This is a genomic window from Candidatus Poriferisodalis sp. (assembly GCF_965208485.1).
In the GTDB taxonomy this organism is placed as follows: Bacteria; Actinomycetota; Acidimicrobiia; order Acidimicrobiales; family Poriferisodalaceae; genus Poriferisodalis.
Genome location: NZ_OZ242344.1, coordinates 1,211,103 through 1,267,532, shown reverse-complemented (window position 1 = coordinate 1,267,532; position 56,430 = coordinate 1,211,103). Strand labels below are relative to the sequence as shown.

The 56,430-nt window shown below is 66.6% G+C and carries 53 protein-coding genes and 2 pseudogenes; 30 read left to right on the top strand and 25 right to left on the bottom strand.

Going from position 1 to position 56,430, the window contains the following annotated elements; genetic code table 11:
- Window positions 1–105: 105 nt before the first annotated feature.
- Entirely contained in the window at window positions 106–954 is an 849-nt protein-coding gene (locus ACOGXQ_RS05695) for an LLM class F420-dependent oxidoreductase (protein WP_419946463.1), read from the bottom strand.
- A 166-nt stretch (window positions 955–1,120) separates the two neighbouring features.
- Here ACOGXQ_RS05695 and ACOGXQ_RS05690 point away from each other — a divergent pair, with 166 nt between their 5' ends.
- Together ACOGXQ_RS05690 and ACOGXQ_RS05685 are read left to right on the top strand one after the other, a co-directional pair.
- On the top strand, window positions 1,121–1,900 hold the full coding sequence (locus ACOGXQ_RS05690; RefSeq protein ID WP_419946462.1) for a hypothetical protein: 780 nt from the start codon (window positions 1,121–1,123) through the stop codon (window positions 1,898–1,900).
- A gap of 42 nt (window positions 1,901–1,942) precedes the next feature.
- Window positions 1,943–3,643 carry a SulP family inorganic anion transporter gene (locus ACOGXQ_RS05685; RefSeq protein ID WP_419946461.1) on the top strand — a complete coding sequence of 567 codons (1,701 nt, stop codon included), beginning with the start codon at window positions 1,943–1,945 and terminating at the stop codon, window positions 3,641–3,643.
- Here the strand turns inward: ACOGXQ_RS05685 and ACOGXQ_RS05680 are convergent.
- Entirely contained in the window at window positions 3,640–4,365 is a 726-nt protein-coding gene (locus tag ACOGXQ_RS05680; protein ID WP_419946460.1) for a DNA alkylation repair protein, read from the bottom strand. The two genes, ACOGXQ_RS05685 and ACOGXQ_RS05680, sit on opposite strands and share 4 nt — an antisense overlap.
- A 26-nt stretch (window positions 4,366–4,391) precedes the next feature.
- Between ACOGXQ_RS05680 and ACOGXQ_RS05675 the strand changes: the two genes are divergently transcribed.
- Complete coding sequence (locus ACOGXQ_RS05675; RefSeq protein WP_419946459.1) at window positions 4,392–5,189, top strand: rhomboid family intramembrane serine protease; 798 nt, start codon at window positions 4,392–4,394, stop codon at window positions 5,187–5,189.
- 16 nt (window positions 5,190–5,205) lie between these two features.
- Here the strand turns inward: ACOGXQ_RS05675 and ACOGXQ_RS05670 are convergent, their stop codons facing one another.
- The gene (locus tag ACOGXQ_RS05670; RefSeq protein WP_419946458.1) at window positions 5,206–6,012 is read right to left on the bottom strand and encodes an EamA family transporter; all 807 of its coding nucleotides are present in this window, start codon (window positions 6,010–6,012) and stop codon (window positions 5,206–5,208) included.
- Between the two features lie 325 nt (window positions 6,013–6,337).
- Between ACOGXQ_RS05670 and ACOGXQ_RS05665 the strand changes: the two genes are divergently transcribed.
- From ACOGXQ_RS05665 to ACOGXQ_RS05640, 6 genes are all read left to right on the top strand, one after another.
- Window positions 6,338–7,786, top strand: a complete 1,449-nt coding sequence (locus tag ACOGXQ_RS05665) for a branched-chain amino acid ABC transporter substrate-binding protein (RefSeq protein WP_419946457.1) — start codon at window positions 6,338–6,340, stop codon at window positions 7,784–7,786.
- Window positions 7,787–7,856: 70 nt separating this feature from the next.
- Window positions 7,857–8,990, top strand: coding sequence for a branched-chain amino acid ABC transporter permease (locus ACOGXQ_RS05660; RefSeq protein ID WP_419946456.1), 1,134 nt, complete (start codon window positions 7,857–7,859; stop codon window positions 8,988–8,990).
- Window positions 8,987–10,864: a branched-chain amino acid ABC transporter permease gene (locus ACOGXQ_RS05655; RefSeq protein WP_419946455.1), complete on the top strand. Its 1,878-nt coding sequence runs from the start codon at window positions 8,987–8,989 to the stop codon at window positions 10,862–10,864. The genes ACOGXQ_RS05660 and ACOGXQ_RS05655 overlap by 4 nt, the downstream gene beginning before the upstream one ends.
- Window positions 10,861–11,688, top strand: coding sequence for an ABC transporter ATP-binding protein (locus ACOGXQ_RS05650; RefSeq protein ID WP_419946454.1), 828 nt, complete (start codon window positions 10,861–10,863; stop codon window positions 11,686–11,688). Before ACOGXQ_RS05655 ends, ACOGXQ_RS05650 begins: the two co-directional genes overlap by 4 nt.
- Window positions 11,689–11,777: 89 nt before the next feature.
- Window positions 11,778–12,476 carry an ABC transporter ATP-binding protein gene (locus ACOGXQ_RS05645; protein ID WP_419947344.1) on the top strand — a complete coding sequence of 233 codons (699 nt, stop codon included), beginning with the start codon at window positions 11,778–11,780 and terminating at the stop codon, window positions 12,474–12,476.
- A 394-nt stretch (window positions 12,477–12,870) separates the two neighbouring features.
- Window positions 12,871–13,713: a DUF1932 domain-containing protein gene (locus ACOGXQ_RS05640; RefSeq protein ID WP_419946453.1), complete on the top strand. Its 843-nt coding sequence runs from the start codon at window positions 12,871–12,873 to the stop codon at window positions 13,711–13,713.
- Here the strand turns inward: ACOGXQ_RS05640 and ACOGXQ_RS05635 are convergent.
- Window positions 13,710–14,606: an LLM class flavin-dependent oxidoreductase gene (locus tag ACOGXQ_RS05635; protein ID WP_419946452.1), complete on the bottom strand. Its 897-nt coding sequence runs from the start codon at window positions 14,604–14,606 to the stop codon at window positions 13,710–13,712. The two genes, ACOGXQ_RS05640 and ACOGXQ_RS05635, sit on opposite strands and share 4 nt — an antisense overlap.
- Before the next feature lie 183 nt (window positions 14,607–14,789).
- Here ACOGXQ_RS05635 and ACOGXQ_RS05630 point away from each other — a divergent pair, with 183 nt between their 5' ends.
- Window positions 14,790–15,584: an SDR family NAD(P)-dependent oxidoreductase gene (locus ACOGXQ_RS05630; protein WP_419946451.1), complete on the top strand. Its 795-nt coding sequence runs from the start codon at window positions 14,790–14,792 to the stop codon at window positions 15,582–15,584.
- A gap of 154 nt (window positions 15,585–15,738) precedes the next feature.
- Entirely contained in the window at window positions 15,739–16,416 is a 678-nt protein-coding gene (locus ACOGXQ_RS05625; RefSeq protein ID WP_419946450.1) for a GGDEF domain-containing protein, read from the top strand.
- Window positions 16,417–16,459: 43 nt separating this feature from the next.
- On the opposite strand, the gene ACOGXQ_RS05620 is transcribed toward ACOGXQ_RS05625, so the two are convergent.
- The 4 genes from ACOGXQ_RS05620 to ACOGXQ_RS05605 form a co-directional block, all read right to left on the bottom strand.
- Window positions 16,460–16,951 (bottom strand): hypothetical protein, encoded by a 492-nt coding sequence (locus ACOGXQ_RS05620; RefSeq protein ID WP_419946449.1) that lies wholly within the window; start codon window positions 16,949–16,951, stop codon window positions 16,460–16,462.
- Window positions 16,952–17,169: 218 nt separating this feature from the next.
- Entirely contained in the window at window positions 17,170–17,961 is a 792-nt protein-coding gene (locus tag ACOGXQ_RS05615; protein WP_419946448.1) for a hypothetical protein, read from the bottom strand.
- Between the two features lie 232 nt (window positions 17,962–18,193).
- The gene (locus ACOGXQ_RS05610) at window positions 18,194–19,792 is read right to left on the bottom strand and encodes an acyl-CoA dehydrogenase family protein (RefSeq protein ID WP_419946447.1); all 1,599 of its coding nucleotides are present in this window, start codon (window positions 19,790–19,792) and stop codon (window positions 18,194–18,196) included.
- 40 nt (window positions 19,793–19,832) lie between these two features.
- Window positions 19,833–20,705, bottom strand: a complete 873-nt coding sequence (locus tag ACOGXQ_RS05605; protein ID WP_419947325.1) for an IS5 family transposase — start codon at window positions 20,703–20,705, stop codon at window positions 19,833–19,835.
- Window positions 20,706–20,922: 217 nt separating this feature from the next.
- On the opposite strand from ACOGXQ_RS05605, the gene ACOGXQ_RS05600 reads away from it, so the two are divergent.
- Entirely contained in the window at window positions 20,923–21,444 is a 522-nt protein-coding gene (locus ACOGXQ_RS05600) for a MaoC family dehydratase (protein WP_419946446.1), read from the top strand.
- Between the two features lie 4 nt (window positions 21,445–21,448).
- The gene (locus ACOGXQ_RS05595) at window positions 21,449–22,318 is read left to right on the top strand and encodes an A/G-specific adenine glycosylase (RefSeq protein ID WP_419946445.1); all 870 of its coding nucleotides are present in this window, start codon (window positions 21,449–21,451) and stop codon (window positions 22,316–22,318) included.
- A gap of 57 nt (window positions 22,319–22,375) precedes the next feature.
- Here ACOGXQ_RS05595 and ACOGXQ_RS05590 read toward each other — a convergent pair whose 3' ends face one another.
- Both ACOGXQ_RS05590 and ACOGXQ_RS05585 read right to left on the bottom strand, forming a co-directional pair.
- Entirely contained in the window at window positions 22,376–22,894 is a 519-nt protein-coding gene (locus ACOGXQ_RS05590) for a UGSC family (seleno)protein (RefSeq protein WP_419946444.1), read from the bottom strand.
- Between the two features lie 475 nt (window positions 22,895–23,369).
- Window positions 23,370–24,878, bottom strand: coding sequence for a thioredoxin family protein (locus tag ACOGXQ_RS05585; RefSeq protein ID WP_419946443.1), 1,509 nt, complete (start codon window positions 24,876–24,878; stop codon window positions 23,370–23,372).
- 140 nt (window positions 24,879–25,018) lie between these two features.
- Between ACOGXQ_RS05585 and ACOGXQ_RS05580 the strand changes: the two genes are divergently transcribed.
- Window positions 25,019–25,513 (top strand): flavin reductase family protein, encoded by a 495-nt coding sequence (locus ACOGXQ_RS05580; RefSeq protein ID WP_419946442.1) that lies wholly within the window; start codon window positions 25,019–25,021, stop codon window positions 25,511–25,513.
- A 68-nt stretch (window positions 25,514–25,581) separates the two neighbouring features.
- On the top strand, window positions 25,582–25,956 hold the full coding sequence (locus ACOGXQ_RS05575) for a MauE/DoxX family redox-associated membrane protein (protein WP_419946441.1): 375 nt from the start codon (window positions 25,582–25,584) through the stop codon (window positions 25,954–25,956).
- Between the two features lie 183 nt (window positions 25,957–26,139).
- Here the strand turns inward: ACOGXQ_RS05575 and ACOGXQ_RS05570 are convergent, their stop codons facing one another.
- Together ACOGXQ_RS05570 and ACOGXQ_RS05565 are read right to left on the bottom strand one after the other, a co-directional pair.
- Entirely contained in the window at window positions 26,140–27,294 is a 1,155-nt protein-coding gene (locus tag ACOGXQ_RS05570) for a hypothetical protein (RefSeq protein WP_419946440.1), read from the bottom strand.
- A 344-nt stretch (window positions 27,295–27,638) separates the two neighbouring features.
- Window positions 27,639–29,816 (bottom strand): S9 family peptidase, encoded by a 2,178-nt coding sequence (locus tag ACOGXQ_RS05565; RefSeq protein ID WP_419946439.1) that lies wholly within the window; start codon window positions 29,814–29,816, stop codon window positions 27,639–27,641.
- Window positions 29,817–29,890: 74 nt separating this feature from the next.
- Between ACOGXQ_RS05565 and ACOGXQ_RS05560 the strand changes: the two genes are divergently transcribed.
- Window positions 29,891–30,409, top strand: coding sequence for a gamma carbonic anhydrase family protein (locus ACOGXQ_RS05560; protein WP_419946438.1), 519 nt, complete (start codon window positions 29,891–29,893; stop codon window positions 30,407–30,409).
- Window positions 30,410–30,446: 37 nt separating this feature from the next.
- Here the strand turns inward: ACOGXQ_RS05560 and ACOGXQ_RS05555 are convergent, their stop codons facing one another.
- A complete protein-coding gene (locus tag ACOGXQ_RS05555; protein ID WP_419946437.1) occupies window positions 30,447–30,806 on the bottom strand; it encodes a hypothetical protein in 360 nt (119 codons plus the stop codon).
- 154 nt (window positions 30,807–30,960) lie between these two features.
- Here ACOGXQ_RS05555 and ACOGXQ_RS05550 point away from each other — a divergent pair, with 154 nt between their 5' ends.
- The 10 genes from ACOGXQ_RS05550 to ACOGXQ_RS05505 all read left to right on the top strand — a co-directional run bounded on the left by ACOGXQ_RS05550 (window position 30,961) and on the right by ACOGXQ_RS05505 (window position 39,452).
- Complete coding sequence (locus tag ACOGXQ_RS05550) at window positions 30,961–31,866, top strand: LLM class F420-dependent oxidoreductase (protein ID WP_419946436.1); 906 nt, start codon at window positions 30,961–30,963, stop codon at window positions 31,864–31,866.
- A 165-nt stretch (window positions 31,867–32,031) separates the two neighbouring features.
- A complete protein-coding gene (sufB, locus tag ACOGXQ_RS05545; protein WP_419946435.1) occupies window positions 32,032–33,444 on the top strand; it encodes a Fe-S cluster assembly protein SufB in 1,413 nt (470 codons plus the stop codon).
- On the top strand, window positions 33,444–34,502 hold the full coding sequence (locus tag ACOGXQ_RS05540; protein WP_419946434.1) for an HpcH/HpaI aldolase/citrate lyase family protein: 1,059 nt from the start codon (window positions 33,444–33,446) through the stop codon (window positions 34,500–34,502). The genes sufB and ACOGXQ_RS05540 overlap by 1 nt, the downstream gene beginning before the upstream one ends.
- Before the next feature lie 17 nt (window positions 34,503–34,519).
- The gene (locus ACOGXQ_RS05535; RefSeq protein ID WP_419946433.1) at window positions 34,520–35,506 is read left to right on the top strand and encodes an HpcH/HpaI aldolase/citrate lyase family protein; all 987 of its coding nucleotides are present in this window, start codon (window positions 34,520–34,522) and stop codon (window positions 35,504–35,506) included.
- A gap of 13 nt (window positions 35,507–35,519) precedes the next feature.
- Window positions 35,520–35,933, top strand: coding sequence for a hypothetical protein (locus tag ACOGXQ_RS05530; protein ID WP_419946432.1), 414 nt, complete (start codon window positions 35,520–35,522; stop codon window positions 35,931–35,933).
- Window positions 35,934–35,999: 66 nt separating this feature from the next.
- Complete coding sequence (gene sufD / locus ACOGXQ_RS05525) at window positions 36,000–37,241, top strand: Fe-S cluster assembly protein SufD (RefSeq protein WP_419946431.1); 1,242 nt, start codon at window positions 36,000–36,002, stop codon at window positions 37,239–37,241.
- Between the two features lie 28 nt (window positions 37,242–37,269).
- On the top strand, window positions 37,270–37,602 hold the full coding sequence (locus tag ACOGXQ_RS05520) for a non-heme iron oxygenase ferredoxin subunit (protein ID WP_419946430.1): 333 nt from the start codon (window positions 37,270–37,272) through the stop codon (window positions 37,600–37,602).
- Entirely contained in the window at window positions 37,599–38,489 is an 891-nt protein-coding gene (gene sufC, locus ACOGXQ_RS05515; protein ID WP_419946429.1) for a Fe-S cluster assembly ATPase SufC, read from the top strand. The genes ACOGXQ_RS05520 and sufC (ACOGXQ_RS05515) overlap by 4 nt, the downstream gene beginning before the upstream one ends.
- A 101-nt stretch (window positions 38,490–38,590) precedes the next feature.
- Window positions 38,591–38,887, top strand: coding sequence for a 4a-hydroxytetrahydrobiopterin dehydratase (locus ACOGXQ_RS05510; RefSeq protein ID WP_419946428.1), 297 nt, complete (start codon window positions 38,591–38,593; stop codon window positions 38,885–38,887).
- Between the two features lie 10 nt (window positions 38,888–38,897).
- Window positions 38,898–39,452, top strand: a complete 555-nt coding sequence (locus ACOGXQ_RS05505) for an NUDIX domain-containing protein (protein ID WP_419946427.1) — start codon at window positions 38,898–38,900, stop codon at window positions 39,450–39,452.
- 169 nt (window positions 39,453–39,621) lie between these two features.
- Here the strand turns inward: ACOGXQ_RS05505 and ACOGXQ_RS05500 are convergent, their stop codons facing one another.
- Window positions 39,622–40,119: a hypothetical protein gene (locus ACOGXQ_RS05500; RefSeq protein WP_419946426.1), complete on the bottom strand. Its 498-nt coding sequence runs from the start codon at window positions 40,117–40,119 to the stop codon at window positions 39,622–39,624.
- On the bottom strand, window positions 40,112–43,981 hold the full coding sequence (locus ACOGXQ_RS05495; RefSeq protein ID WP_419946425.1) for a RecQ family ATP-dependent DNA helicase: 3,870 nt from the start codon (window positions 43,979–43,981) through the stop codon (window positions 40,112–40,114). Before ACOGXQ_RS05495 ends, ACOGXQ_RS05500 begins: the two co-directional genes overlap by 8 nt.
- 131 nt (window positions 43,982–44,112) lie before the next feature.
- Between ACOGXQ_RS05495 and ACOGXQ_RS05490 the strand changes: the two genes are divergently transcribed.
- The 3 genes from ACOGXQ_RS05490 (at window position 44,113) to ACOGXQ_RS05480 (ending at window position 45,163) form a co-directional block, all read left to right on the top strand.
- Complete coding sequence (locus ACOGXQ_RS05490) at window positions 44,113–44,412, top strand: hypothetical protein (protein ID WP_419946424.1); 300 nt, start codon at window positions 44,113–44,115, stop codon at window positions 44,410–44,412.
- A 71-nt stretch (window positions 44,413–44,483) separates the two neighbouring features.
- On the top strand, window positions 44,484–44,771 hold the full coding sequence (locus ACOGXQ_RS05485; RefSeq protein ID WP_419946423.1) for an AbrB/MazE/SpoVT family DNA-binding domain-containing protein: 288 nt from the start codon (window positions 44,484–44,486) through the stop codon (window positions 44,769–44,771).
- On the top strand, window positions 44,771–45,163 hold the full coding sequence (locus ACOGXQ_RS05480; RefSeq protein WP_419946422.1) for a PIN domain-containing protein: 393 nt from the start codon (window positions 44,771–44,773) through the stop codon (window positions 45,161–45,163). Before ACOGXQ_RS05485 ends, ACOGXQ_RS05480 begins: the two co-directional genes overlap by 1 nt.
- Before the next feature lie 265 nt (window positions 45,164–45,428).
- Here ACOGXQ_RS05480 and ACOGXQ_RS05475 read toward each other — a convergent pair.
- From ACOGXQ_RS05475 to ACOGXQ_RS05430, 10 genes and pseudogenes are all read right to left on the bottom strand, one after another.
- Window positions 45,429–46,218 (bottom strand): annotated as a pseudogene (locus ACOGXQ_RS05475) (transposase).
- Between the two features lie 573 nt (window positions 46,219–46,791).
- Window positions 46,792–47,040, bottom strand: coding sequence for a hypothetical protein (locus tag ACOGXQ_RS05470; RefSeq protein ID WP_419946421.1), 249 nt, complete (start codon window positions 47,038–47,040; stop codon window positions 46,792–46,794).
- 351 nt (window positions 47,041–47,391) lie between these two features.
- Window positions 47,392–47,688, bottom strand: a complete 297-nt coding sequence (locus ACOGXQ_RS05465) for a hypothetical protein (RefSeq protein WP_419946420.1) — start codon at window positions 47,686–47,688, stop codon at window positions 47,392–47,394.
- Between the two features lie 60 nt (window positions 47,689–47,748).
- Window positions 47,749–48,072, bottom strand: coding sequence for a hypothetical protein (locus ACOGXQ_RS05460; RefSeq protein WP_419946419.1), 324 nt, complete (start codon window positions 48,070–48,072; stop codon window positions 47,749–47,751).
- Window positions 48,073–48,316: 244 nt separating this feature from the next.
- Window positions 48,317–48,571: pseudogene (locus ACOGXQ_RS05455) on the bottom strand (acyl-CoA dehydrogenase family protein); the annotation flags it as partial.
- An 80-nt stretch (window positions 48,572–48,651) separates the two neighbouring features.
- Window positions 48,652–49,185 carry a Fe-S cluster assembly sulfur transfer protein SufU gene (gene sufU / locus ACOGXQ_RS05450; protein WP_419946418.1) on the bottom strand — a complete coding sequence of 178 codons (534 nt, stop codon included), beginning with the start codon at window positions 49,183–49,185 and terminating at the stop codon, window positions 48,652–48,654.
- Window positions 49,186–49,227: 42 nt separating this feature from the next.
- Window positions 49,228–50,466 carry a SufS family cysteine desulfurase gene (locus ACOGXQ_RS05445; RefSeq protein WP_419947343.1) on the bottom strand — a complete coding sequence of 413 codons (1,239 nt, stop codon included), beginning with the start codon at window positions 50,464–50,466 and terminating at the stop codon, window positions 49,228–49,230.
- Between the two features lie 17 nt (window positions 50,467–50,483).
- The gene (sufC, locus tag ACOGXQ_RS05440) at window positions 50,484–51,293 is read right to left on the bottom strand and encodes a Fe-S cluster assembly ATPase SufC (RefSeq protein ID WP_419946417.1); all 810 of its coding nucleotides are present in this window, start codon (window positions 51,291–51,293) and stop codon (window positions 50,484–50,486) included.
- Between the two features lie 122 nt (window positions 51,294–51,415).
- Window positions 51,416–52,789: a M20/M25/M40 family metallo-hydrolase gene (locus ACOGXQ_RS05435; protein WP_419946416.1), complete on the bottom strand. Its 1,374-nt coding sequence runs from the start codon at window positions 52,787–52,789 to the stop codon at window positions 51,416–51,418.
- A gap of 213 nt (window positions 52,790–53,002) precedes the next feature.
- Entirely contained in the window at window positions 53,003–54,196 is a 1,194-nt protein-coding gene (locus ACOGXQ_RS05430; protein WP_419943792.1) for an ISL3 family transposase, read from the bottom strand.
- A gap of 220 nt (window positions 54,197–54,416) precedes the next feature.
- On the opposite strand from ACOGXQ_RS05430, the gene ACOGXQ_RS05425 reads away from it, so the two are divergent.
- Window positions 54,417–55,862 carry an amidase gene (locus ACOGXQ_RS05425; RefSeq protein WP_419946415.1) on the top strand — a complete coding sequence of 482 codons (1,446 nt, stop codon included), beginning with the start codon at window positions 54,417–54,419 and terminating at the stop codon, window positions 55,860–55,862.
- Window positions 55,863–56,430: the final 568 nt, after the last annotated feature.

Sequence of the window (56,430 nt, the reverse complement as noted above, 5' to 3'; positions counted from 1 at the left end):
GCCGCAGCCGCATGGAACGGCAACGGCGACGGCGATGCGGCGATGTAGCGATGCGGCGATGTAGCGATGCGGCGATGTAGTTGAACAGTGCCCCGAGCACGAGTCTCAGGCGTCGGCGTAGGCCGTGATCACGTCCCGGCTGAAGTCATCGAACTTGGAACGGGCCATCGGGTACACCACCAGCCGGCTGACGCCGATGGCGGCGACCTGCTCGATCCACTCGTGCGTCGCCGGCCCCATGGTGGTGAACTCGATGTTCTCGGGATCCCGGCCGGCGGCCTCGGCACAACGCTTGGCGTGCTGGTAGAGCATCGACATCTCTTCGAGATCGCCCGATACGGGAAAGAAGCCGTCGCCGTGCTCGCCCGCACGCCGAGCGGCGCGCTTGCTGTCGCCGCCCACGATGATCGGCACCGGGCCGACAGGCTGCGGCCGGCAATAGACCCGGTCGAAGGCGACGTGCTTGCCCTTGTAGGTGCAGACGTCGTCGCGCCACAGCGACTGGTAGGCCTCGAGGTGCTCATCGGTGATGTCGCCGCGATCGGCGAACGACACGCCCAGCGCGTCGAACTCCTCTTCCATCCATCCGGCGCCGATGCCCAGCAGCACTCGACCGCCCGCGAGGCGGTCGAGCGTGGCCACGGCCTTCGCTGTGACGGCGAAGTTGCGCTGGGGGACGATCAGGATGCCGGTGCCCAGCTTGATCTCGGAGGTCACCGATGCCACGAATGCCATCCACATCAGCGGGTCGGGAATGTCGATGTCATCCCGCTTGCCAGGCATCTTGCCGTCTTCGGCATACGGATAGGGCGTCTGGTATCCCTCCGGCACCACCACATGCTCGACAGTCCACAGCGACTCGAAGCCTGCTGCCTCGGCTTCTTGTGCATACGCAACGGCAGTCGCACCGTCCACCTGCGGTCCAGTATTCGCCAGTGTCATGCCGAACTTCACAGCGCCCTCCTGTCGATCTCTCGCCGACGCGTCGCGATGTCGAGGCGCACCGCTCGCCACCGGCGTCGGCACGACCCTAGTTCGGGGATGCAGAAATCTCTCGGAAGTCGATGAGGCAGCTCCTGTTCAGCACTGCTGAGCGAGCTTGACGGCCTACGCTGCGGGAATGCGAAAGATCCGGGTTCTGTCGCTCGCAATCGTGCTCTGTGGGACCGCGTGCGGCGGCGCTGAAGATGATCCGCCTCCTGCGACCGAAGCGGCTGTGCCTACCGCCGTTGCCACAACAGATGCCCCGCCGCCTACGACGGCGTCGCCGCCAGCGACCACTGATGCGCCGCCGCGCTCCACCGCAGCCATGCCGCTCACCACGACCGAGGCGCCGCCCACCACGACGGCGCCGCCGCCCATCACGACCGAGGCGCCTGCGAGTGCCGCGCTGCCCGGCGCCGTGGAGGGCGCCTTGCTGGAGGGCCAGACACCCGAAGGCTTCGACACGCTGCAGACCGTCTCGAACATCCCGCGGTCCGAGACCTGTCCCGGGACACCGGCCTACGGCGGTATCGGCCCGGTGGCATATTCCGAATCTGTGTGGGCCAGAGATCCGCTGACGGGACCCTTCCTCGATGTCTCCATCACCCGGTTCGAATCGGCCGAAGCGGCTTCGGAGGCCTTCAACAGCTACCGCACCGAGGTGGTCGCCTGCGGTGAGTTCCCCGAGCCATCGACCGGTGCGATCGGTTCGTTCAGTTACGGCGAGAATCCCGGTCTCGGCGACGAGTCGTTCGGCACTGACTACACGGCCACCTTCCAAGGGTTGCCCGTCAACCGCTATGGCGTTCTCGTACGCGTCGGCGACTCGATGTACAGCTCGGGCGCGACCCATGTCTTCGTGGATCCTGACAAGGCCATCGTGCTGGAGGCGCTGAACACCTTCCTCGGACAGTAGCCGGATCCGATGGCCGGTCGATTGTCCTGACTCGGAACTGAGATGCCGGGGCGCCGCTCGCCGACGTTGGACTACAGCGGGGAGCAGCTGCGCGGCGACATCTTCGGCGGGCTGACGGCGGCGGTGGTCATGCTGCCGCTCTCACTGGCATTCGGCGTGGCTTCAGGCCTCGGCGCGATCGCCGGTCTCTATGGTGCCGTGGCGGTCGGTTTGATCGCCGCAATGTTCGGCGGTACGAGGACGCAGATCTCAGGGCCGACGGCACCGTTGTCGGTGGCGATGTCGGTGATCGTGATCGACTACGCCGGCGGTGACACCTCCAAGGCCTTGGCGATTGTGGTGCTCGCGGGGCTGGTGCAAGTTCTGCTGGGCCTGCTGCGTCTCGGCAGCTTCGTGGCCTATACGCCGTATCCGGTGGTGTCAGGATTCACTTCCGCCGTCGGGTTGATCATCATCGTGGTCCAGCTGATCCCGTTGCTCGGGCACGAGGTCGCACTCGGCGGGGTGTCAGCCTCCATTCGAGCGCTGCCCGATGCCATCGGGGATGTCGGGCTCGACGCCCTGGCGCTCGGCGTTCTCACCATCGGCGTGTGTCTGTTCTGGCCACGGAGCCTGCGCCGGGCATTGCCGTCGTCGGTTGCAGCGCTGGGAGTGGGCACGTTGGTCAGCGTGCTGTGGATCAGCAATGTCGCGGTCGTCGGCGACGTCGGCGATGTGCCCTCGGGACTGCCCAAACCGCAGCTGCCCTCGTTCGGCTGGGGGGATGTCGGCGGGGCCTTGGCGCCCGCCGTCACGCTCGCGCTGCTCGGCTCGGTCAACAGCCTGCTGACCGCCATGGTCGCCGATTCGATGACACGCGATCAGCATCGCCCCAACCGCGAACTGATCGGGGTAGGGGCCGCCAACGTCTTCGCTGCGTTCATCGGTGCTGTGCCCGGTGCGGGGGCGACGTCGGCAACCGTCGCCAACGTCAAGGCGGGCGGCCGCACGCAGGTCTCAGGCGTGCTCTGCGCGCTGGTGCTCGGTGCGCTGGTCCTCGGCTTGGGGCGCTTTGCCGAAGTCATCCCTCATGCGGTGCTCGCCGGCATCCTCATCAAGATCGGGTTCGACATCGTCGATTGGCAGTACATCACTCGAGTGCGCCGGACTCAGCTCGATCAGTACGGCGTGATGGCACTCACCCTGACCCTGTCGATCGTGTCGGATCTGGTCATCGCCGTCGGCGCTGGCCTGATTGCTGCAGCAATGACGGGCGCCCGGCAATTCGAGCGGCTCGAGCTGGACAATGTGGTGTCCACACCCTTGCTCGACATGACGTTCTTGAACGTCCCCGAGTCCGGCGACGGCGATGACGGCCCGCCCAGCTTCGACCTCGACGGCCCCGATCCGTTCGCTGCCCGCACCGGCCTGCTGTCATTGCGAGGCACCTACACCGCCGCATCGTCGATCAAGCTGTTCAACACCATCAACCACGATGTGGAGGAGCACGAGGTGGTGATCTTCGACTTCACCGACACCCGCCATATGGACGACAGCGCCGCTTTCATGGTCGGTCAACTGGTCGATGTGGCCTTGGACTCGGGAGCGAAGTGCATCGTGATGGGACTCGAAGAGTCTCAGGCAGTGGGCATCAAGGAGCTGAACGTGCTGCGCAGCGTCCCCGAAGACCACTTCGTCGCAGATCTCGACGGCGCCCGTGTCGTGGCCCGCCGCCTGCTCGACGGCGACCCTGACGAGGCTTAGGCGCCGGCTTTCTTCTTCGCGTCCGCCTTGGCAGCTCGACGGGCCGCCACCTTGGCCCGGTGCGCGAGCGTGCGGTCGATGTAGGGAGCGATGTCCGGCGTCTTGCAGCCGGTCTCCCCATGGTCGACTTGGGTCGGGCCGAGCCGACCGGCAGTTTCGAGCACCATCCGGCGCACACCCTCGTCGCGCAGACCGATTGCGATGAGCGCGCCGTTCATCTCGTGACGAACCCGGTTGGGCCGTTCGCCGATCTCAGCTTCGATCTCAGTCACCAGGGCACGCAGATCGCCGGTGGACCAGAGGTCGGCCTGCTCGGCGGTGCAGGCCACGATGAACCATCCCACCGACGCCGGCCACTCCGAAGGCGAATCACGCCACTCGTCGCTGAGCTCCCGAGCCTTCGGCGACTGCGCCAGCAGCCCGCCCAGCCCCTCGGCCAGGATGTAGTTGTCGACGTCGCGCAGCCAGCGGCGGGCTCGCGTCTTGGACACGGCCGAAGCATCGGCGAGGCGCAGCGCCAGCACGCGTGCGTCGTGGTTGCCGCTGTCCCACAGCTCCGCCGCGAGCGAGTGATCGGTCTTCAGCGGCTTGGCGATGCGACCGAGATCCTTGTAGCTGACGCCGAACATGGGCACAGCCGCGCCATGGCGGGCGTACACCTTGCGGTTCTGCGCTGTGCCGGCGAGCTCCAGCTGCGCCATCACATCCTGCAGCGTCGACATGGCGCCAGATCCTAGGGTTCAGACTCGTGCGCAGTCTCGGACTCCGACGCGGCGGCCAACCGATTGCGACGCTCGTGCTGGGCGGGGTCTCGGTGGTGGTGTTCTTCGGGACGCACGAGCTCGCGCGGATCTTGCGGTTCGCAGGGTGGTCGCTGCGCGATTCTGCCTTTCAGGACTACGCCACCTTCGGACCCTTCATCGCCGAGTTCTACGAGGCGCGACGACTCCTCACGGGTGCATTCGTGCAGACCGATTGGTGGCGCATCGTGACCGGCACGTTCTTGCATGCCGATCTGCGTCACTTGCTGTTCAACATGCTGGTCCTGTACCTGCTTGGGCGCCGGCTGGAGCAGACGGTCGGACCGGCCGTGCTGACGGGCACCTATGTCGTTTCCCTGCTGGGCGGTTCGGCAGGTGCGCTGCTGCACCGTCCGGAGGTTGCGGTTGTCGGGGCATCAGGAGCGGTCTACGGACTGATGGGTGCGGCCTACGTCGTGGAATACCTGCGCGGCGGCAACCCTTGGCGGGACGGCTTGGGAAGCCTGATCATCATCAATGTCATCATCTCGTTTCTCGTTCCGGGGATCTCCATCGGCGGCCACATCGGCGGACTCGTGGCTGGCGTGCTCGCCGGCTTCGCGATCGGCGACACGAGCCGGCGGCGACACCCGCCGACACTGGCCGAGCGGCTGTCGAACGAGCCCGTCGACTCCCGGGTGCGGCGGTCGCCTTTCGTGGTGTGGAGCCTGTTGGCAGTGATCAGCGCAGCGTCGTTCGCAGGAGCGCTGGCGGCAGCGTCCACTTGGCGCGATCCGCTCTTGTAGAGAGCGTCAGCACCGGTCAGGGAACGACGTCACCCGGCGTCGGATCCGACTCCCTATTGATGACGATGGCAGCGATGACCAACGCGATGCCCGCCACCTCACGCCCCTCCGGCACCTGGGACAGCCACACCAGCCCGGTCAGCGTCGCCGTGACCGGAAGCAGCGCCTGCAGCAGGGCGAAGCGTGCCCGTGCCAGTCGCTGCATCACGAGCTGGTCGATGCCGTAGGGGATGACATTCGACAGCACCCCCGCCGCGACGCCGCCTGCGAGCAGCAGCGGTGCTGCGGCACCGGCATCGAGACCGCTGATGCCCGCGGGGCTGATGACGACAGCGCCGATGAGCATGCCGACGCCGAGTCCGTCCACCGCCATCGGGGAGCGGGCCACCCGGTGCCCCAGGATGATGTAGCCCGCCCACAGCGTCCCTGCGATCAATGAGAACAGCGCACCGATCTGTGCCTCCGGCGGAGCGAACCCGGCCAGGGCCACGACCCCTGCGACGGCGAGCGCCAGCGCCCAGCTCGATCTCACGGTGCGGGTGCCGAAGGCCGCCACCGCGATGGGTCCGATGAACTCGATGGCGACCGAGTTGCCGAGCGGCAAGCGCTCGATGGCGAGGTAGAAGAACAAGTTCATCGCCGCGAGTGCGATGCCGAACGCTGCCGTCCACGCCAGTTCGATACGTGACCAGTGCCGCCGCCACGAGCGCCTCAACAGGATCAGCACGGCGCCGGCGCCCGCGACCCTCAGCAGAGCGACGGTGCCCGGCCCCATCTCGTCGAACAACTCGAACGCCGTGGCAGCGCCCAGATACTGCGACACGGCACCGACAGCGAACAGCGCCTCGGGCGAGATGCGGCTCGCCCACGCCCGATCCGGGACTCCGGCGCTCAGCCGAACGGTCCCTCAGTTCGGGTCACGCGTTGCGACTTCCAGCATCTTGCATTGACTAGCAGGTGTGCGCTCCGACGTTGCATCCGATTTGCTGCAGCTGCTGGCAACGAGGTCTGTTCTCCGTGAGAAGAGACGGGACGCGCACGCAGAGTCGACGAGAATTCGCCGTTCGGGAGGTCAACGGGAAGCACAGGCGTCATCTAGGGTCTGAGGCAGGCACACTCAGCTTGGCGAACCATGTCGGCGCACATGCATGACGCAGGAGGCTGAGGCCGCGAGCGGCAACTGCATGAGGCCGATTGCGCAGATTCGTCGGACAAGCTCAATGGAGAGGGACATGCACATCAAACAAAAACTACTGAAGCTCTCGGTGGCGCTGTTCGCGCTCTCGCTGGTGGCAGCGGCGTGCGGTGATGACGGCGATGCGACCGTGACAGACACGACGGCCGCGCCAGCGGTCACCGAAGCTCCTGATGAGGCGATGGAAGAGTCCGAAGACGAGATGATGACGGATCATCTCGGTGATGGCTCGCTCGGTGCAGTCCAAGTGGGGCCGGGTGAGGCGGTCCAGATTCGATCGCTTGAAGCGATCACCGGCGATGTGGCCTTTCTGGGCTTGCCCAATCAGCGCGCCACCATGCTCGCTGTTGAGGACTTCGGTCCGATTCACGGTTTCGAGGTGGAGGTCGGCGTGGGGCTGGACGACCTGTGCTCGAGCGACGGTGGACAGGCCGCAGCCCAGAGCATCGTTGCCGACGAAGACGTGCTCGGCGTGGTCGGCACCTCTTGCTCGGGCGCAGCCGTAGCTGCGGCCCCACTTATCACCGGCGCTGGCATCGTGATGATTTCAGCCAGCAACACTTCGCCTGCGCTCACCTCCGATCTCAACGGCAATGTCGGCGAGAACCACAACATCGGCTACTACCGCACCGCCCACAACGACCGAGCCCAAGGAGAGGCGGTTTCCACTTTCGTTCTCGAAGAACTCGAACTCACCAAGGCGGCAACCATCCACGATGGCGACCCTTACACGCAGGGACTGGCACAGGCGTTCCAGGACTTCTTCGAGCGTGACGGTGGCACCGTGACCGTTGCGTCAGCCTTGAACAAGGAAGACACCGACATGGTGCCAGTGCTGACCGAAATCGCGGCGAGTGCGCCCGAGTTGTTGTTCTTCCCGATCTTCCAACCAGCGGGCGATTTTGTGGCGGATCAAGCCCCGGGTGTTCCGGGTTTGGAGAGCACCGTCCTGATGGGTGCTGACGGCCTCCTCAATCTCGACTATCTCGCATTGCCGCAGACTGCAGGCATGTATCTGTCGGGTCCCGATACGCGCTTCGGCGAGAATGTGAATCAGAGCACCGGAAGGACTGCGGATGAGTTCTTGACGGCGTATGAACAGATGTATGGCGAGGTGCCTGCGGCACCATTCTGGGCACATGCCTACGACGCTACGACGTTGCTGCTGGACGCGATCGCAGCTGCGTCCTACGTGGACGCCGATGGAAATCTCAACGTCGACCGCCAAGGCATTCGCGATTATCTCAATAGCGTCGAGAATTACAGCGGCCTGATCGGCACGATCAACTGCGATGAATTCGGTGACTGCGGCGCATCTCGGATCACCGTTGTTGAGAACCTCGGCGGCGAGGAGAACGCCGAAGCGAGCATGCAGAATGTGGTCTACGCGTATGCCCGCTGAGATCCTCAGCCCGACTCATGTGCACATTGTGCACATAGTGTGCCCCCGCTAGCCGCGGGAGCGCGACCAGGTGAACCGTGCCGCAATAGACCCGAGGCATCGCTGGCGTCGAAGGTCTAGGACCGGCATCGACTGGTTTCTCACCGCCATACGGGTCGCGGTGCTCATCGTCCTGACGGTCGGCTTTGCGGCGTTCATTGCTCAGGAGATCAATCCTGACAACCCATTCGCGCGCTGGGCGAACCCCGATGCCACCGGCCTGACCGGCGCGCAGTTCCGGGGACTCGTCGTGTCGGGCATCGCCCAGGGCTCGATGTACGGGCTGATCGCGCTGGGCTACTCGATGGTCTACGGCGTGCTCGGATTCATCAACTTCGCCCACGGCGAGGTGTTCATGGTGGGCGCTATGACCGGCATGATCACCTCCAACAAGCTGGCCGACACCGGCCTGTGGGAGTCGAACTTCGTCGGCTCGCTGGTGTTCATCGTGGTCGTGTCGATCATCGTGTCGTCGTTGACGGCGGTGGTCATGGAGCGGGTCGCATACCGCCCGCTGCGCGGAGCGCCCCGGCTGATTCCGCTCATCACCTCGATCGGCGTGTCGTTCTTCCTGCAGAATGCGTCGGTGGTGCTGCTGGGTCCCGCCAGCAAGTCTTACCCCGACGTGCCGGACTGGGTGAAGGCCAAGCACACCTTCCTGCAGATCGAGGGTGCCAGGATCTTGGTGATCGTCGTCGCGGCGCTGTCGATGGCGGCTCTGTGGTACTACGTCGACCGCACCAAGACCGGCAAGGCGATGCGCGCCGTGGCCGAGGACGCCGAGACAGCGGCGCTCATGGGCATCGACGTGAACCGCACCATCGTGAAGGTGTTCGCAGTGGGCGGTGCGATGGCGGGCATGGCCGGGATCCTGTGGGGGATTCTGTTCCGCAGCGTCGTCCACACCACCGGCTTCCTGCCGGGCATCAAGGCGTTCAGCGCTGCGGTGGTCGGCGGCATCGGCCACTTGGGCGGTGCGATGGCGGGCGGTCTGTCGATCGGTGTGGCCGAATCGGTCGGACCGTTGCTGATCCTGGAGCCGCTGGGGGTGAGCGGACCCAGCCAACTGCGCGACGCCGTGGCGTTCTCGATGCTCATCATCGTGCTGCTCATGAAGCCTTCCGGCCTGTTCGGCGAGCGCCTGCCCGCGGAAGACCGCACATGAGCCTGGCTGTGCCATCCGAAGCTGGGCCGCAGCCCGCCGAGATGGCAGAGCCGGGGGGCGAGGCTGCCGACGCACCGCCGCGTCCGCCGTTCGCTCAGGACTGGCGCCGCATCGCACGCATGGGGGCGGTGGGCGCGGTCGGTCAGATATTCATTTCGCTGTCCAACATGCCGGTCAAGCTCGATGGACGGCCGATCATCGAGGGCGCTCTCAGCTTGGGGTACCTGTCGCTGGCTGTGCTGCCGTTTGCAGTGGGCAGCCGGGTGGGGCGCCAAGTACGGCGCGAGGGCGTGCCGTATCACCGCCCCGGCGCGCATGAAGTGGTCGGCGGCGCCGCCTGCGGAGGGATCGTCGGCGGCGGACTGTCGCTGCTTGCGGTCCTTATCGCCAATTTCGACTTGCGCGAGCCGTTGGTCAACTGGAGCCCGATTCTGGCGGACCTGCTGGCCTTCAACCGCGGCACGGCGTTCGCAGTGGGAATCTGGCTCGCCTTGGGCGCAGCGATTGGAGCGCTCGGCGGGCTGCTGCGCATGGTGTCGTCGCTTGCCCAGCGGGTCGTGTGGACCGTGGTGCTCACGTTGTTCGGTGCTGCCATTCTGGAATCGCTGACCACCGACCTCGCCGAGGGCATGAGGGTCGAGGGACTGGTGGACTGGTTCTACGCTCCCCGGGGCGGCCTGAGGGTCAGCGGCGCGATCGTGCTGGCGCTGAGTTCGGCTGTGCTGGCTGCGCTCGGTCGAGGCCGCGTTCGGCGTGCCCGGGTCCGCATCGACGCGCTGGAAGGTCCTGCCCGCAACCGGATGCACCTCGGGTTCATCCTGGTGACCGGCGCGGTGCTGGTGGTCCTGCCGATGTTCGTCGGCAAGCTGACCAACGAGTTGCTGGCCAACGTCGGGCTGTTCGTGCTGCTGGCACTTGGCCTCAACGTGGTGGTCGGGCTCGCCGGCATCCTCGACTTGGGCTACGTGGCGTTCTTCGCCGTCGGCAGCTACAGCGCAGCAGTGCTCACCGCTGCCACCTCGCCGCGGATCAACCCGGAGCTGCCGTGGTTCGTGGCTCTCATCGGTGTGGTGGTCCTGACCGGGCTGGTCGGGCTCTTCATCGGCGCCCCTGTCATCCGCATGCGCGGCGACTACCTGGCGATCGTCACGCTCGGCTTCGGCGAGATCATCCGACTGCTGTTCCTGTCGGATTGGCTGTCGGGATGGTTCGGCGGCTCTCAGGGCATCACCAACATCCCGGGGGCGGAGATCTTCGGCTTGGCTACCGTGGCCGGCACCGACCCGCGCAGCGTCTTCTATCTGGTGCTCGCCTTCTGCGCGATCGCGATCTATGTGTCATGGCGGCTCGAGCGCTCGCGCATCGGGCGTGCCTGGATGGCGGTGCGCGAGGACGAGACGGTGGCCGAAGCCATGGGCATCAACACGGTCAATGTCAAGCTGCTGGCGTTCGTCGTGGGCGCGGTGCTGGGGTCATTCAGCGGGGCGATCTTCGCGGCGAAGGTGGGTTCGGTGTTCCCCTCGAGCTTCTTGATCTTGGTGTCGATCGTCATCTTGGTGGTGGTCATCTTCGGCGGGATGGGCAACATCGTCGGCGTCATCGCCGGCTCGGCAGTGCTGATCGGCGTGCTGGGCGGACCCAAGCAGCCAGGCCTGCTGGCCGAATTCTCCGAGTTCAAGCTGCTCATCTACGGAGCCCTGCTGGTGTGGATGATGCTCGCGCGGCCCGAGGGACTCATCCCGAGCGTGCGCCGTACCCGTGAGCTGCACCAACAAGAGCTGGCCCAGGACGCCTGGCTGCGGGGCGAGACGCAGGATGAGCACGATGACAACGGCGGCGAGAGTGCTCGCCAGCCTTCGGGCGAGTCGTCATGACACCGTCCGACGCTCCTCTGCATGCCACGACCGAATCGGCGCAGCGGGCGATCCTTGAGACCCGCGGCCTCAGCGTGGACTTCGGCGGACTGCATGCGCTTGACGGATTGGACCTGGCGGTCTACCCGGGCGAGATCGTCTCGGTGATCGGGCCGAACGGCGCCGGCAAGACCACCCTGTTCAATGCGATCACGGCCACCGTTGCAGCCAGCGAGGGCGAGATCCTGTTCGAGGGCGAATCGCTCGTCGGCCTCGATCCCAACCTTGTGACCGCACGCGGCATCGCCCGTACCTTCCAAAACGTCCGGCTATTCGCCAACATGACCGTGCTGGAGAACGTGATGGTCTCTCAGCACTGCCGGACTCGCCAGAGCGTCGTGGGGGCGCTGCTGTGGACGAAGGCCTTTCGCCGCGAAGAGGAGGAGATTCGCGAGCGCGGCAAGCAGGTGCTGTCGTTCTTCGGCAGCCGGCTGACGGGCTACCGCTTCGACCAGCCCGCGTTCACCTTGTCGTACGCCAACCGGCGCCGCCTGGAGATCGCGCGGGCCATGGCGACCCAGCCCAAGCTGATCCTGCTCGACGAGCCGGTGGCGGGCATGAACCCCACCGAGTCGGCAGAGCTGACCGGGCTGATCGGACGGCTGCGCGACGAGTGGGGCTTTGCCATCGTGGTCATCGAGCACGACATGGAAGTGGTCCGCGAGGTCTCGGACCGGGTGGTGGTGCTCGACCATGGTGTGAAGATCGCAGAGGGCGACTACGCCGATGTCTCGGCGGACCCACAGGTGATCGAGGCGTACTTGGGCCACGGGGCCGCGGCATGAGCGAGCTGCTGAGCAAAGAAGCCGAGCCAGGTGCAGGCTTCGGCCCCAACCTCGACGCAAGTCCCAGTGAGCGCACACTGCTACTGGAGATGTGCAAGGTCAACGTGCACTACGGCGCCGTGCATGCACTGCGCGACGTCGACCTGTCGATCCGCGAAGGAGAACTGGTGTGCCTGCTTGGCGGCAACGCCAGCGGCAAGTCGACCACGCTGAAGACGCTGCTCGGCATGCTGAAGCCCACTTCGGGGGAGGTGGTGCTCGACGGCGAGGTCGTCAACGAACGGCCGACCAGCTACCGGGTGGCCAAGGGCGTCACGATGGTCCCCGAGAACCGGCGCCTGTTCAAGCGGCTGACCGTACGGGAGAATCTGCAACTCGGCGCCTATCTCCGCAAGGACAGCGAAGCGATCGCAGCCGACATGGAGCGTGTCTACGAGCTGTTTCCTCGTGTCAAGGAGCGGCTCGGTCAGAAGGCGGGCACGCTCTCGGGCGGCGAGCAGCAGATGGTGGCCATCGGGCGGGCTCTCATGTCGCAGCCGCGGGTACTGCTGATGGACGAGCCGTCGATGGGGCTGGCGCCCGCCCTCGTGCAGCAGAACTTCGAGCTGATCAGCCAGATTCACGAGGCCGGCATGACGGTGTTCATGGTCGAGCAGAATGCCAGCATGGCGCTCGGCATCGCCGACCGGGGCTGGGTGCTGCAGACAGGTCGTGTCGTGCTCGACGACACCGCCGAGGCCTTGCTGGCCAATCCGGCCCTGCGCGCCTCCTACCTAGGAGACTGCTGAGCAATTGCCGAAATCGCCGATTCACGGACACAAAGCCGCAGGTCAGAGCGTTGCAGACTTGCCCGGATCCGAATAAATCAGCAGTCTCCTAGGCGGCGGCAAGGACGACGGCGACTCATTCGGGAGCGTGCCCGCCGACAACTCCTCGCATGCGTGACGCTGATTGCAAGTGTTGCGCCGGATCGTTCTCCGCGGCGGCATTCTTGCGCAGATATGCGGCGAGGATTGGTCTGTGTGCAGAAATGCCGTGTTTGGCGGTATTCCTGCGTAGGTTTGCTCTGGTGGCCGAATCTTGTGCAGAAATGCTGTCCTCGGCAGCCGTCACTCATGCGAGGGTGGGGTGATTGACGCCTCTCGCCCTTCTGCTGGCGCTCGGGCTGCGCATTCTGGGCCGATGATTGACTCGCCAGCACGATCTGTGACCGGAGTGCTGCATCCAGGTGCCATGGGCGTGACCGTGGCGGCAGCGTGCTCGGGCATCGTGCTGTGGGCCAGTGAGGACCGCTCAGCAGAGACCGCCGAGCGGGCGTCGGATGCTGGTCTCACTGATGTCGGCAGCTTGGCTGAGCTGGTCGACGCGGCGGACTTCGTGATCTCTGTCTGCCCGCCCCACGGGGCAGAGGCACTCGCGAGCGCGGTGGCCGACACCGGCTTTGATGGCTGTTACGTGGACGCCAACGCGATCTCGCCCGCAGCCTCCCGGCGTATTGCGACCCGCTTCGAGAACTTCGTCGACGGCAGCCTGATCGGCCCCCCGGCAAGAGAGCCGGGCACGACCCGGCTGTACTTGGCAGGACCCGATGCGGGCCGCGTCGCAACCCGATTCGCCGGATCACTGCTGGAGGCCCGTGTGCTGCCCGACGGTGCCATAGGGGCTGCCTCGGCGCTGAAGATGGCCTACGCCGCGTGGTCCAAGGGCACCAGCGCCTTGCTGATCTCGGTCGCGGCGCTGGCCGCGGCCGAAGGCGTTTCTGATGATCTGACCGCCGAGTGGGCGATGTCCCAGCCGGGCCTGTCGCAACGATTGACGTACACCGCGATCCAATCGGCACCCAAAGCTTGGCGCTGGGTGGGCGAGATGGACGAGATCGCCGACACGTTCGCGGCGGTCGGACTGCCGGATGGGTTCCACCGTGCCGCGAGCGAGGTGTACGCGCGTCTTGAAGAGTTCAAGAACGTTCGCAGCGCTTCGGTCGAGGGGCTGCTCGAGGCGCTGTTGGGCGCTGAGCCGGTCTAGTTCTGCAGCGGCAGGACGGCGTCGGCGACGCCTTCGAGTTCCGCGAACCAATCGTCGGGGTCACCCACCAGCACGGGCACGAACTTCGATGCGCCCACCTCGATGAAGCGCTGGATCTGGTCGCGCAGGCCGTCCCAACCGGTCGGGATGATGTCGCCCGGGTCGGCATCGGGCGCCCGCCGTTCGAGGATGGCCTTGTAGCCGGGGCTGATCTCGCCGTGCGTGTAGGGGATGAGCACGCCGAAGTGCTCGGGGTCGATCCAGCGTTCGTGCTCGTCGGCGGCTTCGTTCACGATCTTCCAGCCGGCCGCGGCGATGTCGGGTGTGCAGAACGACGGCAGCCACCCGTCGCCGAAGCGTCCGCAGCGGCGCAGTTCGACTTCGGCGGCACCGCCGAGCCAGATGTCCATGGGCTTCTGTGCCGGCTTCGGCAGCAGCGACACCTCGTCGTAGTGGTACCAATCGCCGTGGTGGGTGACTGGCTCGTCCTCCCAGAAGCGCTTGAGCAGCGGCAGGGCCTCGTTGAACATCTTGGCCCGCTGGCGGCGCTCGACGCCGAACGCTGCTTGCTCGTGCACATCGGCGACTCCCAGCCCGAACGCGGGCAGCAGCCGGCCGTCTGACAGGCGGTCGAGGCTGGCCAGCTCCTTGGCTAGCACGGTCAGGTTGCGGCCGGGCAGCACCAGCACCGACATGCCGAACTTCATGCGCTCGGTGCGGCCTGCTGCATATGCGAGGCCCACGATCGGGTCGGGGCATTCGCCGCCGAGCCGTTCGCTCAACCACAGCGAGTCGAAGCCTCCCTCCTCCAGCGCGTCCACGAACGGGTCAAACGTGGCATGGTCGTTGGTGAAGCTGCGCGTGCCCAGCCCGAAGCCGATCCGGATCTTCATGGCGTCCACGCTAGGACACCGCGGCCAGCTCGACCCGGGTAGCGCTCCCGACGACGGTCTGCATGCTGGGCGCCGCTGACGGGCAGGCATTGCTGAGCCGCTGGAACCTCTGCATGAATGGCGTCGCCGTGCGCCGTACCCTCGGGCACCGGGCAACCGTCACAGCGCTTCTGGGGGATCTCGATGAACCAGACAGGATCGAACGCCCAGATCGACTGGGCGTCGCCGTTCAGGCTGGACGGCCAGGTCTGCCTCATCACCGGTGCATCCAGCGGGTTCGGCGTGAGATTTGCCCGCGTGTTCGCGGCAGCCGGCGCGAAAGTGGCAGTCGCTGCCAGGCGGGCCGAACGGCTGGAGGCATTGGCCGGCGAACTGCCCGAAGCGCTGGCCGTGCCGTGCGACGTGGGCGACGACGCCGCCTGCCGCGATCTGATTGCCCGCGTGGCGGACCACTACGGGCAGGTCGACGTGCTGGTCAACAACGCCGGTGTCAGCGATGCGATCAACCCAGCCGAGCAGGCCGACGTGGACAGCTTCCGCCATGTCGTCGACATCAACCTGAACGCGTGCTTCCTGCTGGCAGGACTCGTGGCCGCTGACATCATCGACCGTGATGCGCGTGGCAGCATCATCAATGTGGCATCGGTGCACGGCCATGTGGCATCCGCTCCGAACCTGCAGCCTGCCTATGCAGCGTCAAAGGCCGGCTTGGTGAACCTCACCCGCGATCTGGCCGTGCAGTGGGCCACCAAGGGCGTGCGGGTCAACGCGCTGTGTCCGGGCTACTTTGAGACCGAGCTGACGGCGCCGATGTTCGAAGACGACCGCTCGATGGCGTGGATCAGCAGGAACGCTCCGATGCGCCGACCGGGCGGCGAGCACGAGCTGGACGGTGCGCTGCTGTTCCTGGCCAGCGATGCCAGCAGTTACGTGACAGGCAGCTCACTGATGGTGGACGGGGGCTGGACAGCACGCTGAGCCTGAGCAGGGTTTCGCCTGTGCCGGCCGCAATGCCGGTGTGCGGCTCGCGAATCGGGGCTTTACAGCACGCTGATCGCCGCGGTACAACGGTCTGGGTTCTGTTCCACCAGCCGCCCCATGAGCGGGCGCAGATGAACCCAGGAGAAAGACGATGACCGTGATCGTCGTGGCCATAGCAGTCGCCGGAATCGTGTGCTTCGCACTCGGTGCGGGCTGGGGCGCCAAGAGCGGGCGTACCGGCAAGATCGACTCGCTTACCGGTGCCACGGGACGCAAGGACGCCTTGCGGCATCTCGACGCACTGCTGCGTCGGCCCCGTCAGGGCGACTACGTGGTAGGCGTCGCGTTCTGTGACGTCGACGGACTCAAGGACGTCAACGACACCCACGGCCACGCTGTCGGCGACGACGTACTGAAGCATGTCGCAGAACGATTGCGCCATGCGTTGCGACCATCGGACGTCGTCGCTCGCCTCGGCGGCGATGAATTCCTCGTGATCTGTGATGGCGTGCGCGCGCGCTCAGACATGGACCGGATCGCTCTCAGGCTGCGCGAGGCCATGTCACCGGCGATCCTGATTGACAACGCACTTGTCGGCGCCGACCAGCACGGCCTCGTGGCGGTCTACGCCAGCATCAGCATCGGGACTGCCGCCTCGGACGGCGCCACGACCGGCTCGGCAGAACTGATTGAGCGCGCCGACCGGGCGATGTACTACGGCAAGAGGATTCGACAGGAGATGCCGACGGACCACGGCCCGCCTTCGCCCCTGCGCCTGAAAAACAGACGGTTCCTTGAGGACGAGCCTGTAGGCGAGATCGTGGCATGAACGCCGACGACGCCGACGACTGAGCGCGCGACGAGAGTCTGCGTCAGCCGAGGGCGGGAGTGCCTTCGAAGTTGCCTGGGTCGTCGGCTGTCGGCAGAACTGGGCGCGCCCGCCAGTCCATGGCCTCTTCCACGCCGGTGATCACGTCGTACCACTCGCCCGCATTCCAGCCTTGCGCTGAGCCGAGCACGCTCGCATCCTGAGCGAGATGCAAGAGGGCGGGCAGCCGTTCCAGGTCCAGCGCATGGACGAACTCCCGGTCGGGGTCCAGCAGCACGAGGTGCTTGTCAGCGAACGGTCCGAGAAAGCTGCGGGCGCCCTCGGCATCGCTGCACACCACGAACGCACAGCGGATGTCGGCTTCCTCGTAGTGGAACAGCACACGCGACGCCGTAGGCAGGATCCAGCCGCTCTGGCGTGTGTACGGGTCGATGACCGCGACGAGAAGGTTGAAGACAACGAGCCATTCGGCCAGCGTGTGGCCGCGGCCGGTGATGGTTTCGAGCTTGATGTCGGTGGCTGGCACAGCAAGCACGGCAGGCAAACTAGCGCTCCGCGCGGGCGTGACCACGGCTTAGCGGCTGAGCCTTGGCCCGCGAGCGAAGCGAGCCAGCGCGGGAAGCACAGGGCCACACCGTGGTCCGAGCAGCCAGTGAGCGAAGCGGACGAAAGCTTGAAACAACCGGTGCGACAACGGGACCGCTGACCTGTCGAGCGGCGTCTTGCGGACCCTGATGTGCCGAACCTCGTGGTTCAGATCGGGGGGCGCAGCAACTCGGCGGCGAGTGGGCAGTCGGCACGCTGCCAGCCAGTCGCCGGCTCGATGCCGCCCGGCCCGACGATGTGGCTGAACAGTCCGATCGGGACGACTTCCTCATCGCACTCCCATGGCTCGTCGTCAACCGCAGCGGCTGCGGCCTCGAAGAACTGCTGGGGCAGCGCGCGTCCCCATCCGACGACGCACCAGACCTCGATGCCGGACACGTAGCCGACAGCAGCGGCGGCATGCGAGCCGCCCGCTGCGATCACGGCTTCGGGACCGGCAGCCGCGGCCTCCACCAGGATCACGTCGGCGCTCGTGCATGCTGCCGCCAGGCCGGCGAGCGGGACGTCGGTCACCTTGCAGCCGTTGCCTGCGAGCCGGCGAGCCAGGCCCGCTCCCTCGCCGTAGGCGTCGATGACGCGTACGGCGATGTCGGCGCGCCGTCCGAGGCCGTCGGCCGCTATGTCGGGCCAGCCCAGCAGGCACACCCTTGCGCCCGCGGGCAGCGCGTCGGCGGCATGATCGGCGGTGGCGTCGGCGCGCATCTCCGATGCGAACTCCTGTGCTGCCCGGTACGGCTGCGCAGAGGCGCACACACGAGCGGCCATCGACCTCAGTGCACCGGCAACCGGATAGCGGTCGAGGATGCGCCGGCACACCGTGACCAGCTCGAGCGGATCCGACGCCAGAGCACCCAGCGCCGAGGCGGTTTCGCGCACCAACACGTCCTGGGACAGGTCGCCGGCGCGAGCGACGTAGCGCAAGTGCTCGATCGGGTGCATCCGCCGAAGCTATCCCGTGTTGCTCAAGCCTTGTTTGCCCAGAGTTGTGGTCGCAGCATCATTTTTTGTGCAGAAGTACTGCTGCCGACGGCATTCCTGCGCACGGAATCGAAGGCGCGCAAATTCCGTGCAGAAATGCTGTTGATGGCGGCATTTCTGCACAGGGAACCGATTGCGGAGCAATTCTGTGCAGAAGTGCCGTGGTCGGAAGTGCTTTGTGCAGAGGACGGGGTCAGGCCTTCTGGGTCTGGAGCCGGCGCGCGATCACCTTCAGGCAGAGCGTCTCGTCGGCGCCCTCGAAGATCGACAGCACCCGGGCGTCCACGAACAGCCGGCTGACCGTGTACTCCTCGGCGAATCCGAAGCCGCCGTGGATCTGCTGGGCCTCGCGGGTCACCCACTCGGCGGCCTTGCAGACATACGCCTTGATCATGGAGGCCTTGAGCGCGCCTTCGCCCCGCGCCATCATGCGCGCCACCTCGTAGCTGTACTGGCGAGCGGCCGCGATGATCGCCGCCATGCGGCCCAGCTTCGCCTGCGTGAGCTGATACGCGGCGATCGGATGGCCGAACACCTTGCGCTCCTCCGCGTAGGAGCGCGCCTCGTCGTACGCCGCCTGCATCACGCCCACGGCGCGGGCGGCGGTCTGCAGCCGCCCATTCTCGAACCCGGCCATCTGCAGGTAGAAGCCCTGACCGATGCCGTCGTCGCCGCCGATGAGGTTTGCCGCCGGCACGAACCAGTCGTCGAAGGCGATCTCGAAGCTGTGCATGCCCCGGTAGCCGAGCGTGGCGATGGCCTGACCCTCGATGGTGCCGCCCCGTTCGCCGGTGAACTGGAACGAATGGCCCGCTGCCTGGGGCTTTGCGACGATGAACAGGCTGAGGCCCCGGTGCGCCTTGCGACGGTCGGGGTCGGTGCGGGCCAGCAGCATCAGCACGTCGGCCCGGCCTGCGAACGTGCACCACGTCTTGGTGCCTGAGATCAACCAGCCGCCCTCGGTGGGGCTCGCCGACACGACCAAGTTGGCCACGTCGCTGCCGTAGTCGGGCTCGGTGACGGCGACCGCAACCATGACCTCGCCGGTGGCGATGCGGGGGAACCAGTGCTTCTTCTGCTCTTCTGTGCCGCCGCGCTCCAGCGCCCGGGTGAGGATCTCCGGCCGGGTGATCAGCGAGCCACCAGCGCCCAGCGAGGCACGCGACAGCTCCTCGGTCGCGATGACCATCCCCAGGTAGTCGCTCTCGGAGCCCGAGGCGAATCCGCCGTATTCCTCGGGCACCGACAAGCCGAAGCAGCCCAGCTCGGCCAGCCCGCCGATGATGTCTTCGGGGATGTCGGTGTCGCCGCGGTGGATGTGCTCGGCTGCCGGAGCGATCTTGTCCTCGCCGAAGCGGCGGAAGGTCTCTGCCACGAGCTCGAAGTCCTCGTCGAGGTGGCTGGGAGCATCGAGGCCGGCCAGGGTGGCGAGGTAGGCCGGGTCGCGGTAGGCGGCCACGAAGTCCCGGGCGGCGTCGAGGGCGCCGGGCTCGAGGCCCCACTGGGCCTCGCGGGCGAACAGCCGCGAGTGAAACTCACCGAGCACGTCGGCGATGAACCCGCAGGCAAGCCGAGCCTCCGCGCCGCCCAGAGCGCCCCATCCGAGCAGCGAATCGCAGATGCGCATCGCGGAGGCCGTGTGTGCCAGGTCGTAGAGGAAGCACTGGTGGTCGTCGCCCATGCCGACCGCATGGCTGCACGCACGGCTCAACGCTGCGTTGCCCACGGCCAGCGCGTCGGCCGCGGCGGACATGTCCGGTTCGGTCACCGTTGCCTTTGCGTCCGCCGTCATGTCATCCCCGTCGTCTTCACAGCCGCACAGGCTAAGAGCGTCAGCGGATAGGTGGTTCGGTGGGCTGCCAGCGGTTGCGGTGGTCGATGAGTTTGATGACGATGATGAGCGTTATGGCGAGGGCGAGTTGGGCGAGGCGGTGCTGGGGTTTGCGGTCGGTGTTGCGTCGTAGCTGCCCGTAGTTGGACAGCCAGGAGTTGGTGCGCTCCACTGTCCAGCGCAGCCCCATGGGGGCGGCGGCCGGTTTGGGGTCTGTGGTTGTGGGGGGCCGCTTGGCGGGCCGCTCGATGTCGGCGATGCCTGCTTTGTGGACGGCCCGGTCGACGCGGGCGCCGATGTAGCCGCGGTCGAGATGGACGGTTTCGATGTCGTGGTGCAGGCCTCGGCGTTCGATCTCGGCGAGGGTGGGCTCGAACAGCATGATGTCGTTGCGGTTCGCGCCGTCGGCGGCCCACGCGACCGGGGTGCCCGCCGCGTCGGTCGCCAGCGACCACTTCCAGCCCAGTTTCCGCCTGTCAACAGGGCTTTTGCCAGTCCCCGCCCCGCCGCAAGGGGCCTTGTGGACCGAGCCGTCGACGCACAGATCGGCGAGCCGCAGGCCCATGATGCGGTCCCACGCGGCGATCGCCTCGGCCGCGATGTGATCGAACACCCCGGCGGCGACCCATTCGTCGCGGCGCGACCGCAGCGTCGTGTCAGACACCTCGCCGTCCAACAGGTGCTCAACGGACTCCCACGAGCAGCCCGTCACCAGCCTGATGATGATCCCCCGCAGGCACAGCCGATCCGATATCCGAGGCCGGTGACAGCCCAGCGGATGCGACCGGGGACGAGCCAACCGCGGCTCGACCGCAGCCCAGATGACATCCACCACCACCTTGCTCAAAGCGCGCATGATGAAACCGGCCTCCACGGTCGTCAAGTTCAGGACAACCCGACCAATACACCGGCGAACCAGACGACCCGTGGACGGCCGCCTATCCGCGCGGCCTCTAAGTGGCGCCAAGGATGTGCAAACGCTGTAAATCTGTGCAGGTTCGAGACGGGCCAGTCGGAGAGGGCCATGCATCGTACGATGACTCGGTCCGCGCACCAGCACCACTGCTGTTGACCACCGCACGGAGGCCCAAGTGACCGTCCATGACCGCCCGTTCGGGCGCTGCTTCGAGGATTTCGAGATCGGCGACGTGTACCGGCACTGGCCGGGCAAGACGATCACTGAGGCCGATGACCACCTGTTCTGCATGATCACGATGAACCACCACCCGCTGCACACCAACGAGTGGTTCGCCCAGCACGAGACCGTGCATGGCCGCAACGTGGTGGTGGGCAACCTCGTGTACTCGCTGGTGCTGGGCATGAGCGTGCCCGACGTCAGCGGTGCCGCCATTGCCAACCTCGAGGTGGAGACGCTGACGCATTCGCGCCCGACCTTCCACGGCGACACCATCTATGCGGTCACCAAGGTGCTCGACAAGCGTGAGTCCGGCTCGCGGCCCGACCGGGGCGTGGTGACCGTGGAGACGCGGGCGTTCAACCAGCGCTCCGAAGAGGTCTGCTACTTCCGCCGCAAGGTGATGATCTGGAAGCGAGACGCCGCACCCGAGCGACGCTTCCCCTACAGCGATGAGGCGGCCGTCGGCGAAGGCTGAGCCGGTGCGCCAACGCGCACTCTTGGACTGGTGGGCGTCCGAGCGGCGGGATCTGCCGTGGCGGCGCACCCGCGACCCGTGGCTCGTGCTGGTCTCGGAGATCATGCTCCAGCAGACCCAAGTGGACCGGGTGCTGCCGTACTTCGCTGCCTTCGCAGAGCGTTGGCCCACGCCGGAGCATTTTGCGCAAGCCGAGCTGTCAAGAGTTCTCGCCGCTTGGCAGGGCTTGGGCTATCCCCGCCGAGCTCGCAACCTGTGGCGGTCGGCGGCGATCATCACCGAGCGCCACGGCGGCAGGGTGCCTGCGGACTTGAATGACCTGCTCGCCTTGCCGGGCGTCGGCCACTACACCGCTCGGGCAGTGCAGGTGTTCGCGTTCGGCATCGACACCGCTGTGCTCGATACCAACGTGGGTCGCATCCTGGCCCGCTGGACGGGTCGCCGGCTGGCTCGGGCGGAGGCGCAGCGCATCGCCGATGATCTGGTGCCTGCTGGGGAGAGCTGGGCTTGGAACCAGGCGATGATGGACCTCGGTGCGCAGGTCTGCAGCAAGCGAGATCCGAGCTGCGGCCAGTGCCCTGCACAGCCGTGGTGCGCGTGGGCGGGCGAGGTCTTGGGCTCGGAGCCTTCAGGCCAGCCAGATCCGGCTGAGCGCAGTGCCGGGGTCAGCAGCCGGCAGGCGCCGTTCGAAGGCAGCGACCGGCAGGCTCGGGGTCGCTTGTTGGCAGCGCTGTCCGGGGACTCGCTGCCGACGGAACGGGCTGCTGCAGTGATGGGACTCGGGCACGAAGAAGCACGCGCCCGACGGCTCGTCGCCGAGTTGATCGCTGAGGGCCTGATCACCGGAACCGGTGACCGGCTCCGTTTGGGCTAGCTCAAGCAGCCACGCTGTGCTTGTCGCTTGTCGCTTGTCGCTTGTCGGGCTCGTGGCTCAAGCAGCCACGAGCTGTTCGATCAGCTCGTCGAAGGCCTTGTCGGCGATGGCGACCATCTCGTCGTCGGTGCGGTCCTGGATGGGGTGCTCCACCCACACAGCAGCGGGGTCGAAGCCCAGCGCCTTGCCCTGTACCTCGGCGCCGTCGACGAACTGGACGGTGGCCACGAAGACGGACGGGATGCCGCGGCGTTCCAGATCAGCGATGTCGTGCACACTGCACGACGTGCAACTGCCTCAATCGGCTAGCGCTTCGATCACCATGTCGCACTTGGTGGCGATCTCGTGGCGCAGGTCGACCGGCGCCGGCTTGGTGAACGTGGGCTTGGAGTAACGCTCGACGCGCAGGCCGCGCTCGATCAGCCGTTCCTCCAAGCGGTTCAGGAAGCGGTCGCCGCGGGGCTTGCTGATGTCCAGCAGTCCTACGGTGAGGCCGTCCAGCGACTCCGGCCGGGCCACCCGTTCACGATGTGCTGGCGCCGCTTCGTTCGTTGGGTCCAAGACGACAGTGCTCATGTGGGCTCCTTTGTATCGGATTCCGGCGGACTGGATCCGGTGGGCACGTACCGCCCGACTGTAGCCGCACCTCGGGCCGACAGTCCGGAGATGGCCGTCTGGAGACTGTCGCCTGCGCTAGATGACTAGTTCCAAGGCTGGCGCTGGAAACTTGAGTGTGCAATAGACCAAGAAGAATCGAGAGACATCGATGATTTCCGTATCGCGGGTTGCTCGGCTCCTGAGTCCGTTGCCGACCTTGCGCTCCGGCTCAGCTCTGGCTCGGACATCCGCTGCTCGCGCCCGTGTTCCTGAGCGCTCAATATCTTTTTGCGTATATTTCAGTATCTTTCACTATAGATGTTTACGCTGACCCCTTGGAAACAACCATCTAGTGCGGTGTCCACAAACGTTCGCGCGCTTGCGAGCTTCAGATTTGCCCGCAGTTCCAGTGTTTTGCTTCGGTGTCACCATGCGTAGGCATGTGGACACTGCGCTAGCGCCAAGGATCGATCTCGACGCAGACCGGCTGAGCGCCGATGTCGCCATTCACCCAGCCGCCGATGACTGCCGAGAACAGCCCGGCACCGCCGCCGCAGTGCATCAGGTGCAGCCCGCCGTCGCGGAACTTGGGCAGATCCGCCTCGGCCAGGAAGTCCGGCACGCCTTCGGCGATGCCGCCGGCGCCGCGCACCAGCTCGGCGCCAGGGCGAGTGGTCAGCTCGTTGATGCGCTCAGTCGTGCGCTCGCGCGTCCAACCGCTGTCGATGAACACGCGGGAGTGATCGGGGGCCACCGCCAGGATCGCATCGAAACCCAGCACCAGCTTGGGGTGATGGATCGCATTCAACGCGGCTGCCATCGTGCGAGCCAGCGACTCGGGATCGCGAGAGAGTTGGTCCACGACCGAGCGGGGTGCCTCGCCGGGGAATGCCGTGACCGTATTGGTGCCGGGTTCGAAACCGAAGTCGGTGCACAGCGGGCCCCAGTCGCCGCCGGCGCCGTCATCGCCGTCACCGGCAGCGTCTTCGATCTCGGCGAAGCAGAAGCCCACCTTGCCGGGCTGGCCCATCGTGGCCCGGTCCACCTCGCCGGGCCGCCCGCCGCCGATGTTGCGCACGATGAGCTGCACGGCCCTGCCGATCGTGCTGTTGGCCCGATTGCCTTGGCCGAACACGTTGATGCCGCTGTTCATCCCGACTTCGCGGGCGATCGGGCCGTTCACGATGAAGACAGGCCCGACCGGCATCGTCGTGGCCAGCATCCCGTGCATGTTGAACGTGTCGTTGCAGACGGCGCTCAGTGCCGCGAGCACCACCGGGAAGTACTCGGGCCGGCAACCGGCCATCACGGCGTTGACGGCGGCCTTCTCCACGGTGCAGTCAGCCAGATCCGGCGCGACGTTGGCGACCACCTCGTCGGGGGCGCGTGACGTTCCTGCCAGCATCGCCGAGACCCGCTCCGCGGTCGGTGCCACGAGCGGCAGGCCATCGGACCAGCCCCGGTCGTGCATGGCCTCCTGGGGGTCCTCCAGCGAGCCGAACTCGACCCTCCGAGCGGTCAGGCCGTCGCTGCCGAATCGGGCGGCCAGCACGTCGACCATGGATGGATCGACGGACAGCGATCCGCACCCTGGCCGGTGTGGGGGCAGATCGTCGCCGAGCTCGCTGAGCCCGGTGAACGACTCCCACTCGGGCCGGGACCAGCCCACGATGCGGTCGGCCTCCTCGCCGTCAGCGAATCGCATCAGCGTCGGCACCGTCTCGATGTCGCGGTGCCATGAGAACGCCAGGGCGGCGTCGTGCACCTTGGCGGCAACCGATTCGGGAAAGGCCGGATCGTCTTGGGTGAATACGGTCAGCGAGCCCCGTGCCTCGATGTCTGCCAGCACCGGAGCGATCAGCTCGCAGGTCGGGCAATCCCGCTTCACCACGGCCACCAAGCCGTTGGGCGGCACGCTCGCCGCTGCGTCGTCGTCGGTGTTCTGGTCAGCGCTCGTAGCCATGGCGGGAGGCTACATACGGCCGTTGCAGCCCGACCGGGCCTGTCCGGTCCGGCCAGCCGACACGGGCTGACATTCCGGTTCCCCGTAGAGCAGCACAACGCCGATGCTCCGGACCTGACGGCGTGTCTAGGGTTGGCGCCGTGACTGACCCGAGCGACCAGCCTTCCATCGACAGCAGGCTCTTCCGGGACGTTCTGGGACATTTCCCGACGGGTGTCACCGCTGTCACCGCAGTGAACGAGGGCCGGCCGGTCGGCATGGCCATCGGCTCGTTCACGTCGGTGTCGCTGGATCCGCCGCTGGTGGCATTCCTGCCCACCAAGGACTCGTCGTCGTGGGGCGACATCCGTGCTGCGGGCTGCTTCTGCGTGAACATCATGGCGCAGGACCAGATGGCCACCTGCGGCGTGATGGCCAGCCGGGCCGAGGACAAGTTCGCAGATGTGAGCTGGCGCCCTTCGGGGACTGGCGCTCCCATCATCGAAGGCTCGATCGCCTACATCGACTGCACGATCGAAGCCGTCTACGACGGGGGAGACCATGACATCGTGGTCGGCCGGGTGGTGGATCTGGAGATCCTCGATGCCAAGGATCCCCTGCTGTTCTGGAAGGGCGGCTACGGCACCTTTGCGTGATGGCCGGCTGACGGACGGGGAACGGCGATCGACGCCGTTGCCCGCTGTGCGTTGTGCAGGGTGATCGGGTGATCGGCACTGTCGCCCGCATTGTGTTGGGCGTGCTGTTCCTGGCGTCAGGCGCACTCAAACTGCGCGACTCGTCCTGGCCGGGTGCTGCGCTGGCGATGGGTACGCCGAGGTGGTCGGTGCCGCTCGTCGCCCCGGTCGAGATCGTGCTCGGGGCGAGCCTGGCGGCTGGGGCGGTCCGGCCGTGGCCGGCGTGGCTGGCGCTGGGGCTGCTGGCGGCGTTCAGCATCGCCTTGCTGGCAGCGCTGCGCCGGCCGATCGCTGAGCGGCCCGCCTGTGCCTGCTTCGGCCGCTGGTCTGCCAAGCCGGTCGGCGCCGGCTCGCTCGTGCGCAACGCCGTGCTGACAGCGCTGGCTGTGCTGGCTGTGCTCTAGGCCGCCTGTGCCTGCTGCGCGTGCCGACGCCACCCGCGCGACTTGCTCATCGCGGCGGGCCGCATCACGACATGTGGTGAACGGTCGCCTGTCCGAGCGGCTTGTGGTCGCGAGAGTCCGCCAATTTCGTGCACTCGGGCTTCGATGCCCTGCGATCGGCGAGGACCCGGCAGGGAGTTCTTCCTACAGGCCGCCGGCGGGCAGTTCTCTGGCGTAGATCTTGAAGCGGGGCACGCGCGAGTCGCTGACGTCGCCCCAGCTGCCAGTGGTTGCTTGGACGCGTGCTGAGTCGCCGATGGTCCAGCCCGAGCCGTAGTCGTACTGGCCGTCGCCGTCGGTCAGCGACAGCTGGTGTTCAGCAAGGGCGGCGTCTGTGTGGAAGACCACGGTGTAGGTGGTGGAGGCGGCGAAGGCGTTGTCGGCGCAGTCGGTGGCCGGCATCGTGACCCCGTAGACCGTGTCCGCCTCGAAGTGAGCCTCTCTCCTGAAGTTGAATATGCGGTCTGTCCGGCACAGCGGCAGGCCCGAGGAACGGACGTTTGGGGGGTCGGCGCTTGCGTACAGCGCTACGAACGGCCGTTTGGATCTATGACTGTCTGCTTCGAGCAGGACGCGGAAGCGGTCGATGACGTACCCGTGGGTGTGGCTGCCGGTCGTGATCGTCGTGGAGAACCGGCGACCCACACTCGTGGTCGAGGTTCGTTCTTTGACGTTGTCGCTGGTGGTGATGGTCTCGGAGGTGTCGGTGTCGTCGTCGTCGTCGGTGTAGGTGTTCTCGACCATCAGCTCGGTGCCGGTGATGTCGGTCAGGTCCAGCTCGTAGGGGCCGTTGTAGACCCGCGACTCGTCGCCGTTGAGCAGGTCGCGGGCGGACACCTTCGCGAAATAGCGCCGCGAGCCTCCGCTGACATGGACATAGGCCAGACCGTCGTCTCTGAAGTCGTCGCCGTCGCCGTAATGGGAGATCGTGCCGTCGGTGTGCTCGAACCCGTACCCCAGCCGCCCGCCACGGCCCGCAGACAGAGAACCGCCGGGGATGGTGAGCTGCAGCCGGTAGCTGCGCCCTCCGGGCAGCTCCAGTCGCCAGTAGTCGCCGGTGGTGCCGTGGCCGGTGTCGAGATCCTCGGTGAGATGGCCGCTGCTGGTGGTGCCCGGCCGCACCACCCCCGCGGTGGACGCGCCGTTCAGATACGACCCGGGAAAATCGCCCGCAGCATCCGACGGCTCAGTCGTGACCGCCGTGGACCCCTGAGCATGCGACGGCCCCGCGAACAACCCCGACGCGCCCGATGCCACAACGACCGCCGCCAGCACCGCGGCGCGCTGGCGGGGCCTCACGGGGGCTACCCCCCCCCCCCCCGGGAACCGGACGACCGCGACGCGGCCCCAAGCCCGACGAGACGCTCAGCGGAGAATCAGCAACCTTCATCTCGGACCAGCCTCCTGCACGCACAGCACCGCCGCCGCATCGCAACGAGGCCAACGCCGTACTCGATCCGGCACCACACTACCGCGTGTGCCGGCTCGCACAAGCCGACACGTCATTGTGCGGGCAGGCCCGTCAAGGCCAATACGCCCGTACGACACTCATGTGCTGACCTGCAGCCGCTGTCACGGACCCGGTTCGCGCTGCCTGCGCTCCACGCGATCAGGACGTCTTCGGCAAGAGACCGGCCAGCCTCCTAGCTCGTCTCGGCCACGCCGAGCACGTCGCAGATAAACGCCAGGATGAAGGCTTCGTCGCGCCAGGCGTCGTAACGGCCGGAGGGGCCGCCGTGGCCGGCACCCATCTCGGTGCGCAGCAGGATCGGCTTGGTCGATGTCGTCGTTGCCCGCAGCTTGGCCACCCATTTGGCGGGTTCCCAGTACTGCACCCGGGGATCCGCCAGACCGGCCGTCACCAGCAGCGCCGGATGGTCACACGGCTCGACGTTCTCGTACGGCGCGTAGGAGCGGATCGTCTCGAAGGCATCACGTTCAGCCGGGTCGCCCCACTCGTCGTACTCGGTGACCGTCAGCGGAATCTCCGGGTCCAGCATCGTGTTCAGCACGTCCACAAAGGGGACTTCCGCGACGACCCCGCAGAACAGCTCCGGGTGACGGCTCACCATCACGCCCATCAGCAGGCCGCCGGCGCTGCCGCCCCGAGCGCAGATCCGGCCCGTGTCCGTCCAGCCTTCAGAGGCGAGGTGACGGGCGCACGCAGCGAAGTCGTCGAACGTGTTGTGCTTGGCAGCGAGCTTGCCTTCTTCGTACCAGGCTCGTCCCAGCTCGCCGCCGCCGCGAACGTGAGCGATGGCGAACAGCACGCCCCGGTCCAGCAGCGACAGCCGCACGGTCGAGAACGTCGCCGGCATCGGGATCTCGTATGCGCCGTAGCCGTACAGCAGGCACGGCGCCGGCCAGCTCACCGCGCTCGGCTTCCACACCAGGCTGATGGGCACCGCCGTGCCGTCCGGTGCGGTGGCGCTGATGCGCTCGGTCCGGTAGGCGCCGAGATCGACGTCGCCGAGCACCGGCAGCTGGTCGAGCAGTTCGCGCTCGTCGCTGTCGAGATCCAGCTCGAAGATCGACGGCGGCGTCACCATCGACGTGTAGCCGAAGCGGTAGCGCCGGGTGTCGAACTCGGCGTTCGCCCCGCCTCCGGCCTCGTACACCGGCTCGGGCATCTCGATCGTGAACGACGGGCCAAGTTCGCCCCCGGCGGCGCTGCGCGTGTCGTGAACCCGCATCGAGGTCAGCCCGTCCTGCCGGTCGTGAACGACCACGAAGTCGCCGAAGCAGTCCACGTCTTCGAGCCGGATGCCGGGTCGTGCGCCGATCAGCTCGCGCCACATGCTGCCGTTGTCGAGGGCATCACCAGCGGCCGGAGGGTCGGCGGCAGCGGCAGTGCCTCCTTCGCTCGCGTCATCGCCACCTACCGCAGCGTCGCCCGCGCTCGGCACCGGCGCCTCGACCAGCCGGAAGTCCCGCGCGCCGTCGTTGGTGACGATCAGCAGCCGGTCGTCCTGGTGGTCGACGCCGTACTCGATGCCCTCGGTGCGCTCCCGAACGAGCAGCGGCTCCGATTCGGGCCGGCTGGCATCAAGGAGTCGGTGTTCGGAAGTGGTCTTGGACTGCGAGCCGATCACGATGAACTGCTCGCTGCGAGTGGCCCCGACGCCCACCCAGAAACGCTCGTCGTCCTCCCGATATACGACCATATTGCGGGCCGGGTCGCTGCCGACGACGTGGCGGATCACCCGGTCGGGTCGCTGGGCGGAGTCAGTGCGCACGGCAAACAGCGTCCTGTTGTCGTTTGCCCACACCAGTCCGTAGCTCAGCTCGGTCAGCCCGCAACCGGGGCCCGGAACGTCGGGGCCGTCGAGCACCTCGCCGCTTGCGATGTCGAAAACCGTGAGCGCGTACTTCTCGTCGCCGTCGGTGTCGGTGGTGTAGGCGAGCAGGCGATGGTCGGCGCTGACCGCCAAGTCGCCGACGGCGAAGTACTCGTGGCCTTCGGCCAGCTCGTTCTCGTCCAGCAGCACGACCTCGTCATTGTCGGTGCCGCCCCGGGGACGCCGCACATGGATGACGTACTGGAGGCCTTCCACCGTGCGAGCCCGGTACTCCCAGTCGTCCTTGGGCGTGGGCAGCGACTGGTGGGTCTCCTTCGTGCGCGACTTGATCTCACCGAAGATCTGCTCGCGCAGCTCGGACAGGTGTGCCGTGGCGGCCTCGGTGTAGGCATTCTCGGCATCCAGATAGTCCCGGACGGCAGGGTCGTCCCGGTCACGCAGCCAGTGCCAAGGGTCGGCGGTCTCGGTGCTGTGAATGCGCCGGACATAGATCCGCTGCGGTGCCACGGGAGGCTGCGTCATGGACTGCGCACCGTACCGGCCGAGTCTCGCCGGGCCATGTGTGGCGGCTGGCGGCGACCGCGTAGCGTGGCGGCGTGCCCATCTACGCGCTTGGCGACTACGAGCCCGCCATCCACCCTGATGCCTTCGTGATGCCCGAGGCGATCATCATCGGGCGGGTGACGATCGGCGCAGAGGCATCCATCTGGTCGGGGGCGGTGCTGCGCGGCGACGACAACGACATCTTCGTCGGAGGCGGCACGTCCATCCAGGACAATGCCGTGCTGCACGTCACGCCCGAGCAGTCCACCACGGTGGGGGAGCGTTGCACCGTCGGCCACTTGGCCCACATCGAGGGCGGCGTGGTGCACGACGAGGCGCTGATCGGCACCGGTTCCATCGTGCTGCCCGACGCCGAGATCGGTGAGCGGGCGCTGGTGGCCGCCGGCGCCCTGGTGCCAGGAGGCATGAAGGTGCCACCGGGCACGATCGCCGTCGGCACGCCGGCGAAAGTCCGCGAGGGCGTCGACACCGCTCCGTTGATCATGCCGGGCGTGCAGAACTACCTGGACCGCCGCGTCCGCTACCTCAAGGAACTCCGCCGCCTCGACTGACTGGTTCAATCGGGCCAGTCTTCGACTGCGCTCTGGGTCAGCCGGCTGTTGCGAGTCCAGCACCAGCTGCACGGGCGGCTGTCTCGGCGGGCATCCCGATACCCAGATAGCCCTCGATGCGGGCGAGACGCTGGCCGTTGTCGTTGACAGCGGACTGCAAGCGGTCGATTCGTTCGTTGGTGGCGGCGATGTCGGCCTTGAGTTCGGTGCGGAGGCGGTCGATTCGTTCGTTGGTGGCGGCGATGTCGGCCTTGAACTCGGCTCGCAACGCAGCGATGTCCTGCTTGATCTCGACTCGCAAGCCGGAGATGGATCGCTGCAGGTACCAGACGATCCCCAAGATGCCAGCCACCAATGTGACGAGTTGCACGATGTCCATCGCACTGATGCTCCCCATGTGTCGAACGCTACCACGGCACCATACTCGGCTCGAGGGTGTGATACACGAAAATTAGCAAAATATACTGAAATCCTTCATATTATGGTTTCCTGCGCTAGCGCGTCGCGACTGACCTCGCGACGCCAATCCGACGGCGGTAGCGTCACGGCCCATGAGCATGGGAAGCATCGACTTGGGACGCATCGGCATCTGGACGGGGGTGCTCGACGCGCTGCCGTCTGCGCAGGGCGTCGAGTTCGTCGCCGAAGCCGAGGAGCTGGGATACGGGGCGTTCTGGATCCCCGAGGCTGTCGGGCGCGATCCGTTCGTGGCGGCCGCCCGGCTGCTGGAGGGCACCGGCACCATCAAGATCGCCACCGGCATCGCCAATATCTACGCCCGCGACCCCATGACCATGGCCAACACACTGCGCACCATCGACGAAGCGTTCCCCGGCAGGTTCCTGCTGGGTCTCGGCGTCAGCCACCACCACCTCGTGGAATACGTCCGCAAGCACGACTACTCCCGCCCGCTCAGCTACATGCGCGAGTACCTCGAGCGCATGGGCAAGTCTCGCTTCATGGCCCACGGCTCCCAGGAGCTGGGTGAGATCGTGCTCGCAGCGCTAGGTCCCAAGATGCTGGAGCTGTCGGCAACGGCGACCGCCGGCGCCCACCCCTACTTCGTGCCGCCCGAGCACACTGCGGTGGCCCGCGAGACCATGGGTCCCGACGCGGCGCTGTATCCCGAGCAGATGGCGATCCTGGACACCGACGCGGAGTCGGCCCGAGCGCTGGCACGCAAGAACATGGCCATCTACTTGGGCCTGCCGAACTACGCCAACAATCTGCTGCGGCTGGGCTTCACCGAGGCCGACATCGACGGCGGTCCCGACGGTGGCCCGTCCGACAAGCTGGTCGACGCCATCGTCGTCTGGGGCACCGAAGAAGACGTCAAGGCCCGTGTCGACGCCCACTTCGACGCCGGCGCCGACCACGTCTGCGTGCAGGTCCTCGCAGACGACCCCCCCTCAGCATTCGACGGCTGGCGCCGCCTCGCCCCCGTCCTGCTGAGTTGATCTGCGCTTTGCAACTCGGTCACTGGTCGACATAGGTTCAAAGGCAACACTCACCTCTGAGCCGAGACTTAGCCCTGATTGAATCACCCCGTCCAAGTCGGGCACGCTGAGGGACCGCTCTGCGATGCCTATCGACAGACTGGGCGGCGGCGTTAGGCTGAGTTCATGACCGACACCGCTGAAGCCGCCGTTGGCATTGACCTCGGCAAGTACAAGCTGGGGTGGAGCGACGAGGAAGATTACGTCTTCAAGCCGCGCAAGGGCTTGGACGAAGAGATCATCCGCGAGATGTCGGCGCTCAAGAACGAGCCGCAGTGGATGCTCGACTTCCGCCTGCGCGCCTACAAGATCTTCCAGCGCAAGCCCATGCCCAACTGGGGCGGCGACATGTCGGAGATCTACTTCGACGACATCTACTACTACATCAAGCCCACCGAGGGCCAGGTCGACGCCTGGGAAGAGCTGCCCGACTCGGTCAAGGACACCTACGAGAAGCTGGGCATCCCCGAGGCCGAGCGCAAGTACCTCGCCGGGGTCACCGCCCAGTACGAGTCCGAAGTGGTGTACCACCGCAACCGGGAAGACCTCGAAGCCCAGGGCGTGCTGTTCAGCGACATGGACTCCGCCGTCAAGGAGTACCCCGAGATCGTGCAGCGCTACTTCGGCACCATCATTCCCCCGGGTGACAACAAGTTCTCGGCGCTGAACTCGGCGGTGTGGTCGGGCGGATCGTTCATCTACGTGCCGCCCGGCGTCGAGGTGGAGATGCCGCTGCAGGCCTACTTCCGCATCAACGCGGAGAACATGGGCCAGTTCGAGCGGACGCTGATCATCGCCGACGAGGGCGCCACGGTGCACTACATCGAGGGCTGCTCGGCACCCGTGTACAGCACCGACTCGCTGCACTCGGCCGTGGTCGAGCTGGTGGCGCTGCCCGGCGGGCGCATCACCTACACCACCATCCAGAACTGGTCGAACAACGTGTTCAACCTGGTCACCAAGCGGGCCGCCGCCTACGACGAGGCCCATGTGGAATGGATCGACGGGAACATCGGCAGTCGCCTCACCATGAAGTACCCGGCGGTGTACCTGATGGGGCCCAAGGCCTCAGGCGAGGTGCTGTCGGTTGCCTATGCCGGCAACGGCCAGCACCAGGACGCCGGCGCCAAAATGGTCCACGCCGCCCCCGAGACCACCTCCAAGATCGTCTCGAAGTCGATCTCGAAGGACGGCGGCCGCACCACCTACCGCGGTCTCGTGCGGGTGGAAGAGGGCATGAGCGACTGCCGCAGCCATGTGCAGTGCGATGCGCTGCTGCTCGACTCCGACAGCCGCTCGGACACCTACCCGTACCAGGAGATCGGCTCTCGCGACGCCGAGATCGGCCACGAGGCCACCGTGTCGAAGGTGGCCGACGAGCAGCTCTTCTATCTCATGAGCCGCGGCCTGTCCGCAGAGCAGGCCATGGGCATGGTGGTGAACGGCTTCATCGAGCCCGTGACCCGCACGCTGCCGATGGAGTACGCCGTCGAATGGAGCCGGCTGATCGAGCTTCAGATGGAGGGATCGATCGGCTGATGCGCAGCCCAAGAGACTTCTTCGTCCCGCTCGCGCTCGGGGCGCCTGAACCGCTGCGCGAGGTGCCCAACAGGGCATCACGCCTGATCCACTTCTTCGATCCGTCCAACGAGCGGATGCGGGCAAAGGTGCCCGATATCGCCCCCACGGTCGACGTGCTGCTGGGCAATCTCGAAGACGCCGTGTCCGCCGACAGCAAGGACGCCGCCCGGGTGGGCCTGATCGAGGTCGGCAAGGCCTGGGAGCCGGGCCGCACCCAGTTGTGGACCCGCGTCAACAGCTTGGACTCGCCGTGGTTCCTCGACGACGTCTGGGCGCTGTGCCACGAGATCGGCGACAAGCTCGACGTGATCATGGTGCCCAAGGTGGAGGGTCCCGAGGACATCGGTTACGTGGACCGGCTGCTGGCCCAGCTCGAGGCGCGTATCGGGCTCGAACGTCCGCTGCTGGTGCACGCGATCCTCGAGACCGCGCGGGGCGTGGCCAACGTCGAATCGATCTGCCTGGCCAGCCCTCGCATGCAGGGGCTGTCGCTCGGGCCCGCCGATCTGGCCGCTGACCGCCGCATGAAGACCACCCGCGTCGGCGGCGGGCATCCCGGCTACTTGGTGCGCACCGACCCGGTGCCCGACGGCGACGACGATGCACGGACGTCGTTCCAGCAGGACCTGTGGCACTACACGCTGGCTCGCATGGTGGATGCCTGCGGCACCGCCGGGATCCTGCCCTATTACGGGCCGTTCGGCGACATTGCCGACCCCGTCGGCTGCGAGGACCAGTTCCGCAACGCCTACCTGCTGGGCTGTGTGGGGGCGTGGAGCCTGCATCCCAGCCAGATCGCCATCGCCAAGCGGGTGTTCAGCCCTGCGCCCGCCGAGGTGGCCTGGGCGCAGCGTGTGGTGACCGAGATGGGCGACGGCACCGGCGCAGTCATGATCGACGGCAAGATGCAGGACGACGCGACCGTCAAGCAGTGCCGGGTGGTGCTGGCTCTGGCCCGAGACTTGGCGGCGGCCGATCCCGACTTGGCTGCCGCCTACGGACTCGGAGCAACCTGAGAACGCAAGGACGCCCAATGAGCGCTGCCGCCCTCCCACGCCCGCGCCGATCGGTGCTCTACATGCCGGCGGCGAATGCCCGAGCGCTGGAGAAGGCCAAGACCATCGCCGCGGACGCGCTCATCTTCGATCTCGAAGATGCCGTGGCGCCCGATGCCAAGGAAGCTGCCCGTGAGGGCGCGTGCGCTGCAGTGGCCTCAGGCGCCTACGGGCACCGCGAATTGACGATCCGCTGCAACGGTCTGGACACGCCGTGGGGGCGCGACGACATCGCAGCCGCGGGCGCAGCGGCACCCTCGGCGGTTGTCATTCCCAAGGTGGACAACGCAGTGGAATTGGCCGCGGTGTCGGCGCTGCTGGAGGCTGCGGGCGCCCCTGACTCCACCCGCATCTGGGCGATGATCGAGACCCCGGGGGGCATCGCCAAGTCCCGTGCGATAGCGGACTTCGAGCGCGTTGATGCACTGGTGATGGGCACCAACGACATGGCCAAGGAGCTGCGCGCCACGATCACGCCCGACCGGGCCGCGTTGGTGCCGCACCTGGCGACCTGCCTGGTGGCGGCCCGTGAGGCGTGTGTCACTGCACTCGACGGCGTGTACAACGACATCAGCGACGCCGACGGGTTCGCGGCGGTGTGTCGGCAGGGCGCGGAGCTCGGCTTCGACGGCAAGACGCTCATCCACCCCAGCCAGGTCGAGTCCGCCAATGCGGCATTCTCGCCGAGCCTCGACGAGTTGGACTTCCACCGCAGGGTCATCGAGGCGTTCGATACGGCGCTGGCGGATGGCCGTGGCGTGGTGACCGTGGACGGCAGAATGGTCGAGAATCTTCACGTCGACGAGGCCCGGCGAGCCATTGCGCTCGCCGACGCGATTGCGCAGCGCCAAGAGGCTGAGCCGAATGGCGAAGCCGTGGCCCGAGCGGCGCGTGAGCGCAGCGGACAAGAGCGAGAAACTACGAGTGCCGCAATGGAAAGACCTCTAGATCGGCGCATGCCTTAAGGAGCGAGCTGCCATGCCGATGCGGACGAATTGCCGCCACTACGAGAGCCGGACATACCCGAACGGCGACACCGTGCGCAAGTGCAATCTCGACTTGGCGCCTGAGGCGCCGTGGCGCTGTCCCGAGGACTGCCCGTCCTACTCCCCACGCCGTCTCGACGCTGGTTGGCAGCACGGATCGCTAGGTGTGCAGAACTTCGCGAAGGAACCCGCGAGCATCGGCGAGGACGACTCCATCGGCGCGTTGCTCGATGCCGCGGAGGACATCGTGAATGCTGCAGGACCCCGCATCCTCGAGGAGGTTGCGGCCGAGCGTTCCCGACCCAAGGGCCTTCGGGCGAAGGCGCGCAACCGCAAGGCTTCCAAGAAGGCCAGGCGTGCTCAGCGCCGCCGCGACCGCGACGACCGCAAGGACGGCGAAGTCTGATCCCGGCTGAATCCGTGCCGTTTCCGCCCGCTAGTGCCTCGCGGACGCGCCGGTAGCCTCCGCGACGTGTTCTCCCCCGAACTCGCCGACGCACTCGGCGGCTCCGACGCGTTGGCCAAGCGGCGCCGCGCGGCCGCAGAAAGAGCGGTCGCCGCTGGCCAGCCGTCGTTCACCGAAGAGGTCTGGCGCTACACCCCGATCGACGATCTCGACACCGCTCAGTACTCGATCGGCGCCCCAGGGGGAGGGCCGGGTCCAGCGGGTCTGGCAGCCGGCGTCGACGACAACGCAGCGGCGGTCATCCGCATCACGAACGGCGCTGTCACCGACGTGGACGTGCGGTCAGACGGCATCAGCGTGACGACGCTCGACGACGGCGCCGATGACCTGGTCGGGATCGTTGCGCCGGAGGGACCCGATGTCTTCGGCGACTGGAATCTGGCCCTCGCCTCTGCCCCCGTGGCTGTCAGCATCGAGGCGAAGGCGGTGGTGCGCGCCCCGGTGGTCGTGCATGTCCACACCGACATCGAGGGACTTGCCTGGTTTCCCCGGCTGGTGGTGGCGGCCGGGCGTATGAGCCGGGCCACTGTCATCGAGCATCACACCGGCGGCGACGCGCCGGCGCTCATCTGCCCGCTCACCGAGTTGAGCGTCGGCGATGGCGCCCACCTGGGGCACCTCACGGTGCAGGAACTCGGATCCGAGGCGTGGCAGATCGCCAATCACTGCTCCGACGTGGGCCGTGACGCCAATCTGCGGATCGGCCACGTCGCCATGGGCGGTGCCTACGCCCGTGCTCGCATCGGCACCGACATGACCGGGCGCGGCGGGCACAGCGAGATCGACGCGGTGTATCTCGGCCGGGACGCCTCCACGCTCGACTTCCGCACCTTCCAGACCCATGTGGCGCCGTACACCACCTCTGACCTGCTGTTCAAGGGAGCAGTCGACGATCACGCCAGGGCGGTGTACAGCGGGCTGATCCGCATCGAAGCCGACGCATCGCATGTCGTCGCAGACCAGACCAACCGGAACCTGAAGCTCTCGCCGAACGCTTGGGCCGAGTCGGTGCCGAACCTCGAGATCGAGAACAACGATGTGAAATGCAGTCACGCGTCCTCGATCGGTCCCGTGGACGCCGATCAGCGCTTCTATCTCGAGAGCCGGGGGGTGCCGACCGATGTGGCCGAGGCACTGGTGGTGCGCGGGTTCTTCGACGAAGTCCTCGATGTGCTTCCCTCGGCGCCTATCGCGGCCTCGGTGCGCGGCCGAATCGATGAATTGGTCGGTACGGGGACGGCGGCGTGAGCGAACCCGGCGGCATGGAGGCGGTGCAATGAGCACCACGGAGGAGGCCCGTACCGCCGTGCTGTGCCAGCGTGGCGACGTGCCCGACGGCGAGGCACAGCGCTTCGACGTCGAAGGGCACCGCATCGCGCTCGCGCGCATCGGCGACGACTACTACGCCATCGGCGACCGGTGCAGCCACCAGAACTACTCGCTGGCGGACGGATGGGTCTGGCCCGATGAGTGCGCCCTCGAGTGCCCGCAGCACTCCTCGTCCTTCGACCTGCGGACCGGCAAGCCGAACTGCTTCCCCGCCACCCAGCCCGTGCCGGTCTATGAGATCCGCGTCAGCGGCGACGATGTCTCCGTGGTGCTGCCATGAGCGACCCGACGACCCACACGCTGCGCATCGAGGGACTGCACGCAACCGCGGGCAACACCGAGATCCTGCGTGGCGTCGATCTGGAGGTCTCCTCGGGCCGTGTGCATGCGGTCATGGGACCCAATGGCTCGGGCAAGAGCACGCTCGCACATGTCGTCATGGGGCGACCCGGCTATGAGGTCACCGCCGGCTCGGTGACCCTCGACGGCGCCGACGTGCTGGGCTTGGCGCCTTGGGAGCGGGCGCAAGCCGGGTTGTTCCTCGCTATGCAGCATCCGACGGAGGTGCCGGGGGTCTCAGCCGCGCAGGCCTTGGCGGAAGCCCTCGCATTGCGGGATGGCGCCAACGGATCCGGGGCAGACCATCTCGAGCAGATACGCCGGATGCTCGAGGCCGAAGCCGGCGCGATCGGGTTGAAGACGGAGCTGGTGGAGCGCCCGCTCAATGTGGACATGTCGGGCGGCGAGAAGAAGCGCAACGAGACGGTGCAGCTCGCCGTGCTGCAACCACGCATCGCCATCTTGGACGAGATCGACAGCGGCCTTGACATCGACGCCCTGCGAGCCTGTGCCAACCGCATCGAGGCGCTCACCGAGATCGGACTGGGCGTGCTGGCCATTACGCACTTCACCCGGGTCTTGGAATACCTGCGGCCCGATGAGGTCCACGTGATCGTGGACGGCCGCATCGTCGGCTCCGGCGGTCCCGAGCTGGCCGAGGCACTCGAGGCCGACGGCTACGCCCCATATCTGCCCGACGAACCCGAGCCGGGGGTCGCGGTGTCGATCGGCGGTCTCGGCAGCGCCTTGGGCGCAGGAGCGGGCTCGTCAGCCGCCGATGATCCGTTCGCCGATCCGTGGGCCGACCAGCTCGACGAGCTGGGCTGAGCGCCGCTGAAACCTTCTTGACGCGGGCCGCGCTGCGCGCCTTCGATGTGGCTGGGAGTTGGTGTTGACTGGGCCAAGGGAACCAACGGGAGGGTGATCCGATGGCACGTGAGCTGTTGAGTGATAACGAACTGGGAGCGCTGGCTGCTGAGCTCGGGAACTGGAATGTCTCGGGCAGCGAACTGCGGCGCACGTTTCGCTTCGGGAGTTTCGTCGAGGCATTCGGCTTCATGGCGTCTGCAGCGCTCGTGGCCGAGAAGATGAACCACCATCCCAACTGGTCGAACGTCTACAGCACGGTCGAGGTGGCGCTGAACACCCATGACCGCGGCGGCGTGACCGAGATGGACGCCGAGTTGGCGCGCGCGATGGACGGCCTAGCAGGCGCCGCAGGCTGATCGCCGCTCGATGCGACTGCCACGCCTGCGACGGCGCGCACAGCCCGACCAGACCGAACGGCCCGCGCCCGTGCCGGTCGTCGAGGGAACGGTCGAGTCGAGGCCGGGCGTGCGCCGGCTGATGCATCAGCTCTTCGAGTTCTGGGTGCGGTTGCGGCCTGCGCGGGTCACGCTCGGCGTGCGCGGGCTGGTGGTGGATCACAAGGGCCGTGTCTGCCTGGTGCGGCACACCTACCGGGACGGCTGGTTCCTGCCCGGCGGTGGCGTCAAGACCCGCGAGGCGCTCGTGGACGCGGTGGCGAGGGAACTGCGCGAGGAGACCGGCGTTGTCGTCGCCGAGACGCCCCAGAACGTGCTCGGCGTCTACTCATCACGTCACGGCAACCGCAGCGACCACATCGTGGTGTTCGTGGTCACCGACTGGCGCGTCGAGGAATCAGCCTCCCCCGAGATCGCCGAAGTGGCGTTCTTTCCCCCGGGCGAACTGCCGCCGGGCACTACACCGGGCACGTCACGCCGCATCTCCGAATGGATGACCGGCGTCCCCCCCGGCCACCGCTGGTAAGGGTCCGCCATCAGTCAAGTCGCGTGATTTTCCCCCATACGCAGGTCTCTGACCTGCGGAAATGCGTGAGCGGATCACGCGACTTAAGACGCGGCGGACCCTAGCTCTAGCAGTAATCGAGTCCGGGCGCTAACTGCTTGCAGCGAAGAGGAGCGGCCCAACCGCGCCCTCAGGACAAACCGAATTTCTGACTGAGCTTCTGGCGTTGCTTCTCAGGTATTCGAGAGATGGCAGATTCGAGTGCGTCGACTCGCTGTCTGAGCGCGTCACGCTGCGTACGAGCTTCCTCTCGTTCGTTTTCCACTGCTTCCAGTTTGGATGAGAGCAGCTCGCGGAGGCCGTTGACATCTTCTCCGATTGCCGACCGCTGTTCAATCACGGTCTGTCGGAGATCTCGTATCAGTTCACCCTCGAGCAGCTTGCGCGCTGCTTCCACGGCTGCCTGCAGTTGGGTCAGAGCGCTATTGGTCGCCTCTGCAACGCCATCGATGCTGGCCGCTGACTTGTTCATCGCCACTGCTGCGGAGTCAAGAGCGTCGGCGGCCGAATTTTGGCGTTCCCTGGCATCGCTCAGCTCGGCGAGGTGTCCGTGCAGAGTCTCGAGGGCGTCGGCGGATTCACTCCAGCGCTGACGCACCGCGTCGAAGGTGATCTCGGTCTCAGTCATCTCTTCCCCCAAAGTGGATCAATGCGGCGCCCGCGATGTCGTTGGCGAATTCGACTGACTGGGCCAGCTTGAGCACAGCAAGCTGATCGTGTTGATGCCAGTGCTCGTCAAGCCAGACCGTGAGATCGTCGCCAAGGGCCTCAGCGCTTTCCGCAGCGCCGAGCAGGCCGGCTACGAGATGGCCAGGGTCGCGCCCAGTGCGCTCCAGAGCCGAGCGCACCATCGCGGCTTGGCCGTTGCCGTCATCTCGATCGGTGAGCGCCCCGACGATCGCCGCGAGCGGGCGTTGGAGTTCGCGGCGGTCGGTGCCGTAGACGCCGAGGGCTGAGGTGAGTGCGTCCGACATGTTCTGCTCGAACTGGCGTAGATCGCCATTGCGCAGCATCGCCTCGGCCAAGCCACGGCTTGCAAGAAGCCCAGGATGTTCCGGATATGAGCCCAGAAGCCGAGCGGCTGCCGAGCGCCACTCTTGCGTATCGCTCTCGGAGACGAAGATGCCCGCCACTTCGTCGGACGCCTCATCAGCGGGTGCGCGTGCCGCTGGCTCACCGCCGTGAGAAACCCAGTTCTCCAGCCAATCGTCGAAGGCGAACGTCGTCTGTTCGGCCAACTCCTCCATTCGCCGCGCAATGTCGCCTTCATTGAGAAACGCGAGCACGCGGTCCCGAAGGACTTCGCCGTCGGACTCAGCCTCATCGGCGACGAGCCACATCTCTCGGAGGCTGCGCAGCCGTGCCTGCACGACTGTGTCGTAGATGACATCGATGAGGAGCTTGCTGCACCTCTCGACGGCGGCTTCCACGTTTGGGTATAGCCGTTCTGCTTCCGATCGGACACTCTCGAGCCGGCCGGGAGCACTCCGTTCGACGAAGCCCAGCAAGCCATCGACGATGTCGCCGGGAGAGCACTGCCGCATTCGGACGTTGGCAACTTCGCGTTTGCCGAATCCTTGGACGGTGTAGTCCGTCACGCACGACAAGACGGCCAATCGGTGCAGCGCCCGCTTGCCGATGGTGCTGTCCTTCTTCCGGTCATCCCCCTCGAGGGCCAAGCGGACCTGGTGCCTGCCTGCCGAGAGATCCCCGTAGATGGTCAGGAGCGCCTGGTGTTCCCTATCGCGCTGAGGAAATGACTGCCTGTGGAAAAACAGCGCCGTGCCGACATCGTCGAGCCTGCCGTCCCCGCCCCCGTTGTGCAACAAGTTCTCGTTGAGTTCGCGATTGTCGTCAGTGAGGATCCACACACACCAAGCGGGTGCACCATCGCGGCCCGCCCGTCCCACCTCTTGGTAGAAGGCTTCGATCGAGCTCGGCAGCCCGAAGTGGATCACCCACCGGATGTCCGGCTTGTCGATCCCCATGCCGAAGGCATTCGTCGCCACCATGGTGGTAGCGCGGTTCTGCTTGAAATCCGCGGCCCAAACCTTCTTCAGCTCGTCAAACTGAGACGGGTTCACGCCCCTTGGTGCCCTCCCCGAGTATCTGGTCGCTGAGGGGTCCTGATTCCTGACCAGCTCCCATGTGGGCGTCACCCCCTTGGAACCCGTCACGGTGCGAACGAAGACGATGCCCGAGTGGCCGATCTCTGGCGAGAAGAACGTGGCGCTGGTCGCGTCGAGAAACCTGCTCGGTAGTGCACGCAGCTCGCCGCTGAGTTCCGCTTCCCGGAGTTCCGGTCGCGTGCGCACGACCCGGTACTTCAGCTCGGGTCGGTTGAACGTGGCTGGCCGGATGATCGAGTTCTCCCGCGCCTGCGAGATCCCGAGTTGATGCAGGACGTCCTTTAGCACGGGTCGCGATGCCGTCCCGGTGAGCGCCAGCAGCGGGGGTGGACCGGGCTCGCCTCGGCACGTGGTCCGCAGTGTCTCGCCGAAATTGAGGTATGCGGTTCGGAAATCGTGACCCCATTCGGAGACGCAGTGGGCTTCGTCGATGACTGCGACGTTCACGGGCGAATTCTTGGAGTACTCGGCAAGCTTGTTGCGAAAGTCCTGACGCTGGAGACGCTCGGGCGACACGAAGGCGAAATACGCATCGCCAAGGGCCTGTTGCAGATGCTTGGTGCCGGACGTGATGCCAATACCGCGGTCGACGCCGTGCCCCGACAATCCCTCGATCTGATCGTCGATCAGGGCGTTGATCGGGTCCACCACGAGGGTGACGCCGGGCATGCACAATCCAGCGAGCTGGTAGATCATGCTCTTGCCGCCGCCCGTGGGCAGCAGTACCGCGCAGTCATGACCTTCGAGGATCTCAGTGATGGCCTCCAGCTGACCTTCGCGCAGCGTCTTCTTGGCAAACACCGCTCGCAGCACCGTCTCGACGGCAGTTCGCCGGCCGTCGATGGAATCGCACGCTTCGAAGGCTGTGATGCGCTCATGCGTGCTGTGGAACTCGTCGGCAAGCAGGACAGGTACACCACACGAGCGCACGATGACTGTCCGCTCGGGTGCGTCACCGGGCAATGGCTGTGACGGTGTGAGGTCGCACTCGAGCCGAATCTGCACGTCCGCTGCGTCGAGGGGTGGTCCATGGAGCGGGCGTTTCTCGAACTTTCCAGGGGAGATACGCACGAACAGGTGGGTCTGGTCATCGCAGGTGAACACGACTCTGCGTGGTGCAGACGCTCCGCGGTTCCACATGATGTCGAGCGCATCGAACAGTTCAAGGTGCGGGGCCATAGTCTCGGCGGCCGTAGAGGTGGGGTCGCGTACATCGATGTGCCACGAATCACCATCAAGCCAGCCTGCGTCCATCGCTTCGCACAGTCCCAGCACCAAGCGGTGTGCCTGCACGGCTCCCCAGACCAGGCCGTCGGTTTCTGCGGGCGGCACCGGCAGCTGACGCAGCTCATCGAGGGCCTGATCGAGATGCTCGTGCTGTTGTGACTCGGCACGCAGTTCGCGATTGGGGACACGGAACGTCTCGATGCCGATGGCGACGAGTGCATTGTCTCGCAGATCGTCGGTCGCCTGTTCATCGCAGTGTTGCTGACCGTCGATTTCGATGACGAATGGCGCGGCGCCGGGCGCTGAGCACAGGAAGTCGACGCGGCGCTGACTCTCATGCAGGTCGCCGAGCCATCTTGGGGGACCACCATCGTCGCCACCTGCGGCCAACAGTCTGTCCAGCGGTGCTTGGGGCGTCAACCACCGCACGGCATGAGGCACACGTTCCTGCACCACGCCGACGAATTCCGCCTCAGACGGTGAGTTGTCGTCGGTCAGGCCATCCTCAAAGGCTGCTGGCGGACGTTCGGGGGTCTCCGGGACCGAGAACGCACTTGGCACTAGGGCCAGCGGCGGATCAAGTCTCGGTGCTGTGTCGTCATGGACGCCCGTGGCGACGATTCGGCTCTCGAGGCCGTGATGTTGAAGCAGGGCACGTTCGGCATCTGGATGCAGCGGGGGCGCACCGCCACGGGCCAGCAGCTTGCGGATGGTCGCGGCCACCCGCGGGCGGCCAACAGCCGCCCGCGCAACGCCCTCCTGTGCTGGCCTCGCTACCCAGCAGTTTGCGAGCGAAACCCATCGCTTGTCAGGAACGGACCTCAGCGATGCGCCGGCGGATGCGTAGTAGGAACGCCAGCCGTTCTTGGCCCGGTGGGCGACCGCGCTGTCGCTCCACGGCACTCGACGCTTGGGGACGAACTGGGCTTGGACCGCTGGCGCCTCTGCTTTCTCGGCCTCGGGCATATCAGGATCGGTCGCGTTCGAGCCACTTGCAGCAGCGGCATGGCGAGCCGAGGTGCGACGTGGCACCGTGCCCTCAGAACGATGGACAGAGCGTTCCGGTGAGCAAGAATTACAGACCCAGATGCGTTGACCCTCGTAGGGGCCTGCAGCCGCGACCTGCTTGACCATCGGTGATGTACACGTCACGCAGCGAGGCATCGTCTCGGATCCAATGCAACATCAGCGACTGGCCATACCGACTTCATACGTGGCGTCAGCATATGGATATCTACACTTGACTCGGAGTTCTGTTGATGTCGGTGGCGTTCGTACGTCCTGATGGACAGCAGCGCTTCGGTTCGTTCTGGCTGGCTTGGGGTCGAACTGCACGCGAGACGTGGCTTCTGCAGACTTCCGTGGGCATGTTCCGAGTGCGTGCCATCACCTCCAAGACCGGCTTTGGCTGGACGCGGCAGTGGAAGTGCTATCTCACCGTCAGTCGAGAGAGCGATCCAACCAAGCCCACATACATCGACGCTACGGGCAAGACCCGCCGTGCAGCGATCTCGAACAGCAGCTGGAAGCTGTCTCTGTATCTGATCAAACAAGGGGTCATCTGATCAAACAAGGGGTCCCCATCAAGAGGTAGGGGCCGCCGGTACCCAGCGGTACCTCGGTTATACTCATTGGTATGACTCACAAGGTGGGGCCGAAGGGGCAGGTAGTGATCCCGAAGGAAATGCGCGACGAACTGGGCATCCGGCCGGGCGACCGTGTGAGCTTCTGGTGCGACGGCGATTCGGTGAGCGTCCGGCGCAGCGATGACGTCCGCGCCTTGTTCGGTTGCTTGCCAGGCGAGCCCAGCCTGATCGATGACTTGATGGCAGAACGGCGATTCGATCGTGAGCTGGAGGAAGCCCGATATGCACGGTACGAGGCATCGCTGTCCGACGATGAGAGTCCCGGACGGCCCGGCTGATGACGGTCGTGCTGGACGCCTGGCCGGTCATGCAGTTCATGCAGGGCCGGGAATCGCTTGGACGTCAGATGACCGAGTTGCTCGAGGATGGCGAGGCTGTTATGTCGTGGATCAACGTCGGGGAGGTGTACTACTCGATTCGTCGCCGCTGGGGCTCGCCACTCGCTGACGAGCTGTTGCCCCGTCTCCTGGCGAACGTCGATGCCGAGATGCCGAGTGCCCTACGGGTCGTCGAAGCGGCGAAGCTCAAGTCGGAGTACCGGATGTCCTACGCCGACGCTTTTGCTGCGGCCACAGCCATCGCGCACGATGCCGAGTTGTGGACTGGCGATCCTGAGCTGCTCGCGCCCGACGCCTCCTGGCGCTGGCGCGACCTGCGCCAAGCGCAGTAGCGCCCTCGCCCTTGGAGTTCGCTGCCCTTCGCCGCGCCCGCGGCATCTCCTGCTCTAGGAGGCTGGTCGGAAAGCCGCTATTTCGGCGTTTGTCAGATGCAAACCCGCAGGTCAGGGACTTGCTGTGTCGGCAAGATCCCCTTTTCCGACCACCCTCCTAGGAGGGTGCTGAGCAAGTGGTTTGCTGGGCCGGCGGTGTTGGCGTGGTGCGGGGCCGGGTCGGTGGTGCGGGGGCGGGTTCGTGTGTCGGGGGTTTGGGGCTGGGTCAGGCGATGGCCCAGTGGGTGCCGTTGTGGTGCAGTCCGAGGCTGGTGAGGCGTTGGAGGTTGACGGCTGCTGCGCGCAGCCGCAGCCAGTGCCGGTTGTTGGCGGTCCCTCGGTAGGGGCATCTTCGTGCTCGGCGGACGGTCCAGGCGATGGTTCTTTCGGCCATGGGCCGATGCGTGCGGTAGTCGTGCTGGAACTCGGGTGTGCGGGCTTGGGCTCGGGCTGCTTTGAGCAGGCCGTGGCGGGGGTTGATCTTGATGGTGCGCCCGTTCTTGGCGGTGGTGCAGCGGACCCGTTGGGGGCATCGTCACCGTGTCCTGACGGGCCACAGCGTCGTCGAGCACCGTCGAGTCCAGCACCCGCCGGGACCGGCCCGCCACCGCGCCCGTGAGGTCGACCAGCTCGCGCACCGCGTCGAAGACACGATCCGGGCGGCCGCTGGCCCGCAGCTTGTTGCGCCACAAGGTCAGCACCGTCGGGTGGAACGCCCCGTCGGTCAGCGCCAGCCCCGCCGCGGCCTTCCACGCCACGTCGGTCTGCAAACGCCGGCACGCCTCCCGGTCCGACAGACCCTCGAGCGCCTGGAGCACCATCACCGCGGCCACCGTCTCGCCCGGCACCGACGGACGCCCCCGACCTGAGGGGAACAAGTCCTCGAACATCTCGTCGGGAAACAAACGGCTGCGGTGCCCAGCCAACAGCAAATGCACCGACCCCGCCGCCAACAGATGCCCGCACACCGCAGACGCGTTCAACAGAACCCGATCCGACCCAGCCGCTCCCTGCATACCGACAGTGTCCCGCGCAGCGCACCACCGGACGCGGAAATCACGGCGAATAAATCAGCAGACTCCTAGCCGCCACGGCCAGAGGATTCGCAGGAATTCTGAATCTCGGAGAGTGCGCCGACTGCGGATTCGTAGTGTTCGAGCATGAGGATCTGCAGTGTTTCGATCTGAGGACTTGTAGTGCTCAAGGTCGCTGCAGGTGGAGGCGTTCGTGAGCGTGTGGTCAGGCGACGACGGACCACGAATCCGGGCAGCAATGGCCGGCATCGGCGCGGAGTGCCGGCTGCTCGACAAGCAGGTGCCTGAACGCGGATAGTCCAAGCCGACCAGTGCCTGGATCGGCCGATTGCGCCCGCGGCTAGCGGAGTGCCGAAGCAGTGCCGGCTTGATGCTTGCGTCGGGCGAGAGCGGGACTCTGGCGGGCTACGTGGCGTGGTTGAGTAAGTCGGGCCGCGCGATAGTTCGCAATTGTGTGTAGGCTCTTGGCAGCGAGGAACGCGGGATCAACCGACGGCGCGGGCAACCGTGTCACTTGGCAAATGCCATTGAGTCGGCCCGGTTCCTCGTTTTGCGTTACTGCACAGGCACTCGGGCGGTGAACGCCGGCCACCACGTTTGGCTCTGGTGCCATCCCTCGACCATCGACTTAACTGCGTACGACTCGAGATCGCGCTTGCCCCACACTGCTGGCGCGAGCGCGTTATGGACTTTGGAGCGTCTGAACACACATGCTGCCAGGCAGAAGACCGGCGACGCTCTCGGCCCGAAGCCGCGGTCGCCGGTTTCGTCCACATGGACCTCCAAGAAATCGTCGTCGGCCACGCCGCCAGTGTCTCATGCAGACTTGAGCGCCCGCGTCTCGGCGGGGCCTCAGAGCGGCAGGCGGCGCGAAGCGACCAACGGGTGTGAACGTCGGAGCCGACACAGCGTTCGATCTGTTCGCTGCGCTGGCAGAGTGGGGCATTGAATTGGAGCGTTTGGCGCAAGCTGAGCTGTCGCCACCTTTGACCACGACACGGACGGAGTTGCAGTAGCGCCACTGCTTGCACTCGCGGGCCGCAGCGGGCTGTCTAGCAGGCAGCTGAAATATGCAGGTCTGGCCGGAAGCGCAAGCCCCTGACCTGCGGGTTTGCAACCGGGCACCGCCCGAAAATCGACTTTTTCAGCACCCTGCTAGAGGCGGGGGGTGCGGGGCGGGCGGCCCATGAGGATGCGTCCGTAGGCCTCGAGGGCTGGGTCGAGGGCTGTGATGGCGTGCATGTTGATGGCCTGCAGATCGGCCTGCAGGCGGCCGATCCGGTTGGAGTCGCGCACGCCCCGGCCACCGGTTGCCAGGTAGATGCTCTGGGTCGCCTCGAGGCAGCGCCGGACGGCGTACGCGCAGTCCAAGCGCACCCGTGCCCGCAGTGAAAGCTCGAGCGATTCGCCGTTGCGTGCCGTCTCGATGAGCAGATCGGCCGTGCGTCGCATCAGCAGCTCGCCCTGGTCGACGAGCGCATGGGCTTCGGCGAACTGGCGGTGCGTCAGCGGTCAGTCGGTCTGCAGCACATCGACGTGGCTGATCACCTTGCCGTCGACTTCCACGGCGAACGCGGCCAAAGACGCCCGCGCGGCCCCGAGGGCCGGCGGCACCAGCGCGTAGGCGAGGGTCGGCATCAGCGGGCTGCGCTGGATCCAGCCGACATTGCGCTCCATCCCCGGCGTCCGGCCTGATGCCAGCACTTCGCCGGAAATGAACCTGTGGGAAAGCACGAACACCTCGTCGGCCACGATGCTGCTGCTGCCGGTGGCCCGCAGCCCGTTGGCATGCCAGTCGTCGAGTGCCGTGAGATCGCTGGCCGGCAGCACGAACATGCCCGAGATCGGCCCGGTGCCATCTGGGGCCGGGTAGTGCCCCCAAGATCACCCAGCCGGCGTGGTCGATGCCCGAGCCGAACGGCCAGAAGCCGCTGAGTGTCCAGCCGCCGTCGACGGGGGTCGCATCTCCCCGGTCCACCAGCACCCCCGCCACGTACTGATCGGGACCGCTGCCGTAGATGTCCTGTTGCGCGGCGTCGGGCCAGTGACCCACCAGCCAGGCGTGCGCATTGCCGACGCACGAATGCCACGTCGTCGAGGGACAGCCCTCGGCCAGTGCTGCGTTGACCTCGAGATAGGTGATCCAGTCGAGCTCCTGGCCGCCGTTGGCGCTCGGCTGGCCGATCGTCATCAGCTCGGCCGAGCGGAGCTCAGCGATGACATCTGGTGCGACCCGCCTCGCCCACAGGTCCGCCGCAGCCTGAGCGGCCAGCTTCGGCGCAAGCTGCCGCGCCCGCTCGACGAGTTCGGCTCGGCGATCGGCAGCGGCAGACATGGTTCCTATAGAAGCAGGCCCCGCTGACACGGTGCAGACCTAGCGGCTGCGCGCAGCGGTGAACCGGGGAATCGGAGAACTCAGCTTGCGTCGGCAGTCTCGTCGAGACCGCTTGCGAGCGCATTCCAGCCCAGCGTCGCGCACTTGATGCGCACCGGGAACTTCACGACGCCGCGCAGCGCCTCCAGATCGCCGAGCCGCAGCGTCGCGCCGTCATTGGCGCCGACAGCGTCGGATGCGCCGTCGAGCGCTTCTGCATCTGATGGCTCGCCCCCGAGGGACTTGCTGCCGTCGCCGCCGATCGACTCCTCGTGGATCGACATCATGGCCTTGAAAGCCCGCGTCAGGTCGCGGATCTCGCCCACCGACTTGCCGATCACCGCAGCAGACATCATCGAGGCCGACGCCTGGCTGATCGAGCAGCCGTATCCGCCGACCCGCAGGTCGGTCACGACTCCTCCGTCCATCTCGAACGTCAGCACCACCTCGTCACCGCAGAGGGGATTGAAGCCCTCGCTGCGATGCGCAGGCGGGCACTCCAGCTCGCCCCGGTTGCGAGGGTTCCGGTAGTGATCGAGGATGATCTCTCGGTACAGGTCTTCGAGTCCAGCCATCAGGTTCCGTTCTGCCCCGGTCCTGCCCTCGTCCTGTCGCTCTCAGCGGCCGAACAGCGCGCCGACCTCGTCGAGCGCATCTGCCAGCGAATCTATGTCCGAAGTGTCGTTGTACACATACAGCGAGGCCCGCGTCGTGGCCCCCACGCCGAGGCATGCCATCAGGGGCTTCGCGCAGTGGTGCCCGGCCCGTACGCACACGCCGCTCTGGTCCAGCACTTGAGAGATGTCGTGGGGGTGCACATCGCGGAACAAGAACGAGAGCACACCGCCCCGCTGGGCCGGCTCTGACGGCCCGTGCAGCGTGAGGTCGTCGCCGTGACGCTCAGACAGTGTGCGCAGCGCGTAGCCGGTGAGGCTGACCTCGTGGGCGCGCACCGCGTCCATGCCGAGCCCTTCCAGAAACCGCACGGCGGCCCCGAGGCCCACGATCTCGGCGATGGGCGGGGTGCCGGCCTCGAACTTGTGGGGCACCACGTTGGGGAGGAAGCCCTCCTTGGTTACGTCGAGGATCATCTCGCCCCCGCCGAGGAACGGCGGCATGGCCTCGAGCAGCTCGGAGCGGGCCCACAGCACCCCGACACCGGTGGGGCCGCACATCTTGTGACCGGTGAACACCATGAAGTCGACTCCCATGGCGTTCACGTCGGTGGGCAGGTGCGGCACGTACTGGCTGGCGTCCACGCTGATCAACGCCCCGGCGTCATGGGCCGCATGGGCAAGGCGCTCGATCGGGTTGAGCGTGCCGAGCACGTTGCTCATGGCCGTGATCGACAGCAGCTTCGCCCCGTCGAGCAGCCGGTCGAGGCGCGTCAGGTCCAAGTGGCCGTCGGAGGTGATCGGTATCCAGCGAATCTCGAATCCCCGCTCGGCAGCCAGGATGTGCCACGGCACGATGTTGGCGTGGTGCTCCATCTCTGACAGCACAATCGAATCAGCCGGCCCGAGCCCCGAGCCGCCCCACGACCGGGCCACCAGGTTCATGGCCTCGGTGGCGTTCTTGGTGAAGACGATCTCGTCCGCGCTCGGGGCGCCGATGAAGCGGGCCACGTCAGCGCGGGCGCGTTCCATCTCCTCCGTGGCAGCCGCGGCGATCTCGTACGCGCCCCGGTGCACGTTGGCGTTGATGGTCTGGTAGTAGTCGTCCATCGCGTCGAGCACGACTGCGGGCTTCTGCGAAGACGCCGCCGAGTCCAGGTAGACGATCGGGCGGCCGTGCACCGTGCGCTGCAGCAGCGGGAACTGCTCCTTGGTGGCCCTGTCGATGGACGAGCCGGCCATGCCGTCGACCTCGGTGCTCACGCTGCGGCCTTCTGCTCGAACGGCTCGTAGCCGTCGCGTTCCAGCTCCGCCGCCAGCTCAGGCCCGCCTGAGGCCACGATGCGGCCGTCGACCAGAACGTGCACGTAGTCGGGCTCGATCTCTCCCAGCAGGCGCTCGTAGTGGGTGATGAGCACCACGCCCATGTGCGGCCGCTCGGCACGCACCTGCTGCAGGCCGGTGGCCACGACCCGCAGCGCGTCGATGTCGAGGCCCGAGTCAGTCTCGTCCAGCACGGCCACGTCAGGCTCGAGCAGCGCCAGCTGCAGGATCTCGTTGCGCTTGCGCTCGCCGCCGCTGAACCCCTCGTTGAGGTAGCGGTCCATGAAGGATTCGTCCATGCCCAGCCGGGACATCCACTCGCCCATGGCGACGTAGATCTCGATGGCGGACACGTCCTCGCCTCGGCGGGCTGAGACTGCCTGTCGCAGGAAGTTGCGCACCGATACGCCCGCAATGTGCTGCGGGTATTGGAACGCCAGGAACAGCCCCGCCTTCGAGCGTGCGTCGGGCTCCCACTCGGCGATGTCGTCGCCGCGGAAGCGGATCTCGCCGCTGGTCACCTCGTATTCGGGCGATCCCAGGATGGTGGCGGCGAGCGTCGACTTGCCCGAGCCGTTGGGACCCATGATGGCGTGGCACTCGCCAGCGTTGACGACCAGATCCAGGCCGTCGAGGATCAGCGGGCCGTCGACGGCTCGAACGCCCAAGCCGTCGATCTCGAAGAGGGGAGCGCCCTGCGCTGTGCTGTTTGCCGCGCCTTGCGGCGCTGTGTCGTCTGCCGCCATCAAGCGCAGTGTATGGCTGCCCCCAAATGCCTCAACAGGGCCGATCTCGCCCTGTGCTTCCCGCTCTTGTTCCCGATTCTCACGTGATTGGGTTCACGGGCCGCTCGGGCCTGGGCGCGGCCTCAGCGCCAGAGGTTGTCGACCACGTCGAGCCAGAGCTGGGTAGTCAGCGCGAGCGATTCGACATCTATGCGCTCGTCGTTGCCATGGAAGCGAGCGCCGTAGTCGCCGGCGTCCAACTCGGGGCTGAACAGACCGGCGCCATACGCAATAGCGCCCATGTCTCGGTACACGCGGGAATCGGTGAACCCGATGATGATCTGCGGCGTGAGCCGGGCGGTCGGGAACCGGCGCCCCACCGCCACCTCGAGGGCATCCCACAGCGGCGTCTCGACACGGCTGACCGATGCCGGGTCGTTCATGATGATCTCGAGTTCGACCTCGTCGGCCAGGTCGCCGAGCGCCTCGTCCAGATGCGCCTGGACTTCGGCGGCGCCCTCACCCGGCAGCGTCCGCACGTCGACCTCGATGTCGACATGGTCGGGGATGACGTTGGTCTTCATCGACGTCGGCGCGCCGATCACATTCGGCGAGAACGACGTGTGCGTGCACGAGTACAGGTGCGCCGCCACCGACGCGCTGGGATGTGCGTCCAGCCAGTCCTCGATGAGTGACTCGTCCAGCATGATGGCCTTGGTCTCGTCGTCGACTCCGAGCGTGTCGACCTGCTCGCGCCACAGCTCGTGGAACTTCGGTGGCGGCCGGTACTGCGAGATGCGGTGCACCACCGCCGCGGCCTTCACCAAGGCGTTGTCCTGGCGGAACGGCCGTGAGCCGTGCCCTGGTACGCCACGCACGCGCAGCCGGCGCCAGGCCACGCCCTTCTCGCCGACGTTCATGCCGATGAACGGCGCATCGGGCGAGCCCGAGTGCAGCCCGCCGTTCTCGGTCAGCACGTAGTCGGCGCCGATGGCGTCCCAGTGGTTCTCGGCCATCCAGCGGGCGCCGTAGGCCGAGCCGGCCTCCTCGTCGGCACAGGCGAAGTAGATGAGATCCCCCTTGGGCCGGTAGCCCGTCAGGGCCAGGTGGCGCATCGCGACCGCCATCGACGACGTCAGGTTCAGCATGTCCACCGCCCCGCGGCCCCAGACCTCGCCGTCGATCAGTTCGCCGCCGAACGGGTCGCGGCTCCAACCGTCCCGGTTCACCGGCACCACGTCGGTATGGCCCATCAGGCACAGGCTGGGCGCGTTTTGGTCGCTGCCCTCGATGCGGGTCACCAGCGAACGGCGGCCGGGCGCTGCGTCGAACACTCCGAGGTCCAGGCCTGCTCCCTCCAGATACGCCTGGATCGTGTCGGAGTTCCGGATCTCGCCGCCCGATTCCGCCGTTCCGTAGTTGACGCACTCGTTGCGGATCAGCGTCTGCAGCAGCTCGACGGTCTGGCCGGTCCGGCGATCCTCGTCACTGGATCCGGTGGCGAATGACTGGCTCATGTCCTGCAAGCTAGGTCGAACGGCGAGCAGAGTCCCGTATGGCTTTCCGGTGATCCAAGTCTGAGCAGAGGCGCTCGTCGGACCGGCATTTCTGCGCAGATAACGCGCGCTACATCATTTCCAGCGCAGCATTGCTGCCAAGGGCGGCACTCCTGCACAGATAACTCGAGCCTTCGTCCTTTTGTGGGATTCGGGCTGCTGGGTTCGGCGGGGTCAGGTTAGTAGCAGGCCGCGGGCTTCGAAGTTCGTGTAGTTGGTGAAGCCGTGGGCTTTGCGGCGCAGGATCTGCAGCAGGTTGTTGGTTCCTTCGATGGGTCCGTTGCTGGGCCGGCCGGCTTGGTGCCAGTCGAGGATCTGGGGGTGCCACGCCAAGAAGGTGTCGACTGTGTCGCTGAACTCGGGGATCAGCCCGGTGCCGTAGATGTCCGCGAACCGGTCGAGCGCTTCGAGGGCGCCCTTTCGGTCCTTGGCGAGATAGAGGCCGTGCAGCTCGCCGAGCGCGTCCCACGCGGCTTTGAGCCGCGGGTGGGCGGCGAACAGCTCCTCGAGCCGTTGGCGTTCGGCGGCGTCGAGCTTGTCGGGCCGTCTCATGAGCAAGAACCTGGCCCGGAACACGTCGCGGTCGAACACAGGCTTGGAGCCTTCGGGGCGGCGCTGCACGTCTCGGCGCACCGCGGTCAGCCCGGCGGCGAACCATCGGATCACATGGAACCGGTCCAGCACGTGGCGGGCGTGGCCGAGCCGCGCCTCGATGGCGGCCTTGTATGCCTTGGAACCGTCGGACACCACGACTTTGACGCCTTTGCACCATTTGTGGCCCTGAGCAGCCAGAAACCCCGACAGGGCTTGGCTGTTGCGATGCGGCACCATGGCGAGCACCTCGCCGGTGTCGCCGTTCACGAGCACCGTCACATAGCGGTGCCGCTTGCGGATCGAGGTCTCGTCCACCAACAGAACACGGCACCGTCGGCGGCGTCGATGACCGGCGACCAGCCCCGCATAGGCGACCACCAAAGCATTGACCAGCTTCCAGCCCACCTGATGGCGCTTGGCTGCCGCGTTGACCGTCATCGCGCGTGCGTCCTGGACCACCCGCCGCGCCAGACGCGCCGTGACGCTGCCCTCGAACGCCGGATGGTCCTCCATGAACCGCCGCCCGCACGGCTCGCACACCATCCGCCGCCGATCCCACACCAACGTGGTCGGCCGGCCCGACACCTCCAAGTCGCGGATCTCGCGGTCCCGGCGGTCATGGACCCTCCCGCTCGGCGTCCCACAACCCGGGCACTCGGGGCGACGCACCGCCGAGCGCACCCGCACCACCAGCTCCAAAGGCGCGTCGACCGCGACCTCCAGCACCTCAATACGCGGCAGCCACAGCCGCACCGACATAACATCACGCTTCATCGAGGCCCCCTGGGGTTCGGCGTCTCTCAAACACCGATCCCAGCAGGGCCTCGACCCCTACAAGCGGACCCTCAACCGCCCCTCATCCCACAAAAAGGCGAAGGACCGATAACTCCCACTAATCCTTTCCTGCGCAATATTGCCGCCATTGTCAGCATTGCTGCGCATGTTTCGGCTGGAGTACACGCGGCGTGGGGATGAACTGTGGTCGAATTGCCTGATGGACACAGGCTCAACGGGCGATCTGGGCGTCTGCGGGCTCGCGGCGACGCAGATGGCGACCATGCTGGCGGCGGGCGAGATCTCTGCTCGCGAGCTGCTCGCGGCCCATCTCGCACGCATCGAAGAGGTCAACCCTGCCCTGAACGCGATCGTGACGTTCACGCCTGAGCTGGCAGCGGTACGCGCCGCCGCGGCCGACGAGGCGCATGCGCGCGGCGAGTCGCTCGGACTGCTGCATGGACTGCCAGTGGCGCACAAGGACCTGGCATTGACGGCCGGGGTGAGGACGACCATGGGCTCGCCGCTGTTCGCCGAGTTCGTGCCCGACATCGACGCAATCGTCGTGGAACGCCAACGTGAGGCCGGAGCGGTCATGGTCGGCAAGACCAACACACCGGAGTTCGGCGCCGGATCGCACACCTTCAACCCGGTGTTCGGCTTCACCCGCAACCCGTACGACGTGACCAAGACCTGCGGTGGTTCCAGCGGGGGAGCAGCCGTCGCACTGGCAGCCCGGATGCTGCCGCTGTGCGACGGGTCGGATCTGGGCGGCTCGCTGCGCAACCCCGCCGCGTTCTGCAACATCGTGGGTTTCCGACCTTCGCCGGGGCGTGTGCCGAGTGCGACCGCCATGGACGCTTGGTTCCCCCTGGCGGTCGAAGGTCCGATGGGCCGGATCGTGGCCGATGTGGCTTTCTTCCTCGGGGCGCTGGCAGGTCCCGACGATCGCTCGCCGGTCTCCATCCAGGAGTCGCCCGAGGTGTTCGCCGGTTCGCTGGAGCGCGACCTGCGCGGGGTGCGCGTGGCGTGGTCTCCAGACGCGGGAGGGCTGCCGGTCGATCCCGCGGTGCGGGCCGCAACAGCGAATGTTCCCGGTGTGCTGTCCGATCTCGGCTGCGACGTCGTCGAGGCGTGGCCCGATCTGTCCGATGCCCCGCAGGTCTTCCAGGCCCGTCGTGCGTGGCTGTTCGCCGTCGGCTTCGGTCAGCTGCTCGAAGCGCACCCCGACGAGCTGAAGGACACCGTGGTGTGGAACATCCGCAAGGGCCTCGAGATGTCGATCTCCGACTACGCTGAGGCTTGCCGCCGCCACACCCAGCTCTTCGCCCGAATGGACGAGTTCATGTCGCCCGCCGCCGGAGGCTTCGAATTCCTGGCATGTCCCGCGACTCAAGTGCCGCCGTTCGACGTCGAGGTCGAGTATCCGACCGAGATCGAGGGCATCCAGTTCGAGACCTACATCGACTGGATGCGCTCGTGCAGCGACATCACCGTCACCACCCATCCCGCCATCTCGGTGCCTGCCGGCTTCACCGGCGGCGGTCTGCCGGTGGGCCTGCAGCTGGTCGGCCGCCACCGAGCCGATCGTTCGGTGCTGGAGCTGGCCCACGCCTGGGAGACAGCCACCCGCCACATCGACCGCCTCCCACCGCTGGCGGTCTGACGCGCCGGCTCCGAAGTCGAGCACCTGCCCGAGAATCGGGGTCGGCGACGCAGCCCGCTCACATCAATGTCGAACACAAGCAGTGACCGTCGGTCGACACTCCCGACGACGGTGTGCGCATAGAGGTTGCCCGTCTCGGTCAACGCTCGGCGGTGCTGCACCACGATCTCGAAATACAACGGTCCTATAGCTGGGTTTGCCTGCGCCAATTCTCGACCGCCGGCGGAATAGCGCTCTCGGAACGAGGGTTTGACCATTCCGTTCGGCTGATGAGAGCCCACCGGGTCTGCGGGGTCAGACCTCGGCAGCCCAAGCGCACCACCACGCCCGCACGCAGCGAGGCCAAGCCGCCGGACCTGCTGCGCCGACAGTTCGCCCCAGGGCGCCCCGGACCGGGCGTGGTGCCCGGACATCACCTGCATGCACACCGGGCTCGGGCCGACGAGCACCGAGAACCTGTTCAGCGGCAACTCGACGTTGTCGTGCGATCGAAACTGTCTGGCCTTCAACTTGGTGAGCATCGGACGCGACGCGCGAACTGCCGACAGTGACTGACAGATTGCCGCTC

Coding starts and splice junctions, on each gene's coding strand:
- ACOGXQ_RS05690 (WP_419946462.1), top strand. CDS start 1,121: ATGCGAAAGATCCGGGTTCTGTCGCTCGCAATCGTGCTCTGTGGGACC.
- ACOGXQ_RS05685 (WP_419946461.1), top strand. CDS start 1,943: ATGCCGGGGCGCCGCTCGCCGACGTTGGACTACAGCGGGGAGCAGCTG.
- ACOGXQ_RS05680 (WP_419946460.1), bottom strand. CDS start 4,365: ATGTCGACGCTGCAGGATGTGATGGCGCAGCTGGAGCTCGCCGGCACA.
- ACOGXQ_RS05665 (WP_419946457.1), top strand. CDS start 6,338: ATGACGCAGGAGGCTGAGGCCGCGAGCGGCAACTGCATGAGGCCGATT.
- ACOGXQ_RS05655 (WP_419946455.1), top strand. CDS start 8,987: ATGAGCCTGGCTGTGCCATCCGAAGCTGGGCCGCAGCCCGCCGAGATG.
- ACOGXQ_RS05650 (WP_419946454.1), top strand. CDS start 10,861: ATGACACCGTCCGACGCTCCTCTGCATGCCACGACCGAATCGGCGCAG.
- ACOGXQ_RS05645 (WP_419947344.1), top strand. CDS start 11,778: ATGTGCAAGGTCAACGTGCACTACGGCGCCGTGCATGCACTGCGCGAC.
- ACOGXQ_RS05640 (WP_419946453.1), top strand. CDS start 12,871: ATGATTGACTCGCCAGCACGATCTGTGACCGGAGTGCTGCATCCAGGT.
- ACOGXQ_RS05635 (WP_419946452.1), bottom strand. CDS start 14,606: ATGAAGATCCGGATCGGCTTCGGGCTGGGCACGCGCAGCTTCACCAAC.
- ACOGXQ_RS05630 (WP_419946451.1), top strand. CDS start 14,790: ATGAACCAGACAGGATCGAACGCCCAGATCGACTGGGCGTCGCCGTTC.
- ACOGXQ_RS05625 (WP_419946450.1), top strand. CDS start 15,739: ATGACCGTGATCGTCGTGGCCATAGCAGTCGCCGGAATCGTGTGCTTC.
- ACOGXQ_RS05615 (WP_419946448.1), bottom strand. CDS start 17,961: ATGCACCCGATCGAGCACTTGCGCTACGTCGCTCGCGCCGGCGACCTG.
- ACOGXQ_RS05610 (WP_419946447.1), bottom strand. CDS start 19,792: ATGACGGCGGACGCAAAGGCAACGGTGACCGAACCGGACATGTCCGCC.
- ACOGXQ_RS05585 (WP_419946443.1), bottom strand. CDS start 24,878: ATGGCTACGAGCGCTGACCAGAACACCGACGACGACGCAGCGGCGAGC.
- ACOGXQ_RS05565 (WP_419946439.1), bottom strand. CDS start 29,816: ATGACGCAGCCTCCCGTGGCACCGCAGCGGATCTATGTCCGGCGCATT.
- ACOGXQ_RS05555 (WP_419946437.1), bottom strand. CDS start 30,806: ATGGGGAGCATCAGTGCGATGGACATCGTGCAACTCGTCACATTGGTG.
- ACOGXQ_RS05550 (WP_419946436.1), top strand. CDS start 30,961: ATGAGCATGGGAAGCATCGACTTGGGACGCATCGGCATCTGGACGGGG.
- sufB (WP_419946435.1), top strand. CDS start 32,032: ATGACCGACACCGCTGAAGCCGCCGTTGGCATTGACCTCGGCAAGTAC.
- ACOGXQ_RS05540 (WP_419946434.1), top strand. CDS start 33,444: ATGCGCAGCCCAAGAGACTTCTTCGTCCCGCTCGCGCTCGGGGCGCCT.
- ACOGXQ_RS05535 (WP_419946433.1), top strand. CDS start 34,520: ATGAGCGCTGCCGCCCTCCCACGCCCGCGCCGATCGGTGCTCTACATG.
- ACOGXQ_RS05530 (WP_419946432.1), top strand. CDS start 35,520: ATGCCGATGCGGACGAATTGCCGCCACTACGAGAGCCGGACATACCCG.
- ACOGXQ_RS05520 (WP_419946430.1), top strand. CDS start 37,270: ATGAGCACCACGGAGGAGGCCCGTACCGCCGTGCTGTGCCAGCGTGGC.
- sufC (WP_419946429.1), top strand. CDS start 37,599: ATGAGCGACCCGACGACCCACACGCTGCGCATCGAGGGACTGCACGCA.
- ACOGXQ_RS05510 (WP_419946428.1), top strand. CDS start 38,591: ATGGCACGTGAGCTGTTGAGTGATAACGAACTGGGAGCGCTGGCTGCT.
- ACOGXQ_RS05505 (WP_419946427.1), top strand. CDS start 38,898: ATGCGACTGCCACGCCTGCGACGGCGCGCACAGCCCGACCAGACCGAA.
- ACOGXQ_RS05500 (WP_419946426.1), bottom strand. CDS start 40,119: ATGACTGAGACCGAGATCACCTTCGACGCGGTGCGTCAGCGCTGGAGT.
- ACOGXQ_RS05495 (WP_419946425.1), bottom strand. CDS start 43,981: ATGGTCAAGCAGGTCGCGGCTGCAGGCCCCTACGAGGGTCAACGCATC.
- ACOGXQ_RS05485 (WP_419946423.1), top strand. CDS start 44,484: ATGACTCACAAGGTGGGGCCGAAGGGGCAGGTAGTGATCCCGAAGGAA.
- ACOGXQ_RS05480 (WP_419946422.1), top strand. CDS start 44,771: ATGACGGTCGTGCTGGACGCCTGGCCGGTCATGCAGTTCATGCAGGGC.
- ACOGXQ_RS05465 (WP_419946420.1), bottom strand. CDS start 47,688: ATGCGACGCACGGCCGATCTGCTCATCGAGACGGCACGCAACGGCGAA.
- ACOGXQ_RS05460 (WP_419946419.1), bottom strand. CDS start 48,072: ATGTTCGTGCTGCCGGCCAGCGATCTCACGGCACTCGACGACTGGCAT.
- sufU (WP_419946418.1), bottom strand. CDS start 49,185: ATGGCTGGACTCGAAGACCTGTACCGAGAGATCATCCTCGATCACTAC.
- ACOGXQ_RS05445 (WP_419947343.1), bottom strand. CDS start 50,466: ATGGCCGGCTCGTCCATCGACAGGGCCACCAAGGAGCAGTTCCCGCTG.
- sufC (WP_419946417.1), bottom strand. CDS start 51,293: ATGGCGGCAGACGACACAGCGCCGCAAGGCGCGGCAAACAGCACAGCG.
- ACOGXQ_RS05435 (WP_419946416.1), bottom strand. CDS start 52,789: ATGAGCCAGTCATTCGCCACCGGATCCAGTGACGAGGATCGCCGGACC.
- ACOGXQ_RS05430 (WP_419943792.1), bottom strand. CDS start 54,196: ATGAAGCGTGATGTTATGTCGGTGCGGCTGTGGCTGCCGCGTATTGAG.
- ACOGXQ_RS05425 (WP_419946415.1), top strand. CDS start 54,417: ATGGACACAGGCTCAACGGGCGATCTGGGCGTCTGCGGGCTCGCGGCG.